Genomic DNA, 57,671 nt, shown 5'->3' on the forward strand with positions numbered 1-57,671 from the left:
GTCGCCACCGCTGCTGTCGCTGCCGCCACTGCTGTCGCTGCCGCCACTGCTGTCGCCACCACCACCGCTGTCGCCACCACCGCTGTCGCCACCACCGCCGCTGTCGCCACCACCGCCGCTGTCGCTACCACCGCTGCTGTCGCTACCACCGCCGCTGTCGCCACCACCGCCGCTGTCGCTACCGCCACTGCTGCCGCCACCACCACCGCTGTCGCTACCACCGCCGCTGTCGCTGCCACCGCCGCTGTTGCTACCACCACCGCTGTCGCCATCCTTGTTGTGAACGATCAGCGAGTTGGCGATATAGCTGTGGCTGCCATCGAGGATCAGGTTGAACAGTGCCGTAGTGGGCGGGGCGTCAATCCAGCAGAGCGACTCCACCAGCAGCTCGCTCGGTTGCGGGGCCAGCGCCAGATTGCCCGCGCTGGCTGCGGCTGCCGGCCAGCCCAGCAGGTGCATGCCGGTAAAGAGTGGCAACACGGCCAGGGCCGGATTCTCTGTGCGGGTCATGGCCGGCGAGATGGCCGCCCAGCCGCGAGAGGTCAGGAAGGGGTGCTCCGCCGTGAAGAAGGGAGCCAGCTGGTTGATCCCGTAGAGCCTGCGCTCCCCCAGCAGCACCCGCTCGATAGCCTGGATCCGGTTGACATGACCATGTTGATCCAGCACTCGTTCACCAGCTTGCAACGTCTCTATGGGACGCTCGCTGCCGTCGGCCATGACGATCCGGGTACCGGCAATGAAGCAGGACTTGGCATGGGCCTGATTCATTTGCCACGCGTTGTGGGTGAAATCATAACTGAATGGGGTAGCAAACAGGGCCAATACAATGGCCGATCCCACCAGCAATCTGCGCTGGCTGGGCTTGAAAGAGGTCAGTGGCATGGGGGACTCCTTGTCCGGCAGGGTTCACGCAATCAAGTATAGAGTGACCCTATGGCGGAGCCGGGGTGAGCCTTTGACAAACAAAGTCGCGTGGAAAAACGATTGGCGTCCGCCATAAAAGTGCGTAAAATCGCATACTCGATGCTTGTAGCAACGAATCCCGCCTAAAAAGCCAGTTTCATGCCCTCCCCAAGCAGTAAAAGGTAACGAATGACGCCAAGTGGCTCATTTCACGCCTTGAAAGCGTCTTGTGATAACTGAAAAGTGTCAAATATCCCTGTCAGTTATCAAAAAATTAAGGACATCCATGTTTTCCTTAGTCAAGCAAAGTGTCGCCGGGCTGCAAATCCTGTTTGTCGCCTTCGGTGCCATGGTTCTGGTGCCCCTGCTCACCGGACTGAACCCCTCCATGGCCCTGCTTGGCGCTGGTGTGGGCACCCTGCTGTTCCAGCTCTGCACTCGCCGCCAGGTCCCGATTTTCCTCGGTTCCAGCTTTGCCTTCATCGCCCCCATCATCTACGCCACCCAGACCTGGGGACTGCCGTCCACCATGTTTGGCTTGTTTGCCGCCGGTTTCATGTACTTCATCCTGGCCGCACTCATTCGCGTGCGGGGCATGGGCTTTGTGCACAAGTTGCTGCCGCCCGTGGTGATTGGCCCCGTGATCATGGTGATCGGCCTGTCGGTCGCTCAGGTTGCCTGCAACATGGCGATGGGCCGTGCCGGTGGTGAGCAGGTGGTGCCCGCGGGGACTGCGCTGACGCTGGCGGGCATCTCGCTGGCGGTGACCCTGATTGCTGCCGTGTTCTGCAAGGGCTGGATCAAGCTCATCCCCATACTGTGCGGTGTGATTGCTGGTTACGTTTCGGCGGTGCTGATGGGTCAGGTGAACTTCGACGGCCTGATCAACACCCCCTGGCTGGCGCTGCCTCACTTCGAAACGCCGGAGATCAACTGGGCTGCCGCCCTGTTCATGCTGCCGGTGGCCATAGCCCCCTGTATCGAACACATAGGCGGCGTGCTCGCCATCGGTGGCGTGACCGGGCAGGATTACACCAAGAACCCGGGTCTGCACCGTACCCTGGCCGGTGACGGCATAGGCGTCTGCTTCGCCGGTTTCATCGGTGGCCCACCCGTGACCACCTACGCCGAAGTGACCGGCGCCGTGATGATCACCCGCAACTTCAATCCGGTCACCATGACCTGGGCCGCCGTGTTCGCCATCATTCTGGCCTTCTTCGGCAAGTTCAACGCCCTGCTCACCTCCATCCCCATGCCGGTGATGGGCGGCATCATGCTGCTGCTGTTCGGATCCATCGCCGCCATCGGTCTCAAGACGCTGGTGGAGTCCAAGGTGGATCTGGGGCTGGCCCGCAACATCGCCATCGTGGCCGTGACCCTGACGGTCGGCGTCGGCGCGCTGGAGATGAAGATAGGTGACTTCGCCCTGGCCGGTGTCGGTCTGGCATCGGTTGCCGCCATACTGCTCAACCTGATCCTGCCTGCCAGCGCCGAAGAGGGAGCCATGGAGAGCGCCAAGGACTAAGCAAAAGGTTGCTGTCAGTCACGTAGTGAGGCCACCCCCGGGTGGCCTCACTCATTTCGACCGGTTTCTCGGCGTCACTTGCGCAAGGCCAGCACTCTCACCCACATGGCCCCGTCGCCCACCGGATGGCGCGCGAGCAGCGTCAGCTCGCCGCTGCCCGGATCTATGCGGTGCACGGCGAGCTGGTGGGAGGCTTGCCCGGCCGCCAGCAGATAGCGGCCGCTGTGATCGATGGCAAAGCCGCGCGGCATGGTCTCGGTCGGGAAGTGGGCCAGCGGGGTCAGGCTGCCATCCCGCGCCGCTATGCCAAACAGGGTCAGCAGGCTGCTGGCCCGCTCGCAGCTGTAGAGAAAACTGCCATCCGGCGTGACATGCAGATCCGCCCCCCAGCGCTCTCCCTGATACCCCGCAGGCAGCATGTCCAGGCTCTGTTGCAGATGGATATGGCCATCTGCCTGCCTGTGGTAGCGGTTGATGGTGCAATCGAGCTCGTTCAGGCAGTAGATATCGCCATTGACGGGGTGCAGCGCCAGGTGCCTTGGCCCGGCGCCGTTGGCGGTGTGCAGATCCCCCAGCGGATGGGGCGCCAGCCGCCCCTCGTCGTTCAGGGTGAAGCGGCGGATGGCATCTTCCGTGAGACAGGCGACCAGAACCTCCTGCTCGCCCTGCTCATCTGCGCCCAGCAGAGTGGCCGAGTGGGCGGCCTGCAAGCCATCTAGCTGCTGATGGGGCGCCTCTACCCGGCCGCCGCTACCGATGGGAGAGACGGTGACATGGTTGAAGGCGTAGGAAGCCGCCAGCAGGAAGCGGCCGTCGGCCGTGATGGCTGTGTGGGAGGCACTGCCCGCCAGCGGCGCCGAGCCCTGTTCGCTAAGTCGGCCATCCATGCCAATCCGGTAGCTGATGACTGCAAAGTCGGGTCGCACGGCGGCATGAAGCCAGCGCCCATCCGGGCTTGTCACCAGCGGTTGTACCTGACCCGGTGTGCTCACCCGCTGCAAGAGTTGCATCTCTCCCGTGTCGGCCAGGGCAAACACATGGATCTGCTGGCTGGCGGGGCTGGCGACATAAACGACCTGCTGCATCTGATCTCTACTCCTTGTCATGGGTAACGGCAGGCCAATCTTATCTCCATCCTCCGGGTTTTTGCTTACTCTTTTGCCCGGCCCGGGCACACCACCTGATGGGCCTTCAAGTGATAGAGCTCCACCTGCGGGTGGCTGAAGAAGCCCACTTCCCACGGGTTTTTCTGCACGAAAGCGGCGCGAATGGGTTCGAACAGTGGATGATCCTGCGGGATCTGGTAGGCATCGGCGGCGATGATGGTGTAATTCCACTCGATGGCCCGGGTGTAGGTAAACACCGCCCGCGAGTCGATGGCGAAATGGCAGCGGCCGTCGCGCTTGAGCAGCCGGGATTTGAAGGTCTCGGGGAAGGTGATGAAGAAGATGTCATCGTCATCCGAGGAGAGAAATGCCAGCACTGTGGTGTGCGGCTGTGACTGGGCCCGGGTGACCAGTACCCCTATCTTGTTCTCCACTTCGCGCAGGTCCGGCACGGGCAAGCCGGTGAACGGGGTGACGGGCAGCTCGCGGGCGGGGCGCTCATCGGCCGGATGCTGATAGTCTTGCTGGGCAAAAGCATGGACCACCCGATTGCCATACCAGAGCTCGAATTGCAGCGGGGTGACATGGACCCTGCCGGGCGCCACCCGGTCGACCCGCCCCTTGTAGGAGGCGCGATAGACGCTCAGGGAGGCATCGTACTCATCGACTCCGGTACGGTTGTCCAGGTGCAGGGTTATCTTGTCGCCCGCTGCGAGCTGGTGTCCCTTGGGAAAGCTGAGCACCAGCGTGTCGTCGTCATGGATCTCGACCCCGCAGATATAGACGCCGGTCTCCTTGCTGGCAGGATCGGCATAGGTGGCGGCGACCCCGAGCAAGGGGGAGCCGAGAAAAGCGAGCAGACTGGATGGAGAATTCATGGCGCACCTTGATTGCAAATGTGGGGACGTGACACCTGAGTGTATCCCGGCTTGGCCGAACTGGCGGTCGTACCGTCGTCCTTTATCCGCTATCCAAGTTACTGATAAGTGGCGGCTTGTTCTCACCTCACCATCACAAAACCGCCAATTCGGTTCCGGCGCGCTGGCTCCGGGCCATAAAAAAGGCCCCGTCACGGGGCCTTGGGTATGGGTTGTCGTCCTGCATCAGGCGGGCTGCTGGCCCGGTTGGGAGGGCGGTGGCAGAGCGGCGGAGCTGGGCTCCACCTTCTGCTCTTCGCCCTTCATGTTCTTGATGTAGACATCCATCTGGTTGAAGGCGATCTCGATGCCGTTCGCCTTGAACAGGGCGTCGATCTTGCGGTTCAGCTCGTCCACGGCCGGGTTGCGATCGCCGAGCTCACTCACGAAGAAACGCAGCTCATGATCCAGGGTGCTGGGGCCGAAGGTGAGGAAGTAGACGATGGGGGCCGGGTCTTTCAACACGCGGCTGTTCTCATCGGCTGCCTGTTTGAGCAGGGTGCGAGTCAGCTCCAGATCCGAGCCATAAGCCACGCCCACGCGCACGATCACCCGTGTGACTGTGTCGCTCAGGGACCAGTTGATCAGCCGCTCCGTCATCAGCTGCTGGTTGGGAATGATCACCTCTTTGCGGTCGAAGTCCGTCAGGGTGGTGGCGCGAATGCGGATCCTGGAGACGGTACCGGAGAAGGGACCAATGGTGACAGTGTCGCCGATCCGCACCGGACGCTCGAACAGTATGATGATGCCCGAGACGAAGTTGGAGAGGATCTCCTTCATGCCAAAACCGATACCGACCGATAGACCACCCGCTACCCACTGCAGCTTGTCCCACTGTACACCCATCATGGAGAGGGCGGTCAGGGAGCCAAAGCCGATCAGTACATAGTTGAGCATGGTGGTGATGGCGTAGGCGGTACCCTGGGCCAGGTTCAACTTGGAGAGCACCAGCACTTCCAGCAGACCGGGCAGGTTGCGGGCCAGTGACCAGGCGCCCCCGAGCAGGAGGAAGCCGATCAGCACGTCGCTCAGGCTGATTGGGAAGAGCACGGCGTTGGCGCCGGTTCCTTCGCTGCGGTGCCACAGCACCATGCTGTCGAGGTAGGAGAAGACCGCCACCAGATCAGACCAGAGCCAGTAGAAGGCGACGCCGAATACCAGCAGCAGCACGGTACGGGTCAAGCGCAGGGATTGCTGGCTGACATCCTCCAGATCCATGGGCTGCTCTTCAATGGACTCGCCACCTTCCGCGTCTTCCACCGATCTGTGCTCACGTTTGGCGACGGCGCGGCGGTAGGCCAGGCGACGAGCCGCCAGCTCCAGACCACGCAGTGAGGTGCGGTAGACCAGGCTCCAGATGATCAGCAGGTAGAAAGACTCCACCAGACGGCCGGTCAGTTTCAGCGCCGTGTAGTAGTAGCCCAGCCCGACCAGCACCATCAGTGCCACCGGCGCCAGCGCCAGGGCGCCCGCGGTGATCGACTGTTGCATGCTGCCCTCGCCCTTGATAATGGCGCGAGAGATGGGGAATACCAGATAGGTGGTGAGGCCCAGCAGCAGCAGGGTCAGCGCTTGACCGACAACATCGTTGCCCAGCGACGAGGGCTCTACGACCGCCTTGGTCGAGAGCATGATGAGCGGCAGCAGCGGCAGCCACAGATAGCGCATGCTGGTGCGCTTGGCCTGCAACTCGGCCTTCGGCATGCGGAAGTGCGATTCGGCAATGCCGCCCGGGCGCATCACCGCCAGATAGACGCTGAACACCAGATAACCGAGGGCGAGGTTGAGGGTTATCTGGAAAATCAGTTTGGGGCTGAGCAGGCCGCAGTAAGTGAGCCAGAGACCGGCCGCCAGTATGAACAGGCTGCCTGGCAGGCGTTGCAGCACTGTATAGAGCAGGGCACGTGGTGTGTGCCACTGGCTGTCCTGGCGAAAACGTCCCAGATCCTTGTTGATCCGTTTCTGCCGATTGAGCAGGGAGGGTCGCTTCCAGATCAGCAGGCCACCCACCAGCAGCAGCGGGAAGGCGAGCAGGGACACCGGCAGCAGCATCTCGCCCCAGCCGTCCCAGTCCGGCTTCAGTACCCAGTCCGAGGCTTGCTTGTAGGCCTGGGCTGGCCAGTTGATGAACCACTTCATATCGATGGGTTTGTTGCTGCTGACCCAGAAGATGTGTTGCTGCAGGGTAAATTCGATGGACGCGTAGATCCGCGCCAGCTGCTGCTGGGTCAGCTGCAGGCTGATGGCGTTGGTCAGCTGGCTGTCGAGCTGACGGTTGAGCTGGTCGAGCAGGCTGATGCGGGTGTCGAGCAGGGTGGCGAGGTTGGCTCTGTCCTCTGCACTGACCTGCTCGCTGCTGTTGGCGATCAGGTTGTCCAGATACTGGGTTTTCTGGAACAGCTGGTCACGTTGCTGGCTCAGTTCGAACTGGGCCAGATGCAGGTCGGCGATCTGCTCTTCCAGGTTCTTGACCAGAGTGGAAGGGGAAGACTCCAGCTGCTGGTAGAGCTGATAGAGGATGCGCGACAGCAGCAGGTTGCCCTTGAGCATCTGTACCTGTTCATTCAGGTTGCGCTCTGTCTGGGTGCCGCGTTCCAGCCAGCTCTTGGCTTGCAGGTTCTTCTGCACCAGATTGTTGAGATTGGTGGTGGCGCTGACCAGTTGCTGGCTGAGCTGATGGTTGAGTTCCTGCTCTTTTTGTACCAGCGGGTTATCGTCGATGGCGACCAGTTCACCGGTCTGCTCGGCAGTTTTTTCGGTATCGCCCAGACGTTTGGCACTGCTCTGCTCCTGCAGCAGTTGCAGCTTCTGCTCCTCGCTGGCGAGGCGGGCACTCTGGTAGTCCCGTTGCTTGACCGCCAGATCCTGCATGCTGGTGCGGTTATCCAGCTGTTGTTGCAGGTTGGCCAGTTGCAGCTCAAGCAGGGCCAGTTCTGCGCCCAGCTTCATCTTCTCGGCATTGCTGACGCTGTCACCGACGTTGAGTCGGGTGCGGATCTCCTGGCTGCGCTGATAGGCGCGGCTCATGTTGGTCTGGGCCCGCTCCGGCAGGGTTTGCAGGCTGGTGAGCTGGCTGCCGATGGTGCCGAGCGTTTCCTGGGCATCCTGCATATTGGCCAGCACTTCAGGTTGACGGCTGTCCAGCTCCGCCAGGCTCATGCTGGCGTACTCACTCTTGATCTGCTCGGCGCTCTTGTTCTGGGTCAGGGCATCGAGCTTGGCGCTGATGTCCCTGAGCTCACCCGGCAGAGAGCGGAGGCGCTGGGTTTGGCTCTTGGCCTTGGCGTGCTCCTTCTCGATGCTGTCGAGCAGGCTGAGGGTCTCGGTCAGGAACTTCTGGTCGGCCTGCTGGCTGACGGTGAGGGTCTCGGACTTGCCGAGGGCATCGAGCGCACGCTGTACGCTGGCTCTTTGGGGCACGTCCTGCGCCATGGCTTGCGGTACGCAGAGGCTGATGAATAAGCAGAGCAGCGGCAACAGGGTGGCCGAGGCTCTTTTGAAGCGTGTTGAGAGCATAAAACTTCCGGGTTATTACGCGATATTTGGGAAATTTCCCACTTGGATTGAATCCGCGTGGATTCTAACACCGGGCTTGAACGGGAAGCAGGGGGGCAGATAAAAAAAACGGCGCCCTCAGGCGCCGTTTCATCGGTTCGGTACGGATTAGAGTACGTGAACGGAGGCGGTGTTGGTGGTACCGCTCGGTACCAGGGCACCGGAAACCATGACGACCACGTCACCCTTCAGACCCATGCCGCTGGCCAGCGCCGCTTCTTTACCGATGCGATAGAAATCGTCGGTGGAGGCGATGCTGTCAACCACGTGAGCAATCACACCCTTGGTCAGAACCAGCTGGGCAGCTGTCTTCTTGTTGGTGGTGATGGCCAGGATCCAGGCTTGCGGGAAGTACTTGCGAATGGCCTTGGCAGACTTGCCGCCTTCGGTGGCAACCACGATCAGCGGGGCATCCAGCTTCTCGGAGGTCTCGACCGCACCTTTACAAACGGCTTCGGTGATGCGCAGCTTGTTGCTGTCGTTGGCAGCAGACAGGTTGGACGGCATCACGGCATCGGTACGCTCGCAGATGGTGGCCATGATGGTCACGGCTTCCAGCGGGTACTTGCCCTTGGCGGATTCACCGGACAGCATGACTGCGTCGGTACCGTCCAGGATGGCGTTGGCCACGTCGCCAGCTTCGGCGCGGGTCGGACGCGGGTTCTTGATCATGGAATCCAGCATCTGGGTGGCGGTGATAACCACTTTACGTGCCTTGTTGCACTTGGTGATGATCATCTTCTGGGCGAAGATCACTTCTTCAACCGGAATTTCCACGCCCATGTCGCCACGTGCAACCATGATGCCGTCGGAGACAGCCAGGATCTCGTCGAAGTTGTCCAGGCCTTCCTGGTTTTCGATCTTGGAGATGATCTGGATGTTCTCGCCACCGTGGGCTTTCAGGTGCTCACGGATTTCCAGCACGTCTTCTTTCTTGCGAATGAAGGAGGCAGCAACGAAATCAACGCCTTGCTCGCAACCGAAGATGAGGTCGCGCTTGTCTTTCTCGGCCAGGGCCGGCAGCTTGATGGAGACGCCCGGCAGGTTGATGCCCTTGTTCTCGCCCAGGTCACCGTTGTTCAGCACTTTACAGACAACTTCACGTTCGGTGATTTCGATCACGTCCAGACCGATCAGGCCGTCATCCACCAGGATGCGGTTGCCGACACGCAGGTCGTTGGCGAAACCGGCATAGGTCACGGCCACTTTGTCTTTGTTGCCAACCACAGTCTGGTCGGTGGTGAAGGTGAAGGTCTGGCCAGCGACCAGGGCAACGTCGTTGCCGCCTTCCAGCTTGATGGTACGGATTTCCGGACCTTTGGTGTCGAGCAGGATAGCTGCGTGCTTGCCGGTTTCGGCCATGACAGCGCGCAGGTTGTTGATACGACCGCCGTGCTCGGCGTAGTCGCCGTGGGAGAAGTTCAGGCGCATGACGTTCATGCCGGCATCCAGCATTTTAGCCAGCATTTCTTTGGATTCGGTCTTGGGACCGATGGTGCAGACGATTTTGGTCTTTTTCATGTCAGTCTTCATGGTTAAGGAGTTTCCGCCGTGCAATATACACCAGTTTTTGGATACTTTTTATGATCCAGAAACAACGTTTTGACCAGATAACGTTTTCTTTTCAGGGATAACGTTTTCCTCCCGGCTACTTTTTAGGGCATAAATTAACTGGTTCGCGCAGATTTGGCACAAATGTTGCCATATGCGTCCAGGCGCCGGCCCGCCTCGTCAGATGTTGTAAAATGACGATCCCATCCTGTCATCAAGCCGTCATCAGTCCCGACAAGAATAGACCCGGTGACGGAACATGAGAGCCCCATGATGACGCCCTATCTGTTGATACTCTCCCTCGCCCTGCTGGCCGTACAGGCACTGCCTGCCGCCTGCTGGCCGGACGATCCTGCCCCGCAGGCGGCCAGCGCCCTTGAGCTTGTTGAATTGCAGCAGATGCTGGCGGCCAGCGAACCCGGCCTCTCTCGTGACGCCTGGCGGCAGCTGCGCCAGGACAGCCTGCTCGGCTGGCAACACAGGCCGCACTGAACGGGAGGCGAAAAGAGAGGGAGGCCAAGCCTCCCTCTCTTTTTAACCTGTTTTCAACGCGGCCTGGCTCAGTTGATCTTGCCCATCTCGATGGCGAAGCTGGTGGCCAGCTGGGCGAACTTGAGGGCGTGACCGGCGGAGGCGTCCGAATTTGGCAGGGTATCCTGTGCCGTGTGGATGTTGGGGTTGTAGTCGTTGAAGCGCGATTCAAACGGCATGGCGGCAGGATAGCCCTGATTGTGCCAAGAGGCGTGATCCGAGCAGCCGTAACCGCAGCTGTCGTAGCCATAGCTTATCTGCGGCAGATAGGCATCGAGCAGCTGAGCGAGATAGCCGGTCAGCCCCTTGTCCGTGTAATCGGTCATGAAGACGATGTCCTCGGCCGAGCCCTGGTAGTTGGTCATGTCCAGCTGCAGCGCGGCCAGTACCCTGGTGTTGGCCGCTTTGTAGCGGGTCGCTATGTCCTTGGAGCCGCGCAGGCCCACCTCTTCCGCTGCATAGCCGATAAATTGCAGGGTGCGCTCCGGCTGGCGACCCTGCTCGGCGATGACCCTCAGTACCTCGGTCAGGGTGGCGATGCCGGAGGCGTCATCGTCAGCGCCGGGGGCCAGGGTGCGGCTGTTGGGGGCCGAGCCTGCGGTGGAGTCGAGATGGCCGCCGATCACCACCACCTCATCCGGATAGCGGCTGCCCTTGAGGGTCAGCACCACGGATTGCTGCGGGTAGCCGCTATGCTTGACCCGGCTGACGCTGGCCCAGGGCAGGGTTGCGCTCAGGCTCTGCCACTGGCTGGCCACCCAGTCGGCGGATTGCACCCCTGTGGTGGTGGTGTAGTAGCGGTTGCGCCAGCTGGCGAGCTTGCTGATGGTGCCGACAATGTTGCCCTGATCCAGATGGGGCAGCAGTCGGTTGACGCTGCTGCCCTGGGTCAGTGGCGGTGCGCTGAACAGGTTCTGGGTGAGGGGCTGGGCCATGCTCTGCAGGGCGTCGGCCAGGGTGCTGTGCACCACATAGCCGCCGCAGCGCTGATGGCCTTCGTGCATCAGGTGGGAGAGGGTGCCAAGCTCGCTCGCCTCGACCTGGGCCAGCTGGACGGGGGCGCCGCTGGCACTGAACAGGGGGGCCAGCTTGGCCTTGACCTGCTTGAGTTCGACGCCGCTGTCGGCACCGACCGTGATCCAGACGGGTTCGGTGGCCTGCACGGCGAGGGGCAGCAGGGGGAGCAAGAGGGCGGTCAGCAAGGGTTTCATATCGGATCCTTCCGGGTAGCGTGACAGATGAATGGCATAAGTGGGTGTCATAAGACGACCTGCCTAGTCTAGTCAGGGGAGTGCACGCCGGATCTGCCCATCTGGCGGGCGGGCTGCCCCATCCGGTGGGGGTCACTGCAGGATCTGCTGTTTACCCGGGGGGTTGAGCCGGACTGGTCAGCGCTTTGTGCTGATGAGAAGGGGAGTGGCAGTCTGGTTGCCGTGCCCTGGCCATTGTGCCCCGGCTGGGGGGCTGACGTAGGGACCCAAAGTGTGCCATGTCGGCGATATTGCGCCACTATGGCAGGGAGCTGGCCGCTGCGCGCGGCCCAAACGAAAGGGGCCTGGGGCCCCTCTCTTGGTTCTCACTGTGCAAATGGCAGTCAGCCTGTGGTTTCGGCCAGCATGCCGAGCGCTATCTCCCGCTCCCCCATGATCACCTTGTCGGCCCCCTGCCGGGTGAGGAAGCTGACCTCGTCATCGCTGTGGGCGCGGGCGATGACCCGGATGGCCGGATTGATCAGCCTGGCCTGGGCGATGGCCTCGCCGGCCTCGAAGCTGTTGGGGATGGCCACCAGCAGCCAGCTGGCATCGGCGATGGCGGCGCGACACAGCACCTCGTCGTTCGCCACGTTGCCATTGATATGGGGGATCCCGGCCTGGTGCAGGCTCTCCAGCCGGTGCGGATCCTGCTCTATCACCACCAGCGGCCGCTCGGCGGCTTGCAGCCCTTCCACCAGCAGGCGACCGACCCGGCCAAAGCCTACCAGTACAGTGTGCTCCTTCATCTCGACGGCCGGGCACTTGCACTCGGCCAGTGCCTGGGTGTTGTCGGCATCCGGGTGCTTCTCCAGGTAGCGCTCGACGGCGTTGAACACCAGCGGATTGAGCATGATGGAGAGGCTGGCGCCCACCAGGATCAGATCCCGGGCCGCTTCCGGCACCAGCTTGAGCACGATGGCGAGCCCTATCAGGATGAAGGAGAACTCGCCGATCTGGGCCAGGCTGGCGGAGATGGTGAGCGCGGTGCGCTGGCTGTAGCGAAACAGCCGCACTATGGCGTAGGCTGCCACCGACTTGCCGAACATGATGATGAACAGGGTGGCCAGCACCGCCAGTGGATCCGTCAGCAGCACAGCCGGGTTGAACAGCATGCCCACCGAGACGAAGAAGAGCACGGCGAAGGCATCCTGCAGCGGCAAGGTGTTGTTGGCGGCGCGATGGCTCAGCTCAGAGCTGTTCATGACGATGCCGGCGAAGAAGGCGCCGAGGGCGAAGGAGACGCCGAACAGCTTGACCGCACCGAAGGCGATGCCGAGGGAGCCGGTCAGTACCGCCAGGGTGAACAGCTCGCGGGAGCCCGTGCTGGCGGTGTGGGCCAGCAGCCAGGGGATGAAACGACTGCCCACCACCATCATCAGCGCCACGAACAGGGCGACCTTGCCGAGGGTCCAGCCCAGATCCAGCGCTATGCTCTGCCAGCTCATGCTCTGATCGCCGTGCTGGATATTGGCGAGTATGGGCAGCATCACCAGCGCCAGCACCATCACCAGATCCTCGACGATGAGCCAGCCGATGGCGATGCGTCCCTGCAGGGTCTCCAGATTCTGGCGGCTCTCCAGCGCCCGCAGCAGCACCACTGTACTGGCGGTGGAGAGGGCGAGGCCGAACATCAGGCCAGCGGTGAGATCCCACCCCAGCAGGGAGGAGAGCCCCATGCCGAGCAAGGTGGCGACCGCTATCTGGGCGATGGCACCCGGGATGGCGATCTTCTTCACCGACATCAGATCGCTGAAGGAGAAGTGCAGGCCCACCCCGAACATCAACAGGATAACGCCCAGCTCTGCCAGCTCGGGCACCAGCGCCATGTCGGCCACATAGCCGGGCGTGAAGGGGCCCGAGATCACCCCGGCTGCCAGATAGCCCACCATGGGCGAGATCTTGAGGCGATGGGCAAGCATGCCGAGCACGTAGGCGAGCACGAAGCCGCCAACCAGGGTGGTAATCAGGGGAAGGGAGTGGTCCATGTCGTCACCTCGCTAATGGCAGTCAGGGGGCTACCAGATCACCGCGCGGGATGAAGAGGGCAGCTGTCAATGAGCAGGGGGCGAAAGAGACAGATGTTGGCCGCGGCAAACACTGGATATTGGGGACAACAGTTGTCGTTTCTGTTGAAAAATAATACATTTTTTGCCTGAAAGCAATACTTATCCACATTTCAACGCTTATTTGCGATTAAAAGTGCATAAGTATCGAAATGCAGGGGGAAAGGGCCGCCTTTATCCATTTTGTTGGCAGGAGTAATTCATCGATGATGATTTTTGCCTGCAAGTGTGCGCCAGGGCGCAACAAGGCGACCCTGAGGTCGCCTTTTTGCAGAGACGCGGGCACTCATTCGCCCTTGGCAATGCCTTCTCGCCTCGGATCGGCGGCGCCGAACCAGCCGCCAGCATTGCGTTCGACCCCTTGCAGACCTGATGTCTGCTCGCTCAGTACCACTTCGTGGCCTCTCGCTTTCAATCCCTCGACCACGCTCTCCGGTGTGCGTCCAAGTTCCAGCTCGGTGGGACCGTTGCGGCTGCCGAAGTTGGGCAGATTGATGGCCTGCTGCAGGTTCAGCCCCCAATCCTGGGTGCCGAGCAGCGTCTTGCCCACGTAGTTGATGATGGCGGAGCCCCCCGGCGAGCCCAGTGTCATGGTCAGCTCGCCGCTTGGCTTGTCAAACACCAGCAGAGGAGACATGGAGGAGCGTGGCCGTTTGCCAGGCTCGACCCGGTTCGCCACCGGCAGACCGGCGGCATCCACCGAGGTGAAGGAGAAGTCGGTGAGCTGGTTGTTGAGCAGGTAGCCGTTGACCATCAGCCGCGAACCGAAGCCATCCTCGATGGAGCTGGTCATGGAGACTGCCATCCCCGCCTTGTCGACGATGGAGACGTGGCTGGTGGAGGGAAGCTCGGGGGTTGCATCCTTGCCGCGGGCCAGTGCCAGCGGTGGCGTACCGGGCTGGGCGACCCCCATGGATTGCTCGCCGATAAGCTTGCCCCGCTCGGCCAGATAGCCCTTGTCCAGCAGACCCTTCACCGGCACGCTGACAAGATCGCCGTCTGCCACGTACTGGTTGCGATCGGCGAAGGCAAGACGTGCCGCCTCGCTGTAGAGGTGGATGGCCTTGCTTGAGGCGGCAAGCTGCCCCTCGGGCGTCGTCACTGGCTTGAGGGCCGCCATGTCGCGGTTCTCCAGCATGCCGAAGATCTGGCCCAGCGCTATGGTGCCCGAGGAAGGGGTCGGGAAGCCGCAGATCTGGCTCTGGCGATAGTCAAAGCAGAGACTGTCCCGCAGCTTGGCCCTGTAGCTGGCCAGATCGGCCGCCGCCAGCACGCCGGGATTGGTGGGATGCTGGCGCACCTTGGCCACCATGGCCTGGGCCAGCGGCCCCTGATAGAAGGCATCCGCCCCCTGTGTGGCCAGGGTGCGCAACACCTTGGCCAGTGCCGGGTTGGTGAGCGTGCTGCCGGCGGGCCTTGGCGTGCCATCGGGCAGATAGAAGTAGGCGCGGGCATCCGGGTCCCTGGCGAGGTAGGGATCTTTTGCCAGCAGGGTGGCGAGACGGGGGCTTATCACAAAACCCTGCTCCGCGAGCGTGATGGCGGGCTCGAACAGCGTGGCCCAGGGCAGCTTGCCATAGCGCTGATGGGCCAGCGCCAGTGCCCGCACAGTGCCCGGCGCGCCGACCGAGCGGCCACCCACCACGCCGTCGTAGAAGGCCATCGGCTTGCCATCCTTCATGAACAGCTGATCCGTGGCGGCGGCAGGGGCTGTCTCACGGCCATCCACAGCCGCGACCTTGCTGCCATCCCACACCAGCAGCAGGGAGCCACCGCCGATGCCGGAGGATTGCGGCTCCACCAGGGTCAGCACCAGTTGCACCGCGATGGCGGCATCCACGGCGCTGCCACCCGCCTGGATGATCTGGTAGCCCGCATCCACCGCCAGCGGGTTGGCGGCCGCCACCATGAAGTCATGGCCCTGCCAGCCCTGTTTGTCGATCCAGCCGCTGGCTGCCTCGGGGGCGAGCAGGGTCTGGGGCGGCGGGGCATAGTGAAAGCCCTTGTCGCTGGCGCAACCGGCCAGCAGGACGAGGGCAAGGGTCAGCCCCAGGGGTTTGAGCAACATGACACTCTCCTTGTCTGTTTTATGACCATGAGGGGCGACTATGTCACGATTGGCACTGATTGCTCAAGTTGTTGAACAGGATCAATGCCTTACTCATTTATCAATAGGGCCCATTCGTCAGCGTCAGCCATAAAAAAACCGCCCTGGGGCGGTTTTTGCAATTTGGTGAGGCAGACCGGGCTAGATGGACTGCTCTTCGCCACCCAGGGCGGCAAACAGCGCCGGGATGAACTGGGCCAGCTCGGCGGTCACCAGGGCGAAGTCCGCATCCAGACGGGCGGCGGGATCTTCGCTGGTCACGTCGTCGTTCTGCTCGCGCAGCTCTTCGCTGAACTTGAGGCGCTTGATGGAGATGTCGTCCCCCAGCACGAAGCTCAGGGTCTCGCCCCAATTCAGAGCCAACTTGGTCACCAGCTTGTCGTTGGCCAGGTGGTTCTTGATCTCGTCGGTCATCAGATCCTGCTGCTTGCAGCGGATGATGCCACCGTGCTCCATGGCACTGCGCAGCTCGGCTTCGTCTTCCAGCGCGAAAGAGGCGGGCAGATTGCCCTCGCTCAGCCACTCGGTCATGGTGATCTCGGGCGGGTTCTTGAGGGCCACGGGCACCACGGGCAGGGTGCCTATGCTCTTGCGCAGCAGGGCCAGCAGATCGTCCGCCTTCTTGGCGGAGCCCGCGTCCACCACCATCAGATTGTCGGCCGGATTGATCCAGGCGAAGGTCTGGCTGGTACGACTGAAGGCACGGGGCAGCAGGGTGTGGAGTATCTCCTCCTTCAGCGCTTCCTTCTCTTTCTTCTTGAGGGCGCGGCCCTGCTCGAATTCGATCGCTTCTACTTTCTCCGCCAGCATCTCCTTGACGACGGAGCCCGGCAGCATCTTCTCTTCCTTGCGGGCACAGAGCAGGATGTGACCGGCGGCGGAGTGGGTCAGGGTCGAGCCGAATTTGCCAAGGGGCTTGACCCAACCGAACCGGGAGATGTCCTGACTGCCACAAGGGGTGAAGGCGCAGGCCTCGAGCTGGGTTTCCAGCTGATCCACTGTCAGGTCAAAGGGGCGGGTAAAGCGATAAATCTGCAGGTTTTTAAACCACATGGCGTCCTCGGTCTCATAGATTGTCCGGCGGGCATTGTACTAGAGAGGCGCTTTGTGATCAGCCAATCATTCTCGTAAAAAAAGGACGATCGAGTTCACAGGGAGCCATGTTCGTCCCTAACCCTGTCATCAAACTCCCCTAGACTGCGGGTGTTCAGATTGTTAACAAGGATGCAAATATGTTGAGGCCGAGTCAGTCAGAGGACATGGAAGAGATAGTCGAAATCTGGTTGCTGGCCTCCCTGCAGGCCCACGATTTCGTCGATGCCTCCTGCTGGTGGCAGGCCCAGGAAGATCTGCGCACCCGTTATCTCGACCACGCCCGCATCTGGGTATTCGAGGAGCGCGGCGAGCTGCTCGGCTTCATGGCACTGGTGGATGACTATCTGGCCGCCCTGTTCGTGCGCCCCGACCGGCAGGGACGCGGCGTGGGGCATGCCCTGCTGCAGGAGGCCAAGTTGCAGGGGGCCAGGCTGCATGCGCGAGTGTTCGTGGAAAACGATCAGGCGGTGCGCTTCTACCGCCGCCACGGCTTCGTGATCCAGGGGGAGGAGTTCGATCCCCTCACCGGCCATCCCCAGTACAAGATGTGTTGCGAGCCCGCCTGAATCTGACGCCACCGGCCTGTTTTGCTTGAAAAAGGGGTGGCGTATCCTCATCTTGTCTGCATTGGGTGCCGTGGGCACCACTCCTCCATTTCGAGCCGTTTTCTCATGAAAATCCTGCATACCGCCGACTGGCACCTTGGCCACCAACTCCATGGCCATGAACGCCGTTTCGAACACGACGCCTTTCTCGACTGGTTGACCGACACCATCAAGCAGCGGCAGATCGACGCCCTGTTGGTGGCGGGCGATCTGTTCGACACCGCCAACCCCCCCGCCAGCGCCTGGCAGCAGCTCTATCGCTTCCTGGCGAGGCTGCGGGCTGAGATGCCCCGTCTCAACATGGTGCTGATCGGCGGCAACCACGACTCTCCCTCCAAGCTGGATGCGCCCCACGAACTGCTGCGGGCCTTCGACCTGCATCTGGTGGGCAGCATCAGCCGGGACAGTGACGGCAGGCTTGAGACAGATCGTCTGCTGGTGCCGCTGCAAGACAGGGAGGGCAAGATAGCCGCCTGGTGTGCCGCCGTTCCCTTCCTGCGCAGCAGCGACCTGAGGGTAGAGCAACTGGCAGAGGGGCAGGATCGGCTGATTGAGGGGGTACGGCGGGTCTATGAAGCGGTGATGACGCAAGGTCGCGCACGCTGCGAACCCGATCAGGCGCTGATCGCCATGGGCCACGCCTATCTGGCTGCGGGCCAGCTCTCCGAGCTTTCAGAGCGGCGGGTACTCGGCGGCAACCAGCATGCCCTACCTGCCAATATTTTTGCCAGCGCCGACTATACGGCGCTCGGTCACCTCCATCTGGCCCAGAGCCCGGCCGAGGGTGTTCACTATAGCGGCTCGCCACTGCCGCTCTCGCTCGCCGAGGCCAACTACAACCATCAGGTGCTGGAAGTGACGTTTGAGGGGGGTAAATTGGTGGGTCTGGAGCGGATCCCTGTGCCCCGCGCGGTGGAGATGATCCGCCTGCCCGAGAGCGAACTGGAAGGGGCGCTCAAGGCCATAGAGGCCTTGTCCCTGCCGGCGCTGCCCAGCGAGGCACAGCCCTTCCTCGAAGTACGACTGCTGCTGCCCAGACCCGAGGCCCGCATCCGCGAGCGCATTCTGGCGGCGCTGGTGGGCAAGCCGGTACGCTTGGCCCGTATCAGCACCCGCTATCTGGGCTCTGGCCAGGGGCTGGCCGATGGCCAGAACCAGCGCAGGCTGGATGAGCTCGCCCCCACAGAGGTGTTCAGGCTCTGCTATCAGCGCCAGTTTGACGGTGAACCCAGGGCCGAACTGGTGGCCTCGTTTGAAGAGATATTGCAACAGATGAAGGAGTCCGGCGCATGAAGATCCTGTCCCTCAGCGGTGAAAACCTGGCTAGTCTGACCGGGTCCTTCACCATCGACTTTACCAAGGGGGCGCTCGGCGCCGCCGGTCTGTTTGCCATCACCGGCAACACGGGCGCCGGCAAGAGCACCCTGCTCGATGCCATCTGTCTGGCGCTGTACGACGAGATGCCGCGCTTTATCGCCAATCGCAAGCACGTGGCCGAGGTGGGTCGAGCGGATGACGAGGAGAAGCTCAAGGCCAACGATGTGCGGGGCATCCTCAGTCGCGGCCACGCCAGCGGCTGTGCCGAGGTACAGTTTCGCGGCTGTGATGGCCGCATCTGGCTGGCGCGCTGGGCGGTGCGCCGGGCGCGCAACCGCTCCGAGGGGCGCTTTCAGGCTCAGGAGCGCAGCCTGACCGACGTGGCGTCGGGTCAGGTCTTCTCCGGCAGCAAGCGGGAGCTGCAGGATCGCATCGACGAGCTGGTGGGGCTCTCCTGGGAGCAGTTCCGCCGCGCCGTGATCCTGCCCCAGGGGGAGTTCGCTGCCTTTCTCAAGTCGAGTGCCGACGAGCGATCCGCCCTGCTCGAGCGCATGACGGGCACCGAGCTCTACTCCGCCATCTCTATCCAGACCCATGAACGGGCGCGGGAAGAGCAGCAGAAGCTGGCCACTATCGCCCAGCGCCTCGGCGACGTGGCGCTGATGGATGAGGCCACTCGCGAGCAGTGGGTGAGCCAGCAGATAAACCTCTCCACCACTCTCAAACATGAGCAGCAGCAACAGCAGCTGATGCAGGATCTGCGCGACCTCAACAGCCGCATTGCCGCCCAGATGCAGGGCTGCGCCGAGGGACAGGCAGCGCTCGATGCCGCCCTGCAAGCCCACGGCGCCGCAGCCCCCGAGCGCGACGAGTTTGCCCGCGCCGAACAGGCCCAGGTGGCCCGCGCCGATCACGACGAACTGGCCCGCCTCACTTTGGAAGTGCAGCAGCAGGAGAAGGTGATCGCCGAGCTTGGCCCGGAGCTGGCCAAACTCGAGGAGCAGACCCAGCAGAGCGCGCTGACCGAGCAGCAGCTGCTGGCGGAGAAGATCGCCGCCGAGCGGGAATGGGGCGCCCTGCAGCCCGAACTCAAGCGGGCGCAGGAGCTTGATACCCGCATCCGGGAAAAAGTGCAGCAGTTGCAGAAGATCCAGCAGGAGGGGGCGCAGGAGCGGGAAGTCCAGCTTACCCTTGAGCAGGCCTGGCGCGAGCAGAGCAAACAGGTAGAGCTGCTCAAGCAGCAACACCAGCAGTGGGAGCTTTGGCTCGAAGAGCACAAGGGGCTGGCCCCAGTGGCCCGTCAGTGGCAGCCCCTGCTCACCGCCATGCAGGATTGGACCGACGATGCCGCCAAGCTGCAACAGCTGCTCACCCTGCGGGACCACAAGCTGCGCGCCCTGCAACAGTTACAACTCCAGCTCGCTCAAGCACAGCAGGAGCGTGACTACTGGCAACAGGAGCAGGCGCGGCTGCAACAGCATCAGCACGAACTGCAGGAGCAGCAGTGGGAGAGCCGCCTCGCCAAGGCGCAGGAGCAGTGGCAGCAGCAGACCGAACAGTTGGGCCAACTGCGTCAGCTGCTGGAGCTGGCCGATTATGGCCGCAACCACGGCGAGCAGCACGGCCGCCTGCAGCAGGAGATTGCCCAGCTGGAGCAGGCACTCGGCAAGCTGGCCATCCTCGGCGAAGAGCTGGCGCCAGCTCGCGAGCGGCTCGCCCTGCAGCGAGATGAGGCGCGCCACGCGCTGGAGCAGTCCCGCGCCATCGCCAGCTTCGAGCAGTATCGCCATATATTGAGCGATGACGAACCTTGCCCGCTGTGCGGCGCCAAGGAGCATCCCTACAGCCAGGTGCAGCCGCAGGTGGCGGGCATTCTGGGCCAATTGGCGGAGCGGGCCCGCAGCCTCGAGCTGGAGTGGGAGCGGCTCAACCATCAATACATTCAGTGCGAGAGCGAGCGTCAGGAGCTGGCCCGTCAGCTGGCGGTACGCCAGCAACATCTGCCGGAGCTGGAGGCGCGCGCCGAGCAGCTGACCCAGCGCTGGCAACAGCTGGGGGGCGATACCCTGCTCGGTCATCCGCTGCCACTGCGCCAGAGCCCGATAGAGTGGAACGAGCTGATGAGCACCCTGCTCGGCCGCGGCCAGGCACTGGAGCAGGGGCTGGCCCAAAGCCAGCAGCAGCTGCGTCAGGCCCAGCTCGGTCAGCAGCAGTTGCAAGGGGTGCGTCAGCAACTGAGCCAGTTGGCGGCCCAGCACCAGCAGTTTGACCAACAGTGGCAAGAGGCCGATCGCCAGCGCATCACGCTGGAAGGGGAAGTGAAGGCAATGGGCGAACAAGAAACGACCCTGCGCCAGCGCCTTGAGCAAGGCGCCCACCGCCTCGACGAGCAGATGGGCGGCCAACCGTGGCGCCAATGGCTCGGCAGCCAGCAGTGGCACGAGTGGCAGCAAACCTGCGAAGCCTGGCTGCACGGCCAGAGCGAGTGGGAGCGGCTGGCCAGCGAAATCGCCAGCCTCACCCCGGCCCTGAGCGCGCAAGAGGCGCGCCTGCAGACCCAACGCGAGCTGCTGCACAAGCTGGAGCGGGACTACAAGGAGCACGAGCAGCAGCGGCAGGGGCTGCTCACCAGCCGCAACAGTTGTCTCGGCGGCGAGGGGATCCCGCTGGTCGAGAGCCGTTGGCAGCAGCGGCTGCAACAGCTCGCCAGCGAGCTGGAACTGATGCAAAGCGGCGCCCGCGTTCTGCGGGAGCGGCAGACCGAGCTCAAGACCCGTCTCGCCCATGTGGAGCAGGAAAAGCAGACCAGCAGCCGCCGCAAGCGGGAGGTACTGGGGCGCTGGGCTGCCCACGCCAGCTCCCTTGGCATCGCCGAGTATGACCTGCGCCGCCTGCTCGCCATCACCCCCGATGAGCTCAAGGCACGCCGCACCGCCCTGCAAGGGTTGGAAGATGCCCTTGGCGAAGCGCGCACCCGTCTTGCCGAGCGGCAACGGGCGCTGGCGCTGGAGGAGAGCAAGCGGGATCGCTATCGGGAACACCATCCCGAACTGGCCGCCCTGCCGGATGCACAGCTGAGCGAGCAGCTGGCGGCGCGGGGTGCCCGCTGCCGCGCCCTTGAAGAGCAGCTGTTCGAGTGCAAGAGCAAGCTGGCGCAGGCCGAAGTCGCCGCCCTCAAGGCAGGCAGCCTGCAACAGGAGCTGGCCGCCCAGCAGGCGGTGGCGGATCACTGGCAGCAGCTGTCCGAGCTTATCGGCTCCGCCAGCGGCGCCAAGCTGCGCACCTTCGCCCAGAGCCTCACGCTCGAACGTCTATTGTTGGAGGCCAATGCCCAGCTCGGCGAGCTGTCGCCGCGCTACCGGTTGGAGCGGGTACCCGGTACGGATCTGGCGCTGCAGGTGGTGGATCTCGACATGGGGGACGAGGTGCGATCCGTGGACTCCCTCTCAGGTGGCGAGAGCTTCCTGGTGTCGCTGGCGCTGGCGCTGGCCCTCTCCAGCCTCTCGTCGCGCCAGACCCAGGTCGAGTCGCTGTTCATCGACGAGGGCTTCGGCACCCTGGATCCGGACAGTCTGGATCTGGCGCTCTCCAGCCTCGACTCCCTGCAGGCCGCCGGTCGCCAGATTGGCGTCATCTCCCACGTGCAGACCCTGGTGGAGCGGATCGGTGTGCAAATTCGGGTCGAGGCCCTCGGCGGTGGTGAAAGTCGGGTGGTGCTGCCCTGATGGTGACGTTTCAGCCATGGCAAAAGGCCCCTGTCAAAGGGGCCTTTTTGTTGGCGTGTTCAAGACGAGTGCTTATTTCCGCTCGGGCAACATATTGGTCAAGGTGTTGTCCTTGAGCACATGGTGGTGATAGATGGCGGCAACGGCGTGCAGGGCGATGAGGGCATAGCCTATGTTGGCCAGCGTCTCGTGCAGCTCCTTTATCGTTCCCTTCACGCCATCATCCGGCGCGATCAGGGCGGGCAGTTCGAACCCGAAGAAGGGGATGGGCTTGCCGCCCGCGCTAAGCAGCAGCCAGCCCAGCAGCGGGGTGAGGATCAGAAAGCCATACAGCGCCAGATGGGCGAGCTGAGCCAGCTTGAGCATCAGGGGAGACTGCTCGGGCACTATGCGGGGTGAGGGGCTGCTGAAACGCACCAGCAGCCGTGCTACGACCAGTGCCAGGATCAGCAAGCCCACCATGAAGTGAAACTCTTTCATCAGGTCGCGCCCGGCCGAGCCCTTGGGAAAGATATCCCTGAATTCCATCAGGGCATAGACGGCGATCATCAGCAGCAGGGTCAGCCAGTGCAGGCCGATACTCAGGCTGCCGTAACGTTGTTCGGTATTCTTCAACATGTTCATGTCCTTCTCTGGGCGCTCATTGCATCACTTTTTATCCATCCGGGCCGCTTCTTGTGCCCGGACCTCCTTGCATCCATCTCCATGTTACAAGCCCTGTTCGACCAAACTTTGATCTCGATAACTTTTTAACATTTTATTCTCATCTCTCCGACGGTACCCGGCAAGACTCCTCTCTGCGCGGGGCTATGCTTCTGGTAACGGCAGTGCTGATGAGGATCTGGTCAATGAAACATCTTGGGTTGGGAGCTGGGCTGCTGTTCATGTGGGGTGCGGTTCTGCTTGGCGTGGCTGGCAGCGATCGCCTCTCTGCGGCAGAGCCCGAGCATCCATCGCACTTTTCCGCCTATCTGGGGCTCTTGCCTGGGCTCATCGATTCCGATGGGAGCGGCCCCTTCGTCGATCTGGTCAAGGCCATAGCTGCGCTGGATGACGGGGTCGAGGTGAGCGTGATGGTCTATCCCATGTCGCGTGCGACGCGCAGTGTGGTGGTGGGGGAGGCGGACTTCAATCTGCCCGCCCTGCGCAATCCCTATATCGATGAGTCCATGCTGCCCTATCGCTTCAGTTCGGTGACCTTCGGCAAGGTGACTCATGTGCTCTATAGCAACAGCGCCGCTCCCATCACTTCGGCCATGGTGCTCGGTTACGAGTACACCAAGCGCGACCTGCTCATCGAGGGGGTGAGCGACTTCTGGCCCTTCTCGGTCAAGCGTTCTCTCTCTATCGAGCAGTCCCTCGGCAAGCTGAGCAGGGGCCGTATCGATGCCTTCCTCTGGGCGCAGGAGGAGGCGGATTTTGCACTGAAGAAGATGGGGCTGACCAATATCCATAGGGTTTATTTTGGCGAGTTTGACGATGTGTTCATCATCCCAAAAGGGGAGAGAGGAGATGCAGTGGACCGCTTTCTGACGCAGTCCATCGAAAGGCTCAGGGCCTCCGGCCAGCTGGGCCAGATCTACTCCGGCATCCATGGTCCCTATCAGGAGTGGCAGCCGGGGGAACGCGCTGCGACCAGGGCGGTCCTAACGACGCCATGATCCAGTTTACCGAGTCGGCAGACTCACTTACTTTTGAGTGAAATATTGGTAAGGGAATGGCCTTGAACATATCCGAGTCGGCGATATTGACCGAACTGCAGCAGATCCTGTTTCGATCCTTTGACGTGATACCGTTTCCAATCCTCATTTCGGAAGCGGTTTGTGGTGACACCCTTGGCACCATACCGACCACGCTATCGGACATCCCCGTTCGTCATCACAGGTTTGTGAACCAGGCCTTCTCGGCACAATTGGGTTACACCCTGGCCGACTTGCCCGACATGACTGCCTGGTTTGCGACTGTGTATCACGACGAGCAGAGCAGAACCCTGGCCATCCAGGACTGGAATCAGGTTGTCATGACCAGCCTGGCCAATGGCTCTGCCGTGGCGGAGATGTCTACCCGGATCCACTGCAAGAATGGCCAGCGGCGCTGGTTTACCATCACGGCCCAATTGACGGCCGATGCCATGCCCGGCTGGCACATAGTGACGTTTCGCGATATTCACGATCTGCACTGCATGATAGAGGAGGTGAGTCGCCTCTCCTGTACCGACCCGCTGACAGAGCTCAGCAATCGGCGCGGTGCCGAGCAGCAGTTGCAGGCACTCTGGCTGCAGGGCCACATGTTCTCGGTGATCCTGTGCGATATCGATCACTTCAAGCAGGTCAACGACAGGTATGGCCATCCCGCCGGGGATGCGGCCCTGTGTGGGGTTGCTCGCATCATGGAAGAGCAGCTGCAGGGGGCCGAGTGTCTGGCCCGCTGGGGAGGGGAGGAGTTCCTGCTGATCCTGCCGGGAGCTGATGGCTCGCGGGTGGCAGCCCGGGCGGAGCAGATGCGCCAGCTGTTGTCTGCCAGCCCCATGAGTTGGCATCATCACCATTTTTCGCTGACGATGAGTTTTGGCTGCGCCACCCTGGCTGCCGGGCAGAGCCTGGACAACCTGTTGCTGGTGGCCGATCGGGCCCTGTATCAGGCCAAGGCGCAGGGGCGCAACCGGGTGGTGTTTGGCAAGACCTAGCCCGGCGTCAAGGGTCAGCATAGCCCCATAAAAAAACCGAAGCGCTTGGCTTCGGTTTTTCGTTGCAGTCACTGGCACCAGCCAGAGCGCATTATTTCTTGATGCGGATCACCGGGGTCTCGCCCACAGTCACGGCACCCGTCATCTTGATCAGTTCTTTGATCTCGTCCATGTTGGAGATGACAACCGGCGTCAGGGTAGACTTGGCTTTCGCTTCCAGAATTGCCAGATCGAACTCGATGATGGTATCGCCGCGCTTGACCTTTTGACCTTCCTGAGCGATGCGCTTGAAGCCTTCACCTTTCAGTTCAACGGTGTCGATACCGAAGTGAACGAACAGCTCGATACCTGAGTCGGATTCCAGCGAGAACGCATGGTTGGTCTCGAAGATCTTGCCGATGGTGCCATCGCACGGTGCAACCATCTTGTTGCCAGCCGGCTTGATGGCGATACCGTCGCCGACGATCTTCTCGGCGAAGACAACGTCAGGCACATCTTCGATCGGCACGATTTCCCCTGACAGCGGGGCAAAAATTTCGATGCCACCGGTATCAGAGCTATCATCGGAAACCAGTTTCTTCAGTTTATCAAACAGACCCATAGTAAAAGCTCCTAGAGATGATTGTCGCTGTTTGCAGCCGATCTTAGCAGACTGCCTTCTGCTTAATAAAGTTATCTACACAGGCTTCGATTTCGGCGGCGGTTGCATAGCTCAGAGCCTGGTCAGCCATTGCCTTCACATCTTCGAAGTTGGTGTTGCGGATAAGCTTCTTGATACGCGGTACAGAAATGGAGCTCATGGAGAACTCATCCAGACCCATACCCAGCAGCAGCAGTGTGGCGCGTTCGTCACCAGCCAGCTCACCACACATACCGGTCCACTTGCCATTGTCATGGGAAGCGTCGATGACCATCTTGATCAGCGTCAGGACGGAGGGTGACAGCGGGTTGTACATGGCGGAGATCATCTCGTTACCACGGTCGACTGCCAAGGTGTACTGGGTCAGGTCGTTGGTACCGATACTGAAGAAATCCACTTCTTTAGCCAGATGATGAGCCATCACGGCAGCAGCCGGAGTCTCGATCATGATACCCACTTCGATGGATTCATCAAAGGCTTTGCCTTCGGTGCGCAGTTCGGCTTTCAGCTTCTCTACGGTGGCCTTCAGGCTACGGAACTCTTCGACGGAGATGATCATCGGGAACATGATGCGCAGTTTGCCGAAGGCAGACGCACGCAGTATGGCCCGCAGCTGGGCGTGCATGATGTCTTCGCGATCGAAGAAAATACGCACGGCACGCCAGCCCAGGAAGGGGTTCATCTCTTTCGGGAAATTCATGTAAGGCAGTTCTTTGTCGCCGCCAATGTCCATGGTACGGACGATGATCGGCTGATCCGGCATGGCCTCTGCCACTTCTTTGTAGGCCTTGAACTGCTCGTCTTCGGTCGGCAGCGCATCACGGTCCATGAACAGGAACTCGGTACGGTACAGCCCCACGCCTTCGGCGCCATTGCGGATGGCACCTTCGGTATCCTTGACGGTACCTATGTTGGCGCAGACTTCGACCTGATGACCATCGAGTGTGATGGCAGGCAGATCTTTCAGCTTGGCCAGCTCGTCCTTCTCGGCCTGGAACTGGGCCTGGAACTGTTTGGCTTCAGTCAGCTGCTCGGCGGTCGGGTTGATGATGATCTGGTTGTTGATCGCATCCAGTATCAGCATCTCGCCATTGTTGACGCGCTCGGTGATGTCGTTGGTGCCCACGATGGCCGGCAGCTCCAGGGAGCGCGCCATGATGGAGGTGTGAGAGGTACGGCCACCGATGTCGGTAACGAAACCCAGCACATATTTCAGGTTGATCTGGGCAGTTTCGGACGGGGTCAGGTCTTTGGCGACCAGAATGACCTCTTCGTCTATGGTGCTCAGGTTGACAACGGCGATGCCCAGCACGTTCTTCACCAGACGGGTTCCGATGTCACGGAAGTCGGTGGCGCGCTCGCGCAGGTAGGGATCGTCCAGATCGGCCATCATCTTGGCGTATTGCTCGATGACCTCGTAGACGGCCTTATCAGCGGTGGCCTTGTTGTCTTTGATGAAGGATCTGATATCCCCTTCCAGCTCCTCATCTTCGAGCAGCATGATGTGGCCTTCGAAGATGGCCTCTTTTTCCTCACCGAAGGTGCGACCAGCCATGGTTTTGATGGCTTCCAGCTGAGCAGCTGACTTGGTGCGGGCTTCGAGGAAGCGGTTGATCTCGGCGTCAATCTGGTCAGCAGAAATCTTGCCCTGATTGATAACGATTTCATCTTCTTTCAGAAGAAGCGCCTTACCGAATGCGATACCGGGGGACGCAAGAATGCCAGATATCATAATCCTTCCTATTAAAACGACTGTGGGGGAGGAATAAAGCTGGATTACTCCAGCTCGTCCATCAGGGCAACCAGCTTCTCAACGGCTTTCTGAGCGTCCGGGCCGTCGGCCTGGATGGTCACGTTGGTGCCTTTGGTCAGGCCCAGGGTCTGCAGCTTGAACAGGCTCTTGGCGCTGGCGGATTTGCCACCGGAGACCACAGTAATTTCGCTTTGGAATTCTTTGGCTTCTTTCACGAACTGAGCTGCCGGACGGGTGTGCAGACCGTTTTCAGCAGTGATAACAACAGACTTCTCGTACATGGTTTCACCCCATATTATTGATATTTTTTGGAGAGATGGATGCTTTTGACGCTTCCTTATCTCACCGTGTCAGTATGGATATGTTGTAAAGTAACGAAATCAGACCTGCAATGGTTTAATCCAGGTCAATTTTCTGTGCAGTATTCGGTGTCTGCCCAAACTCTTTTCCGTTATCGCGCTACAAGCCGCATAAATACTGGCTTGAAATTATTTTATAACGAAAAATAACACTTTGTTACTTTGTGATACCTAGTCGGCAAACACCTCGTGACGCCGCACAGGATATGAGATTTATCACGGAATGTCTGCTTTTTTTGTCGCCCGTCAGCTTGTTATTTTACCCCAAAAAATAAGGGGCCGAGTGGCGCTGCCAATTGCTCAGTCTAGCTCATAAAGAAACGGCGCTCCTAGGAGCGCCGTTGTTTTGAAAGAATCCGATCACCTATTGCTGCAGTTCCTGCTCGCTGAACACCCCGGCAAACAGGGCGCTGGAGAGGTAACGCTCGGCGGCGCTCGGCAGTATGACGACGATGGTCTTGTCGGCAAATTCCGGCAACTCTGCCAGACGGGCGGCGGCCACGACGGCGGCCCCCGAGCTTATCCCGGCCAGGATCCCTTCCTCTTCCATCAGGCGACGAGCCATCTCGATGGCATCATCGCTGCTTACCTGCTCGACGCGGTCCAGCAGGGTCAGGTCCAGGTTGCCCGGGATGAAACCGGCGCCAATACCCTGGATCTTGTGAGGGCCGGGCTTGATCTCGAGACCGGCCAGACGCTGGCTGATCACGGGTGACTCGCTCGGCTCGACGGCCACCGAGACCACGGCCTTGCCCTTGGTCTGCTTCAGATAACGGGACACACCGGTAATGGTGCCACCTGTGCCGACGCCCGCCACGAACACATCCACCTGACCATCGGTGGCATCCCAGATCTCGGGGCCCGTGGTCTTCTCGTGGATTTCCGGGTTGGCGGGGTTTTCAAACTGTTGCAGCAGGACATATTTGCCCGGCTCGGATTCGAGGATCTCGTTGGCCTTGGCGATGGCGCCCTTCATGCCCAGCGGCCCTTCGGTCAGCACCAGATTGGCACCGAGCGCCTTGAGCAGCTTGCGGCGCTCCAGGCTCATGGTGGCGGGCATGGTCAATGTGATGGGATAGCCGCGAGCGGCGGCAACGAAAGCCAGAGCAATACCTGTGTTACCGCTGGTGGGTTCGATGATCTCCTTGCCCTTGGTCAGGACGCCGCGTTTCTCGGCATCCCAAATCAGGTTGGCGCCGATGCGGCACTTGACGCTGAAGCTCGGGTTACGGCTTTCAATCTTGGCCAGTACGCGGCCCTTGGTAACACGGTTGAGTCGAACCAGCGGGGTGTGACCTATGGTCTGGCTGTTGTCCTCAAAAATTTTGCTCATGGTGCTATCCCTGTTTGTTACGGCGATGAAACAAGATTACCCTGTGGTTTCTGAATGAGAAGTGACGATTTGTTATAACAATATGTTATTACAAGATATAGAGCTTATTCTTTCTTACTGAGGCCTCGATCTCAAAAAGGCCTCTTGTCGTCAAAGGAATAGACGTTATGGGATTTGCAGGAAGCGATCGCTATCTCGCCTCAGAGGCACTGAAGATGGCGGTCAATGCGGCAATAGTGCTGGAAAAACCGTTACTGATCAAAGGTGAACCCGGCACAGGCAAGACGGAGCTGGCCGAAGCGGTAGCCCGCCATCTGGGCACCGAGCTGATCGCCTGGCATATCAAATCCACCACCAAGGCCCAGCAGGGGCTGTATGAGTATGATGCTGTGGCGCGGCTGCGCGACTCCCAGCTCGGCGATCCGCGAGTGGGGGACATAAGCCACTACATTCGCCAGGGCAAGCTGTGGCAGGCCTTCACCGCCGAGCAGCGACCCGTGCTGCTGATCGATGAAATCGATAAGGCGGATATCGAATTCCCCAACGACCTGCTGCTGGAGCTGGATCGGATGGAGTTTGACGTCTACGAGACCGGCGAGCGCATCAAGGCACGCCTGCGCCCCGTGGTCATCATCACCTCCAACAATGAAAAAGAGCTGCCGGATGCCTTCCTGCGACGCTGCTTCTTTCACTACATCCGTTTCCCCGACAAGGCCGAGATGCAGGCCATAGTCAACCTGCACTATCCGAACCTGAAAGTGGCGTTGCTGGACGAAGCCATGACGCTCTTCTTCGAGCTACGCGATGTGGACGGGCTGCGCAAGAAGCCCTCCACCTCCGAGCTGCTGGACTGGATCCGGCTGCTGCTGGCCGACGACATCTCCCCCGAGGCGATGCGCACCCGTGAGCCTGGCAAGCTGGTGCCCGCCCTCTATGGCGCTCTGCTCAAGACTGAACAGGACTTGCATCTGTTCGAAAAGCTTGCCTTCCAGGCGCGTCGCGGTAGCTGAATGCTGATCGACTTTTTTACCCATCTGCGCCGCCACAAGCTGCCTTGCAGCCTGCGCGAATTGCTGGATCTGCACGGGGCCTTGTCGGCCGGGCTTGCCACGGTCGACATGAACGACTTCTACCAGATCTCCCGCTGTCTGCTGGTGAAAGACGAGGCCCATTACGATCGCTTCGATCGCGCCTTTGCCGAATATTATGACGGCCTGCAGGCCTCTCCCCTGTTGCCCGAGACCCTGCCGGATGACTGGCTGCGCCAGGAGTTCGAGCGGCTGCTGAGCCCGGAAGAAAAAGCGCTGCTGCAATCCTTAGGAGGGCTCGACAAGCTGCTTGAAACCCTCAACCAGCGCTTGAGCGAACAGAAAGAGCGCCACGCCGGTGGCAACAAGTGGGTGGGCACGGGGGGCAGCAGCCCGTTCGGCCACGGCGGTTTTCACCCGGAAGGGATCCGCATGGGGGGAGAGGGCCAGCATGGCAAGGCGGCCAAGGTGTGGGAGGCGCGTCACTATCGCAACTTCAGCGACGACTCGCCGCTGGGGCAGCGTGCCATTCAGCTGGCGCTGCGCAAACTCAGGCGCTGGGTGCGCCAGGGCAACCCGGACGAGCTGGATCTTGACGGCACCATCCAGAGCACGGCCCGTCAGGGCTGGCTCGATGTGAAGCTGAGGCCGGCACGCCACAACGGCGTCAAGCTGCTGGTCTTCTTCGACGTAGGGGGCTCAATGGATGCCCATGTGGCCGAGGTGCAGCGGCTCTTCTCGGCGCTGCGTCACGAGTTCAAGCATCTGGAGTACTTCTATTTTCACAACTGTCTCTACGACTTCGTCTGGCAGGACAACAACCGCCGGGCCGAGGAGCGTTTTGATACCCTGCGGCTGCTGCGCACCTACGGCAGCGACTACAGGGTGATTTTTGTGGGGGATGCCAAGATGGGCCCCTATGAGATCACCTGGCCCGGTGGCAGTGTCGAGTACTGGAACGAGGAGGCCGGCCAGGTGTGGCTCGCCCGCCTGCAGCAGCACTATGCCAAACTGGTGTGGCTCAACCCGGTCCCGAGACGGGAGTGGCTCTGGCATCCCTCCATCAAGTTGATGAATGAACTGGTTGGCGGACGCATGCATCCGCTGACCCTGGCCGGTCTCGCCGCGGCGATCGATCAGCTGTAATGACCTCTCTACCCTAAAAAGCCAACAAGCCGGGAACGAACCCGGCCAGGAGCAAAGATGATTTCTATCGTGATCAGTGGATCAGGCCTCTATACCCCGCCTTTTGCCGTCAGCAACGAAGCGCTGGTGGCCGCCTTCAACCAGTATGTGGATCTCTACAACGAGGAGAATGCCTCCGCCATCGATGCGGGCCAGCTTCCCGCCAAGCAGCACTCCAGCTGCGAGTTCATCGAGAAGGCCTCCGGCATCAAGAGCCGCTATCTGGTGAGCAAGGAGGGGGTGCTGGATCCGGACATCATGCAGCCGCTCATGGCAGAGCGCCCGGATGACAAACCTTCCATCATGGTGGAGATGGCGGTGGCCGCCGCCGAGCAGGCGCTGATCGCCGCCGGTCGCGAGCCGGGGGAAATCGATCTGGTCATAGTCGCCGCCTCCAATATGCCGCGCCCCTATCCGGCGCTCTCCATCGAGCTGCAGCACTACCTGGGGGCGGGCGGCATGGCCTTTGACATGAACGTGGCCTGCTCGTCCGCCACCTTCGGCATCAAGACGGCCGCAGACATGCTGGCGGCCGGCAGCGCTACACTGGCGCTGGTGGTGAACCCGGAGATCTGCTCGGGCCACCTCAACTTTCGCGATCGGGATAGCCATTTCATCTTCGGCGATGCCTGCACCGCCGTGCTGCTGGAGCGGGAGGCCGATTGCAAGGTGGCCAACCCCTGGCAACTGGTGGCCAGCAAGCTGGTGACCCAGTACTCCAACAACATTCGCAACAACTTCGGCTTCCTGAACCGGCTCAGTCCGCGCACCCGTTATGGCGATGACAAGCTGTTCTGCCAGCAGGGGCGCAAGGTGTTCAAGGAGGTGCTGCCGCTGGTGTGCGATCAGATCGCCGGCCAGCTCAATGAACAGGGCTGGGCATCAGACTCCTTGAGCCGGCTCTGGCTGCATCAGGCCAATCTCACCATGAACCAGTTCATCGGCCGCAAGCTGCTGGGTCATGATGCCAGCCAGCAAGAGGCGCCGGTGATCCTCGACAGTTACGGCAACACCAGCTCGGCGGGTTCCATTATCGCGTTCCATCTGTACAATCGCGACCTTCCTGCGGGGGCCCGCGGCGTGCTCTGCTCGTTTGGCGCTGGCTATTCGATAGGGAGTCTGCTGCTGCGGCGCCTGTGAGGGGCGGGGGCATATCCCCGCCGTCATAACAATAAACAGCGGTCAGGGTGGAATCATGCAGAAAATCACGGGGCGCTGCGCCCTGCACTACGGAGTGACACTGTCACTCTTTTGCCTCTACGGGTTGCAGGTCTGTCCGTTTCTGGAGAGCCTGACCCTGCCCCAGCTGCTGGGGCCCACCCTGCTGGTCTTCGCCATCATGTTCGCCGTGCGCGCTCGGGTGTTGCACCGACTGGTGCTGCCCTGCCGCGGGCTCGGCGGCTTCGGACTGGAGGTGGGCTTCTACCTGCTGGGGGCGCTGCTGCTCTCGGGCTACAACGGCCTCATGCATGACTTCCCGCTGGAGAGTCACCTCAAGATCCTGCTGGGGATGACCACCCTGGGCTTTCTGGTGGCAGCTGATCTGTCGCTGGTGCGGGACTGGAACCTGGCCAAACTGCGGGAGCATCAGGGCTCGCTGGTGCTGACCCGGCCGCTTGCCATGCCGGTTTCCCGCAAGTTCTCCCTGTTTACCTTCACCACGCTCGCGCTGCTGGGGGGCGTCTTCTTCCTGCTGTTCAACAAGGATCTGGAGTGGCTGGCGACGGTGGACAGAAGCCTGTCGCGACTCGATGCCCAGCACTACATATTGCTGGAAATCGCCTTCGTGATGGCGGTGACCTTCTGTTACCTCTGGCTTATCATTCGTGGCTATGGCCGCAATCTGACCCTCTCCCTGATGCACCAGACACGCACCATGGCACAGGTGCAGTGCGGCGATCTGGATGCGCGGGTGCCGGTGACCCGGGATGACGAATTCGGCCTGATCGCCGCCAGCACCAACCAGATGATCGGCGAGTTGAAGGCGCGCAGCGACGAGCTCAACCTGACCCGGGACGTGGCCATCCTCGGCCTCGCCTCGCTGGCGGAGACCCGGGACAACGAGACTGGCGCCCACATCATCCGTACCCAGCACTACGTCAAGGTGCTGGCCGAACACCTGAGCCGCCACGACGCCGAGCGTTATCCCCTCGACGACGCCACCATAGATCTGCTGTTCAAGTCGGCGCCGTTGCACGACGTGGGCAAGGTGGGCATTCCCGATGCGATCCTGCTCAAGCCGGGCAAGCTGACCGACGAAGAGTTCGCCATCATGAAGCGCCATCCCCAGATAGGGGCCGATGCGCTCGCCAGCGCCGAGGCCCAGCTCGGCTCCAACTCCTTCCTGCGGCTGGCACGGGAGATTTCCCTCACCCACCACGAGAAGTGGGATGGCAGCGGTTACCCGGCCGGCCTGGCCGGGGATCTCATCCCGCTCTCGGGCCGCTTGATGGCGGTGGCGGATGTCTACGATGCCCTCATCTCGAAACGGGTCTACAAGCCCGCCTTCACCCATGAAGAGGCGAAAGCCATCATAGTGCAGGGGCGCGGTAGCCATTTCGATCCTGGTATGGTCGATGCCTTCCTCGCCTGCGAGGGGGCCTTCAGGCAGATTGCCGCCGAGCACAGGGATTAGGAGTAATAAAAGCCTAGGGGGCCCTTTCCATGCCTAAGCAGCAAGGTATACACAGGGAGCCGTCATTTAGTCACCACTTAGGTGTGATTTTACCGGCCAGCATCGCCCTAAACGTGAACATCATGTGCTCACCCGATTTCGACGTCTCTCCTTAGTGGATTGAAGGTGATGGCATTTTGTAGAGAGTCCGGTGTAAGGTGCGGGGCTTCTCCGATGCAGCGGACGAAATGGGTTATGTGGGCTTGTTCTTCATCTGGACAGCCCCGAACCAATATCACCCGTGGAAGACAACCCCTCAGGGACATGGCCAACCCGCCCGCACCACTGAAAACCCCAAGTACCTTGGCCACACTCCCCGCGACACCAACACCTATCTAGGCACCCTCTGGAAGCGCTGCCGCGCGGCCCTTGCCCGCCGTGGTATCGAGTATTTCGGCTTTCGGGTCGTCGAGCCCCACCATGATGGCACCCCCCACTGGCACTTGCTGCTGTTCGTCAATCCCGCCCAGCAGCGTGAGCTGATAAGCACCCTGCAACGCTACGCCCTCAGCCATGACCAGGGCGACCTTGAGCGCAAGCGCCATCCGGTGAGCAAGCGACCCTATAGCGACATCACCCCGCGCTTTGACTGGAAGGTCATGGATCCGGCCAAAGGCGGGGCCGTGGGCTATATCGTCAAATACATCGCCAAGAACATAGACGGCCACCAGATAGGGGACGAAGGCGACTTAGAGGCCGAAACCGCCGCCAGTGAAGGGGCAAGGCGGGTCAGGGCGTGGGCGTCCCTCTGGGGCCTGCGCCAGTTTCAACAGTTGGGCGGGCCGTCTGTGAGCGTATGGCGGGAACTGCGGCGACTACCTGGGCGAGTGCAAGAGAAGGAAGGCCGCACGGTGGCCCCGCTTGAGAGCGAAATCATGGAAGAGTGCCGCCGCTATGCGGACGCGGCGAACTGGAAGGAGTTTACCTATTCGATGGGTGGCCCCGTGTGCCCACGGGATGCCCGACCGGTGCGGCTGCATCACCTGATAGACCCCGCCAAGAACAAGTACGGGGAAGACGTGATCCGGCTCGTGGGTGTGGCCGCTGGCAGCGCCGTTAAGGCAACCCGCCTTGATGGCTGGGTGCTGCGCCGCAAGGTGACCGACAAGCCCGCAGAGAGCGCCGAGGAGGTGTTGAGCGAGCAAAGCGAAGCAGGGTTTGGCGAGCGTAGCGAGGTGCCCTTAAGCGGCGACAGCTGCGCTCCTTGGAGCACTGGCAATAACTGTACGCAGCCGGATACTGAGGCATTTACGGATCAGGTAATGACTGAGCAATGGGGTTAATCTCCCTTCTTTCTCGTTCCACGAACCCTACATCTTGGCCAGCTAAAACCTGTAATACAGGTAACCTCGATCACAGTTCTGACATTTTCTCGAAGTGGATGCTTGATGGGGCTTTCCATTGCTGCTTATTAGCCGTGTTTTTACACCGTGGCAGAGGTTATGCCAACAGAGGGAGCCAAGCAAATACGTCTGGACAGACTGGATAGGCGGGTAATATTATTATCTAAAAGAGATTTTCTGTGCCAGTTATGAGGGGGGTATACGGAAAGCGCTCCTATAAGGTTAATGCTGTCGTTCATCTGATTGCTATTATAACGAAGAGGTGGTTGATTGGAATTGTTCGGGTCTTTGGCTACAATTGTTGGTCTGATTTGTAATTTTAAATCAGAACAAAGAGCAAGCTCTGATGATGAGTATAAAGCCTTTCTAGAATGGCTTTCAAAAAAGAGGCACAAAACTATCATTAGTGAAATAAATAGCAATCACATGTTGGGGTTGGGTATAAAATCGCTGCTTCATAAAAACCACGAAACTCTGATTTTAAAACTTACAGCACTTGATTCTTCTATCGCTAAATTAACTTCAAAAATGGAAGGTTTTGAGGGAATTACACAAGCGTTAAGTCCTGAATCTGACTTGTCAGAACAAGCGATATTTCTCTTAAAATCGATGAATACGAAATCATCGTATATTTTAGCTGAGGTACCTTGTTATGGTAAAGTAAGGTATGGTCTATCTAATAATCAAGAGTATTCAATGTTTCTTACTAGGTTGCCTGGCTCCGGATTTACCCAGTCAGAACTGCGGTGGTTAGAAAACATAGATGAAATGTTTATTTATGATGATATTGAGCAATTAGTCTCGCTGGGTCTAATATCAATCAGAACAGAGCGTTATGGTGGTCGTTCGTTTAGAATAACTAGAGTGGCAACTCAATACCTCAATGCACTAAACTAGTTATAACAAGAGCGTTATGTGGAACTGAAGCAGTTGGCTAACTTTCTTTTCGCTACACACTATAGCAGGCTTAAGCAGGCGTTAGACTTATTTGGAGTGTTACGTGCATATAGATATGTCAGATTGGATTTCTGTATTTATGGCGTTAATAGCGACTGCATCTGCGATTATCACTTATGCTGTTTATCGCTCATCAACCGACCCAGAGGTCATCATTTATGCCGACACAGATAAAGGTAGACCTTCATTTATAATTTTAATTATTGAAAATATAGGGAAAGGTCCAGCTGAAAACATAACCTTTGACACATCAAGGCCGTTGCCGAAACAAGCATTCGGTATAGAAGAGCCTAAAAACATGCCTGAAACAATGGAGTCAGGGCCTATTGTAAATGGAGTCCCTTTTTTAGCTCCGAGTCAAAAGATGATTATTACCTGGGGGCAATATGGTGGGCTTAAAAAGTACATTGGAGGGGATAGTATTTTTGTAAAAGCTAAATATAAAAGAGCTAATTCTAAATTGCCATTCAATAAATCGACCAGCTCCTCACAACTTTTTATTGAAGCTTTCGCAACAACTGATATTTCAGATTCTAATTGGGATAAGAAAATTTCTGAGGAACTTGTAAAAACAAATAAGCAGTTGCAAAACATTGAGCAGTCAATTAAAAATATTGGTTCAAGCAAAAACTAATAAGTCATTTAAAGGGACTAAAACAGTTAGCTATTGCTTTTTAATCAGCAATTATTTGCCTCTTAGTGAGGCGTAGTTTTAAAGGCGGTAACGTGCCAAAAAAATACTATGGTTAGTCTACGCATCAATAGTAATTCTATTTATTACTTTGGGAGTATATTTTTATAGCTTTAATAACGGACTTTCTACTAATCAAAATGATTGGGGTAGCTTTGGCAGCTACTTAAGCGGAACGCTAGGTGCTGCCTTTGCATTTTTAGCTTTTCTAGCTGGTTTAGAGAACTTAAGATATATAAAAAATCAGCAACTTAAAGAAGAGCTTATTCATACAATAAAGTCTTATGAAAGTAATTTCAGAAATTGCTATGGCATGCTGGTAACGTGCGAAGAACCTTGGATTTGGGGGCACTCTCTAAAAGCAAGTGGGGAAATAAAAGAGTTACCTCTTCGTACCTTGTTGGAAAGTGATTCTATAGATTGGCAATATCATCTAGCACACTTGAGTACCAGCTTAGCTTTCAGGCGCCAACCAAATGGTGAGCTATTTCAAGATCGTGACATTTGGCTTATGGCGTTCAGTGCATCGAAAGGATTGTTTATATATATTGAACTCTATGAAAAGCTATGTGGAAAAAACCCTATTAGTTCATATTATAGAAATACGTATGAAATTCCATACAATCGTTTGTGTGAAGCTGTGTAAAAACTAACAAGGCCTGTAATACATCACTGTGTTGCTGGAAATTTTTTAAATTTCGCCATGTGGGTTTGCTTCTAAAAAGCATTCCAAAACAAACTAGTTGGCCAGAGACAGACTGAAGCTTTTGGCGATACTTATGCCTATAGGGTTATCCATTATAGCCCAGAGCATTTCTATGTTCATAATTTTGAGCAAGCCTCTAGGCTAGTAGAAAGAGCCACGGACAAAGCTACGTCACGAAATCCGCGCTCATCCGCTCCCGCCTGCGAGCCCTGTATAGAAAAATTTTTGCAAAAATGGATTACTGCAAAACCCTATGTCCAGAGCCCGCCAGCGCAGGGCTTTACGGTAAAATCCAGAACTGAAAACAGTGAACATTTTTTCACTGTTTTACAGTTTTTGATGCGGTGTGATGGGGGAGGGGAAAAATATAACGACATGATTTACATGGGAAAAGCCTACTTTCCGTGAGCATTTCTGGCTGGGGGAAGCTGTAATTTATCTCGCAAAAAATATTTAAAAATAGTTTAAAATCAATGTCTTAGTGGCTATTTCCTCAATCTAAGAAACTGAAAAAATGAAAAATTGAACACCTTCATTTATGAGGATATTATCGAGCCACAGAATCTCAAATGGGGCTACTCATGAAGGCGGCAATTGTAGGGAACATAGGCACAGACCATGATGGGTTCAAACCAACAAAGGTGACTGCTGGCTCACCTGATGTGCAGATTGATGGGATGCCCGTTGCTCGTGTTGGTGATCCATTAGAGCCACATGATAAACCTAACAATCCACCACATCCCCGTAGTATTACATCTGGAATATCGAATATATTGATTAACGGAAAGCCCATTGCAATGACTGGTGCCACTATTGATTGTGGCGGAGTGATCATAGGTAATAGCTCCGTGATTGTGGGGAACGTGTCTGTCTCAGGCGGCAATCAAGGTCTAACCAAGTTTATACCTCCGCTATCTTTTGATGAGCAGATTCAGCTGATGGCTGCAGGTAAACCAGTCTCGGATTATCCATATTATGCAATAAATGATTCTGGCGATGTTTTTTCTGGTCGAACAGATGCTTCTGGTCAAACGAAAAGAATTAAAACACAAAAAGAAGGTGAGTTCGCCATCTATTGGGGGGATGAAGCATTAGCATTAATGGAGGGGGTGATAAGTGCCTAATAACGCATTTAAATTAAAAACAAATGACAAAATTGGTTCAATAAAAACAATTGAGCACAATGCTATCACCTTTGACAAGATATGGGATGCGTATCCCGGACGAATAACACACAAAGATCCTAAAACAGGTAATGATATTTTTAGTGATCACTGTGCTATCAATGTTAGCCAGGCATTATATTCTAATGGCGTGCTAATGAAGTCGTTCACAGGTACCCGTTGCTGGCAGTGCCCCACTCCAAGCCCTGAAGGGAAAGGGATTCATGCAATCAGGGCTCAAGAACTTGCTGATTATCTTCAAAAGAGGCCATTTGCTGGCTGCCCAGTTGCTACAGCAATGTCTGGAGCTGAGTTTGAAGATAAAATATCAGGTAAACAAGGTATAGTTTTCTTTCAGAACTATTGGCAGCGTCCAGGGGAGAGTGGGAGAACAGGAGATCATATAGACCTTTGGAAAAATAACAGATTAGCAAGCCTAGGTTTTATGGCTTCTCAAGTTAGATTGTTACTTCCTAGTGTTTCAGAGCAGTTATTGTCAATGTCTGATTTGAAGCGGTCATCGAAAGTTATTTTTTGGGATATGTCAGAATGATGCGCATTATGGTAGTGATATTTACATTCTTGTTTTTATTGATGTTATCACTTGTGACAATCACCAAGCCGCTTTTCTCCATGTATGAAGAATATATATTGAAGGGCAGTTATATCGGTGAAACATATGCAGCACTTTATTTTGATTTCATCCTTTATTTCGTGTCTCCGCTGTGTCTTATTTTTTCGGTGTTGATTGTCAGTTATATCTATAGGCGAAAAAATATTAAGAGCACCGCTAAATAATATAACCTGCTGAAAAAAACCGCCTTTCGGCGGTTTTTGCTAGATTGCGAACTGCTCCAAACTTTTACCTTGTTCTATCTGCCTGGCTATTGCCTTCGGCATTCTACCCTGACCAGTCCAGGTTTTCTCTTGGCCATCTTCTTGATATTTGTATTTAGCTGGCCTTATTGCTCTCAATAGCTTGGTGATCAGGCGGGTTCTATGGCCAGCACCAGGCAGTCGGGTTCGTTGATGCGAAAGCGCACATTGAGATCGAACAAGCGTACCCCGTACTCCTTATCGTCCGGCTTGCCCTTCTTGTAGGCGGGACGGGGATCCTGGGCCAGCACTTCGCTCACCAGCAGGCGCAGCTCGGGATGGGCTTTGAGCCAGGGTTGCAGCTGTTGCTCGGCCTGTGCACTGAAATTCACCATCAGCGGCGGGGTGGGGGCGTCGGGGGCAAAGCCGCCACGGGCGTCCGGCAGGCTGTCGGCATAGGGGATATAGGGCTTGATATCGACGATGGGGGTGCCATCGAGCAGATCGACCGCGCCGAGTTCCAGCCACAGCTTGCCCCGCTCCCGGCCCACCCCGTGCAGCTCGACCACCGAGAGGCCAAGCGGATTGGGGCGGAAGGTGGAGCGGGTGGCAAAGACCCCGACCCGTTCGTTACCGCCCAAGCGTGGCGGGCGCACCGTCGGGTGCCAGCCCTGATCCATGGTCTGGTGAAACACGAAGCTGAGCCAGAGATGGGAGAACTGCTCAATGCCGCGCAGCACATCCGGTTGATCGTAAGGGGGCAGCAGCTCGAGGCGGGCACGGGCTGACTTGACCAGACCGGGCTGGCGGGGGATGGCGAACTTCTCCTTGTAGGGAGAGCGGATGATCCCGAGGGTGTCGATTTCGAACTTCATGGCGGATCCTGACTGAAAACCCCGGCAATTTAGCACAGGCGGCGCCAAAACGCAGGCCTGGCCTCCCTTGCCTGGCCGGGATCCCGGCCTCTTTTCTTCATACCCTTTTCCTTCTGTCCTGCCGTGATCACTGTCTCATCCCCGTGCCATGGAGGCTGTACCCCGCCGCCAACTTGGGTAGGGTGGGGGCACTATGAATACCTGCATGCAAGGCGCGTCATACCCGAGATAGCCAATCGTGCCGGACAGGAGGGACATGGATGAAACTGCTGATCATCGGCGGCACCGGTTTTCTGGGCCGCCACCTCACCTCGCTGGCGCTGGATTGGGGCCACGAGGTGACTCTGTTCAATCGGGGTCATCGCCAGCACCCGGACTGGCGCGATCTGGTTCAGCTCACCGGTGACAGGGACAAGGATCTGAACGTCCTGCACGGGGAAGGGCCCGGCTGGGATCTGGTTATCGACACCTGCTGCTACCGGCCCGAGCAGGCGGCCAGCCTCTCGGCAGCCCTGCTCGGGCGATGCGAGCGGCTGATCTTCATCTCCACCATCAGTGTCTATCGCGACTTCGCCCAGCGGGGGATGGATGAGTCGGCGCCGCTGCACGAGACAGGGGCCGAGGAGACGCCCACCGACTATGGCCCCCTGAAGGTGTTGTGCGAGGCCGAATATCGGGCCCGTTGGGGCGAGCGGCTCTGCATTCTGCGCCCCGGCGTGCTGTGCGGCCCCTTTGATCCGACCGGCCGTCTGGCTTGGTGGGTGAAGCGGATACAGCAAGGGGGGCCCTGGCTGCTGCCGGGGGAAGGGCAGGATCGATTGCAATACCTGGACGTGCGCGACTGCGCCGAGTTCGTGCTGCGCGCTGCCGAGCAGCAGCTGGGGGGCATCTTCAACCTGCTCAAGCCCGGCATAGCGTTGGCGGACTGGGTGGATCGCCTCGCGGCCCGACTCGTGCCCGTCACGGCACCGCAACCTGAGTGGGTGCCCTGGCCCGCGCTGCTGGCGGCCGGCGTCGAGCCCTGGCAGAGCTACCCGACCCTGTTGCCCAACGAGTTACCTGAGTATGCCGGCTATGGCCGCATCAGCGCCGAGGCGGCCATAGTGCAGGGGCTCAACTTTCGGCCGCTGGAGGAGACGGTGGCCGATCTGGCCCAGTGGCTGGCGGAGAACGGTCAGGCCGTGGTGGCCGGGATGACGGCCGAGCAGGAGCGGGCGTTGCAACAAGGGCTGCGGATGGGCAGCCTGCAATAGGGCCGGAGGGGTACTCATCCTGCCTTGATGGCCAGCACATGAAAGAGGGCGCCCTGTGGGACGCCCTCTTTCTTATTCGGCGGTGCGGGTTAGCGCAGCCTGGTGCCGCACTGGATCAGCAGCTCTTTCAGCAGGGTGCGATGACAGCGCTCGGCCTGCTCACAGTAGCAACCCACCGACAGGTTGGTGGTGTGGGAGAGGGCAGCCAGCAGCGCCAGATCGTGGCGGGCGCAGGGGCTGGCCATTTCGGCTTTGTACTGCTTGCAGAAGGCCGCCCATTGGGCCGGGGTCTCGGCAGCCTGGCCCAGCTTCATGGTCTCGCTGCTGGGGGCCAGGTTGGGGAACCAGACGTCGTACCAATCCTGGCTGGCAAATTCGCTCTTGGGCACGCCACGGGGCGGGCGCCGCACTGTGCCTATGCGCAGCCCTTCATCGGGGAGGCGGGGACTGCCGAGCCGGACTATGGCCAGTGCCATGGGGACTTTACTTCTCTTGCGCCACTTTCAGCGCCTGCCCGTAGCAGATCACCTGTTTCAGGCAGCCCGGGGTGTCGCTGAACTCGGCGCACTTGTCGAAGGTGACGCCGTTGCCACCCATGTCGGCCACGCGGCGGCGGGCCAGGGTGCGGGCTTCACCTGCGTTGGGGATGGGCTGCTTGGCATCGCTCTGGCAGGATTCCCCCTCGACTGTGCCGAGGTAGAGGTAGTTGAGGTCAGCCAGCTGACCCTGCTCATAGATCTGGACGCCGCCCGGCTTGAAGTATTCGTCGAAATTTTCCTTGTCCAGGTTGCTGTTGAAAGAGAAGTCGGCGCAACCGGAGGCGATCAGGGGCATCATCAGGATAAGGCGTTTCATGTCGGTATCTTGTTGAACTGTGAGGGAGCCATTATAGGGGCCAGTCGCTGCCTGCGACCAGCCCCATTTTTAACCATGGAGACGGGGTGTGACGGGGATCAGGCCGGTGCCAGCCGTTGATGCAGGCTGCGATAGTAATCATCGGCCGGCAACTCATGATGTGAGAAGGGCGCAGGTGCGCCCCTCTGCCGTGCTTGCGATCAGGCCGGTGCCAGCCGTTGATGCAGGCTGCGATAGTAATCATCGGCCAGCAACTCGTGATGGGGAGCGCAGAGGCGGATCTGCCCCTCTTCCATCAGGGCTATCCTGTCCATCTGCTCCAGCCCCAGCAGGCGGTGGGAGATGAGCAGCAAGGAGCGATCCGCCCCCAGTCTGAACAACAGGTCCATGATCTCCCGTTCGGTCTGGCTGTCGAGCCCCTCGGTCGGCTCATCCAGCAGCCAGAGCGGGGCATCGTGCAGCAGGGCGCGGGCGATGCCGATGCGGCGTCGCTCACCACCGGAGAGCGGGCGACCGCCGTCTCCCAGCCAGGCGTTCAGTCCGCTGTCGCTGTGGCCGTTGTCATCTTCCAGCAGATTGGCCAGACCGACCTGGGTCAGCACCTCGGTCAACTGCTCGTCAGACGCCGTCGGGGCCGCCAGCTTGAGGTTGCCTCGCAGGGTATCGGCAAACAGGTGAACCCGCTGACTCACCACCGAGATGGAGGCGCGCAGCGCCCCTTCGCTGTAGTCGGTGAGCGGCTTGCCATCGAGCAGGATCTTGCCTGCTTGCGGACTCCACTCCCGGGTCAACAGCCCCATCAGGGTGGACTTGCCACAACCTGTCTGGCCCAGCAGCGCCAGCTTCTCGCCCGCCTGCAGCTGCAGGGTGCAGCCGCGCAGCACAGGCTGCGGGTTGCCGGGATAGCCGAAATAGAGGTCGCTTATCTGCAAGGTGCCGACGCGGGCGTGCTGTTGCTCGGCTCCCCACTCGGGGGCCTTGGCCTCCTGCAGTATCTCGTTGAGACGGCGGGCCGAGGTGAGGCTGGTGGAGAGGTGCTGGAAGGCACCCGCCAGCGGCAGCAAGGCCTCGAAGCTTGCCAGGGTGGCGAACACCATCAGCGCCGTGATGGGATCCGGTACGGCGCCTGCGACCCCGTGACCGGCCAGCCAGAGCATCAGAGTCAGGGTCCAGCCGCTGAGCAGTTGTACCGAGAAGTTGGCCAGACCGCTCACACGGGCCATGCGGGCCTGGGCGGTGAGCAGCGCCTGTTCGGCCTGTTTCAGCTCGGTCAGTGCCTTGGGGGCGGCGGCAAACATCTGCAGCTCGGCCTGACCGTCCAGATAGTCCACCATGCGGGTACGCATGGCCGATTTCTCGGCGATAAGCCGACGGCCGGGCTGGCGACCGAGGAAGTAGAACACCAGCGGCAGGGCTATCATGCCAAGCAGCAGTATGGCGCCCAGAATCAGTGCGAGTCGACCGTCGAAGAAGGAGAGGAAGAACACCAGGCCGGCGCAGCTGAGCAGGGCCGCGCCTATGGGGGTGACCAGGCGCAGATAGACATGATCCATGGCGTCTATGTCAGCTACCAGCCGGTTGAGCAGATCCGCCTGGCGAAAGCCTGCCAGGGTGCCGGTGGAGAGCGGCGAGAGCTTTTGCCAGAACCAGACCCGCAACCGGGTCAGCACCCGGAAGGTGGCGTCGTGGCTCACCACCCGCTCGCCCCAGCGACCCGCTGTGCGGATGATGGAGAAGAAACGCACTCCACCAGCCGGGGTCATGTAGTTGAAGGTATCGCGGCTGGCGACGGCCAGCCCCGCCACGGCGGCGGCAGAGAGGAACCAGCCGGAGAGCGACAGCAGTCCCATGCCGGCCACCAGGGTCACCAGGGCCAGCAGCAGGCCCAGCGAGAGGCTCAGCCAGTGCTGACGATAGAGGCGCAGAAACGGCAATAGATCAGTCATCGAGAGAATCCCCCGGGTGTTGGGACAAGAGGCGGGCGAACGGGCCCTGCGCTGTGCTCAGTTGCTGGAAGTTGCCCTGCTCCACCAGCTGGCCGCGTGCCAGCACCAGTATCTTGTCCATCTTGGTCAGTTGATCGAGGCGGTGGGTGATCATCAGCAGGGTCTGGCCCGCCATCGCCTGCTCCAGCGTGGTCATGATGGCGCGCTCCGAGTGGCGATCCAGGCTGGCGGTGGGCTCATCCAGTACCATCAGCTGGGTGGACTTGAGCAGGGTGCGGGCCAGGGCGAGGCGCTGGGCCTGACCGACCGAGAGGCCGCCCGCCTGATCCCCGACCGGATAGTCGAGCCCCTTCTCCATGGCAAATTCCCAGGCCTGTGCCCGTTTCAGGGCGGCTTCCAGCTCGGCATCGCTGGCTGACGGCCTGGCCAGCAGCAGGTTGTCGCGCAAGGAGGCGTGAAACAGCTGCGGGTTCTGGGAGAGCCAGCCCAGCTGCAGCCGCCACTGGCTCATGTCGAGGCTGGCCAGCTCCTGGCCGTTGACCTTGAGTTCACCACGATAGGGGGCAAAGCCGAGCAGGGCGTTGACCAGCGAGCTCTTGCCGGCGCCGCTGACACCGATGAGCGCCGTGCGTGAACCCGCCTCCAGGGTGAAGTCGAGGGGGCCGACCAGCACCTTGCCTTCGGCACTCAGCACTTCAAGGTCTTTGGCTTCGACCTTGATGGGGGTGTCGGCATGAAAAGGGGCGTTGCCAGAGGCGGGCTCGCTCACGTCGGCCTCGAGGAATTCCAGCAACTGCTCGGCCGCGCCTATGGCCTGCGCCTTGGCGTGGTAGTGGGCGCCAAGCTCGCGCAGCGGGGCGTAGAACTCGGGGGCGAGGAAGAGCACGAACAGGCCGGTAAACAGGGTGACCTTGGTGCCATAGTGGCCGAAGTTCAGGTGATCTATGTAGGAGAAACCGAAGTAGACAGCCACCAGCGCCACCGAGATGGCGGCGAAGAACTCCAGCACGGCCGTGCTCAGGAAAGCGAGGCGCAGCACCTCCATGGTACGCTCGCGAAAATCTTCCGAAGCGTCGCGAATGGCATCCCCTTCCGCCTGGGTGCGCATGAAGAGTTGCAGGGTGCGAAGCCCCTTGAGCCTGTCGAGGAAGTGGCCGGAGAGGCGCGCCAGCGCCTGGAAGTTGCGGCGGTTGGCATCGGCGGCGCCCACCCCCACCAGGATCATGAACAGCGGGATGAGGGGGGCTGTGCCCAGCAGGATCAGACCCGCCGCCCAGTTGACCGGGAACACGGCCACCAGGATCACCACGGGAATAAAGACGGCAATGGCCATCTGCGGCAGGTAACGGGAGAAGAAATCCTGCATGTTTTCAATCTGTTCCAGCAGCAGGCTGGCCCAGCTGCCGGCTGGGCGTCGCTGGATATAGGCAGGGCCGAGCCGGCCGAGACGGGTGAGCACCAGCTCGCGAATGGCCTGGCGCACCGCGCTGCCCGCCTTGAAGCTGGTCACTTCACGGCCATAGGCCAGCGCCGCCTTGGTCAGCGTCACCAGCAGCAGGGTGATGAAGAGGGGAATGGATTGTTCCGGAGTGGCTCCCTCTATGATGAAGCCATGCAACAGGGTCGCCAGCAACCAGGCCTGTGCCACCATCAGTATGCCCTGACCCAGACCAAAGCCGATGGAGAGACCGATCCAGCGTCGGCCGTGGCTCGACTGGTTGCGCAACCAGCCATAGAGATGTTTCTGAGTTTTCTTGTCCATTACCACCATCCTCGCGTCGAGTGGCGCAAGACTATCCTCGGCCCCCGGCATTGGCAACCTTGTAAATTCCCGGTGTTGAAAATGTTTGATGGAAAAAACAGCTTGCTGCTCATTAGTTGGTCGAACAGCTTGATTTATGGTAAAAAACAGCACTGCGGTGATTGCGCTCGGCGGCAAAATGCATATAGTAGAGGCCCTGACGCGGGTGTAGTTCAATGGTAGAACGGTAGCTTCCCAAGCTGCATACGTGGGTTCGATTCCCATCACCCGCTCCACATTCTGATCCCCGGTAACCAAGCCGTCTTGCTATTGCCTCTGCCTGGTGCATTGCTTCTAGACGTTCGTTTGATGCCTGGTATCTGCTGCGATTTTGATGCCTAGCGGGCATCGTATAATGGCTATTACCTCAGCCTTCCAAGCTGATGATGCGGGTTCGATTCCCGCTGCCCGCTCCAGCTTTCATGCAAAAAGCCCACTCCTGCGAGTGGGCTTTTTGTTTTCTGGCTCATCGGGTGTTGTCAGCTGTGCTTGCCCCGATCGCCGTAAACGAAAGAGGCGCCAACGGCGCCTCACTTACCACACAGAGATCCGACGAGCAGGAATTATTCCTGTTCCAGCTCGCCACAGAAGCGGTAGCCTTCGCCATGGATGGTGGCGATGATCTCCGGGGTGTCGTTGACGCTTTCGAAGTGCTTGCGAATACGGCGTATGGTGACATCCACGGTACGGTCATGAGGCTTGAGCTCGCGGCCGGTCATCTTCTTGAGCAGTTCGGCACGGGTCTGGATCTGGCCCGGGTTTTCGCAGAAGTGCAGCATGGCACGGAATTCGGAGCGCGGCAGCTTGAACATGTCGCCAGCCGGGCTGACCAGTGCGCGGCTGTTGATGTCCAGTGCCCAGCCATTGAACAGGTAACGTTCAACCAGCTTCTTCTCTTCGCCACCGGCGGCCACATTCATGGTGCGGCTCAGCAGGTTGCGGGCACGAATAGTCAGTTCACGGGGGTTGAACGGCTTGGTGATGTAATCATCGGCGCCGATTTCCAGACCCAGGATCTTGTCCACTTCATTGTCACGACCGGTCAGGAACATCAGGGCTATGTTGTCATCTTCACGCAGCTCGCGTGCCAGCAGCAGGCCATTCTTGCCCGGCAGGTTGATGTCCATGATCACCAGATTGATGGTGTGGGCGGTCAGGGCTTGATGCATCTCGTCGCCATTGTTGGCTTCGAGCACTATATAGCCTTCGGCCTCGAAGATGCTTTTCAGGGTATTGCGGGTGACCAGTTCGTCTTCGACGATCAGAATGTGTGGTGTTTGCATGAGTATTCCCAGATTCTTATCAGTTAGTTATCTAAATTTTAACACTCTTTGGCGTTACCCGACCGGTCCTGAAAATTTATTACGTCATCCTGGGTATGAATGTCAGGTCGGAGTATCGCGAATTTGGCATCAGCGTTGGCAAACATCCCTGTGCCACACATAGGCTCTCAACAAGTCTGATCGAGAGAAGCCTGGAAAGGTAGTCCATTACAAAAGTGGCTGCATTTTATCAGTTAACAGGCGCATAACAACACTCTTTGCCGTCAGATAGCAACTTTTTAACTCTGGTTTGATATAGGTCAAACCCTGAGTTCACTGCATGATACTTGGGGTTGCCCCCATTTTCGCCCTTATAAAATGTAATGGAATGTAACATGTGGTTGACATGAATTTGTGGGAAAACTACAGAAAAATTTGTTTTATTGCCCCCTTTGCTGCGCCGCAATGGCCCGCCTACGCCATAGTGACGGCCTGGAATCCGGCCAGTCGCGAGGTGGGAATGCGTCGTAATACTCGGCGTCAGCGCGCCCTCTGGCGGGTGATCTCGGCATCTCCCCACATGATGGCCATGGGGCCCTGCTGGGGGAGCTCGCCCGATGAAAGTTGGCGTGAATCGTCGCTGTTGCTGGCTTCCTCCCGCGCTGATGCCATCGATTTGGCGGCCCGTTTCGGCCAGAACGCCCTCTATTGGGTGGAGCGGGGTGAGCTCTGGTTGCTGCCGGTATTGATGAAAGGCATACCTCTCCATCTGGGCAGAATTGAATCCCACTGGATTGTCAGGGGCCCGGCTTGATGAAAGAATGAGCGAATTCATGTCCATGGAAGGAAGCTTATGATGCTGGATCTACTGCCCGACCTCTGCGATCAACACGGTGATGCCCTGCAAGTGGCCGATCCGCTGTTCCACAATTTTGGTGGCAAGCCGCTGTTTTATGGCCAGGCGGTCACCCTCTCCTGCTATGAAGACAACAGCCTGGTACGGGAGCTGGTCACTCGATCCGGCCAGGGGCGGGTGATGGTGATCGATGGCGGCGGTTCGTTGCGCCGCGCCCTGCTCGGCGATCAGCTGGCCATCAAGGCGGCGGAGCAGGGATGGGAGGGGATCCTTATCCACGGCGCCGTGCGCGATGTGGGCACCTTGGCGACGCTGGCGCTGGGGGTCAAGGCGCTGGCAGCCTGCCCGGTCAAAACAGAGAAGCTGGGTAAGGGAGAGCTGGATGCCGTGGTGTCGTTTGCCGGGGTGACCATACATCCGGGTGACTACGTCTACGCCGACCTCAACGGCGTACTGGTGAGCGCCACCCGGCTCATCTGAGCGGTCAGAAGTTGAGGCCGACGCCTATGCTGAGGGACTGTTCCGTGCTGAAGGCGCTGACGCCGTAGTTGGCCGTGATGGCCAGCTGCGGGGTGAGCAGCAGGCTGGTATTGAGCTCCAGCAGGGTGCTGGCCTTGTTCACTTCCAGCTGCTTGAGCTGGCTGCCGATGTTCAGCGAGGGGGAGAGCTGGTAACGCACCCCGGAGCTGATATTGAAGCCAGTCTGCTCGCTGTGGGTGCCCACCGCCGGCCCGGCTTCCATGTAAAGGCTGACATCGTCCTGTACCGGGTACTGATAGCCGGTGTTGATGAGCCAGAGGTCGAAATTGTCGCTGTGATGGGACTGGCTGCCGAGCAGCACGCCGGAATAGCTTTTCACGTAGAGCTGGCTGTTTGCCTCGCTCTTGAGGAAATCCCAGTCGGCGGCCTGGGCACCGAGGCTGAGGCATGAAGCGAGTGCGATGATGAGTGGTTTGACCATTCTTTTCCCCTCCCTGGGTCCGGAACAGGAATACAAGCATGGCACATGCCAGCTGCTAGTAAAGGCAACCCAGATCACAATAAAACAGTTTTAATCTGCCGCCGACTCATGATAAACAGGCCACCATCATCACTTTCCTTCCCCTATTTCTCTCACATCAAGAGGTGAACCCATGAACAAGAAACTTACCCTGCTGGCCGCACTGGCTCTGGGAGGCTGCGCCATGGCAACTGGTTCCAATCTGGCTCAACTGCAAGCATCCACCTGGCAGTTGCAAGGGGCGAGCGGCGATACTTTCACCCTGCAGGTCGCGGGTGACAAGGTGGCGGGCAAGGGCGGCTGCAACCGCTATTTTGGCGGTATCACCCAGCAGGGTGACGGTGTATTGACGCTGGGAGCCATGGGCTCGACCCGCATGATGTGCATGGGCGATCTGGCCGGCAAGGAGATGCTCTATCTGCAGAAGCTGGAGAAGGTGGCAACCTTCAAGGTCAGCGGCCAACAGCTGGTGCTGAGTGATGCCAACAAGGTGGCGTTGCTCACCTTCGATGCCATGCCAGCAGCCAAGTAACTGATATTCCTGTCAGAGGCTGTCGTAGCGCGAGCAGGCAGCCGCGATCAGAAAGGGACGCCGCGGCGTCCCTTTTTCAATGCCGTTTTGCGGCTTGTGCCGGCCAGCATCGCAAGATGCATCGCATCTTGAATCACCGGCAAGGCGCCGCGCGCTAATCCTCATCCCCCTCGCTGGAACTTGAAGCGCTTCTTGCGCCGATAGGGATAGACATCCTCGAACACCCCCACCTTGATGTTGCTCTGCAGCATCTTCCAGTAGTTGGCGTCGAACATCTCCTTGTGCAGCTGCATCATGATCTCCCGCACCTGGGGCTTTTGCAGCAGGAAGGTGGCGAACTCCTCGGGGAAGATGTCGTTGGGGGCCACTGAATACCAGGGCTCGGCGCTCCATTCATCTTCCGGGTAGCGCGGTGGCGGGATCTGGCGGAAGTTGCACTCCGTCATGTAGCAGATCTCGTCGTAGTCGTAGAACACCACCCGGCCGTGGCGGGTGACGCCGAAGTTCTTGAACAGCATGTCTCCCGGGAAGATGTTGGCCGCCGCCAGCTGCTTGATGGCGTTGCCGTACTCCTCCAGTGCGAGCCGGGTCTGCTGCTCGTCCGCCTTGTCCAGATAGAGGTTGAGGGGGATCATCTTGCGCTCTGTGTAGAGGTGCTTGATCACCAGCTTGTCACTGGTGATGGTGAGCGCAGAGGGGGCCACCGTCTTGAGCTCGGCCAGCAGCTCGGGCGAGATGCGATCCAGGGGAAACTCGAAGTTGGTGAACTCCTGGGTGTCGGCCATGCGACCCACTCTATCGTGCTGTTTTACCAAACGGTACTTGGCCTTGACCTGCTCGTGGCTCACATCCTTGGGCGGGGTGAACTCGTCTTTTATCACCTTGAACACAACGTCGTAGGAGGGGAGGGTGAACACGCTCATCACCATCCCCTTGATGCCGGGGGCGATGACAAATTGTTCCCGGCTCTGGGCCAGATGTTGCTGGTAGTGACGATAGAGCTCGGTCTTGCCGTGCTTCTGACAGCCAATGGCGTTGTAGATCTCATAATCGGGCTTGTGGGGCATGATCTGGCGCAGAAACACCACAAACAGCGCCGGCACAGGGGCATAAACCATGAAGTAGGCACGGGCGAAGCCGAACACGATGGAGGCCAGCTCAGGCTCGAAGATGACGGTATCCACATAGATGCTCTGGCCTGTGCTGAGCAGGGGCAGGATAAAGGGGAACACCTGATCCCGTGCCCGGATCAGCCCCACCAGATAGGCCCCCTTGTTGCGGTAGAACACCTCTTTCAACAGCTCGATGGCAAAGGGCTCATCATGGAGAATTTGCGGGCCGTTCTCGGCAAGATGGCGGTGGATGTCGACAATGTCGCGCTGCTTGTCCTCATAGGGGAGGGTGAAGCTGTAATCCCCCAGCATCTGGCTCAGGGTTTGCGGCAGGTGGGTCAGATCGGTGCGATAGACCCGCAGCAGGGCGCTCAAATCCGGTTTTTCGCCGCGGCTGCGAAAGGGGTGGATATAGAGGTTCTCGTCGCGAATGTTGCGATGGCGGAAGATGCGGCGATAGACGGAGTTGAAGAAGGACTCCGCCACCTCGAAGTTGTCACAACGGGGCAGCAGATCGCTGAAGGCGCCCTTTACCCGCTTGAGCAGCTCCTGAGTGGCGTGATGCTCCCCCATCATCTGCTTGATCAGGGCCGTGGTGGCGCCGACGTGGTGATCATAGAGGCGAATGCGCTCGCGCCCGGCGAGCTGTACTCCCAGCCAGTCACTGTTTTCGAAGCGGCTCTTGCTGCCCTGGGTTATTTCGAGAAACCGGCTGTAAAACGACTCGAAGCGTTGCAAGATCGTCTCGGCGACGGCCTGTTCCAATGGCTGCTGCATCTCTCTCTTCCTTGTGATGTGTCGGCCGGTATGGCGGCTGAGTCCGGGGCTGGTCTGTCGTCCTGTCCTTGCCCTGCAAGCGCTCAATCACTCACGGCATTCATGCCGAGAATGGCTGGCAGTTTGTTCACACGTCTGGCCACTATGGCAACATTCAAACATCTGTTCAAGTGGCAATTTTTGGGGATAAACGGTAGATTGCGCCCCTGTTTTGCCGACCATTTTCAGCCTGTTCGTGCGGTCGGCCTGCCCAAGAGGAAACCCAATGAAACTCTATTTTGTGCTGGTGGCGCCTGCCCGGGCACCCAATGTCGGGGCTGCCGCCCGCGCCATGAAAACCATGGGCTTCGATGCCATGCGACTGGTGGCGAGCCGGGTACATGAAGAGGAAGAAGCGAGCTGGGTGGCCCATGGGGCGCAGGACATTTTGACCAACGCCGAAGCATTCGACACCCTGCCGGAGGCACTGACCGACATGGATCTGGTGATCGCCACCACGGCCCGTCAACGGGGCCGTTATCAGCACTACCTTACCCCGGGGGAGATCCGCGAGCAAATCCGCGCCAAGCCGTCCCTGAACAAGGTCGCCATCGTGTTTGGCTGTGAAGAGTCGGGCCTTTCCAATGAGCAGCTGGCCCATGCGGATTTGCTGAGTTATCTGCCGCTCAAGGTGAGCTACCCGTCCCTGAACCTGGGGCAGGCGATCATGCTGTATGCCTACGAGATGAGCCAGTTGCTGGATGAGCCGCAAGCCGTAGCAGAAAATTTTGATAACACCGGGCAGGTTCGGGTACTGAAACACAAAACAGCAGAAATACTTGGTGAACTCGGAGTTTCGCAGGATGAAAAACTGCATCAATGGGTGATGGACCGAGTACCCATGCTGCCGCAGCGGGATTTGAATATGCTGCATCTGCTCTGCAAAGACCTGGTTCGCCGATTTGAACGCAAGGAGCAATGAGGTTTAAGTTGACAGCCCAAGGCCAGCCGCGGTATTGCTAAAAGCCAGCTTCGTTCAAGAGTGTTCGTCATGCAGTCATTCACCAACGTCACCACCACCACCATTATTACCGGTACCACCACAGGTGGCACTGGGGCCGGTTGATGCGCTGACGAACAAGCACAGAAATCAAAAAAGGCCCGTACCCACCCAGTACGGGCCTTTTTGTTGAGTTGTTTTTAGACCGTTTTCAGATCAATTTGCAGGGTTCACAGGGAGATAAGCGATGAGAGTGTTGAAGTTTGGCGGGTCGTCACTGGCCGATGCAGAGCGTTTTTTACGGGTAGCGGATATCGCGGTCAATACCCACGGCCAATCCCAGGTTGCCCTGGTGCTATCGGCACCGGCCAAGGTGACCAACCACCTGGTCGCCCTGGTGGAGCAGACCAGTCGCGGCATGGATGCCAGTTCCACCCTGTTTGAAATCAACGGCATCTTCTCCCGCCTGCTGGCCGGGTTGAAGGCCGCCTATCCGGCGCTGGATGACAAGGCGCTGCAGGCCCGTCTCACCGCCGAGCTGGATCAGGTCGAGCGACTGATGCAGGGCATACGGCTGCTGGGGCTCTGCCCGGACAACGTGCAGGCCCGCATCCTGAGCCGTGGGGAGAACCTCTCCATCGCCTTCATGCACGAGTTGCTGCGGGTGCGCGGCCTCGAACTGGACATCATAGTGCCGGAGCAACTGCTGGTCACCGACGGCGGCTATCTGGAAGCCCATGTCGACATCGAAGCCTCCCGCCTGCGCTTCGCCGCCAAGGGGCTGCGTCCCGCGGTAGAGGGGCAGGGCCCCGCTGGAAAAGAGTCATGTCTCTACCTGATGCCGGGCTTTACCGGCGGCAGCGACAAGGGTGAAACCGTGCTGTTGGGCCGCAATGGATCGGATTACTCAGCCGCCGTGCTGGCCGCCTGCGTCGATGCCGAGTGTTGCGAGATCTGGACCGACGTGGAAGGCTGCTACAACTGCGACCCCCGTCTAGTGCCGGACGCCTACCTGCTGAAAACCCTCTCCTATAAAGAGGCGATGGAGCTCTCCTACTTCGGTGCCAAGGTACTGCACCCGAAAACCATCGCCCCCGTGGCTCAGTTCCACATCCCCTGCCTCATCAAGAACAGCTTCAACCCGCAAGGGCCGGGCACCTTGATCGGCGTCGAGCAGGGGGATGACGATCTGAAGGTTAAGGCCATCTCGGATCTCTCCGGCATGTGTATGTTCAACGTCTCCGGCCCCGGCATGAAGGGCATGGTGGGCATGGCCGGCCGCATCTTCTCCGCCATCTCCCGCGCCGGGGTCAGTATCGTCCTCATCACCCAGTCATCCTCCGAGTACAGCGTCAGCTTCTGTATCCACAGCTATGACAGTGAGAAGACCCGCAAGGTGCTGGAGCGCGAGTTCGAGCTCGAATTCAAGAACCAGCTGCTGGAGCCACTGGATATCATCAGCGATCTGGCGATCATCTCCCTGATCGGTGACGGTATGCGCACCAGCAAGGGGATGGCGGCGCGCTTCTTCACCTCCCTGGCGCAAGCCTCCATCAATATCGTCGCCATCGCGCAAGGGTCGAGCGAGCGCTCTATCTCCGCCGTGGTGCGGGATCGCAAGGTGGCGGAAGCCATCAAGGCCTGCCATCAGAACTTCTTCGGCAGCCAGCAGTTTATCGATCTCTTCGTGGTCGGTGTCGGCGGCGTTGGCGCAGCCCTGGTGGATCAGATCGCCCGCCAGCAGCCGGTATTGGCCGAGCAGGGCACTGGCCTGCGGGTGGTCGGCATCGCCAACAGCCGCCAGATGGCGGTCAACAAGGATGGGTTGACGCTGGCCAACTGGCGTGAGCAGCTGGTGGAAGCCCGTGACAGCTTCAGCCTGGAAGCGGTGCAAAAGCTGGTGGAAGAGAGCCACCTCATCAACCCGGTGATCGTCGATTGTACCTCGAGCGAGGCGGTCGCCGTCCAGTACGCAGACTTCCTGGCCGCCGGTTTCCATGTGGTCACCCCGAACAAGAAGGCCAACACAGGGTCGCTCGATTACTACAAGGCGCTGCGCCGCACCGCCCGCCAGACTCGCCGCAAGTTCCTGTACGAAACCAACGTCGGCGCCGGCCTGCCGGTCATCGAGAACCTGCAGAACCTGATCAAGGCCGGTGACAAGCTGCGCGCCTTCGATGGCGTGCTGTCCGGTTCACTCTCCTTTATCTTCGGCAAGCTGGATGAGGGCATGGCCTTCTCCGAGGCGACCAAAATCGCTCGCGGCAACGGCTTCACCGAGCCGGATCCCCGCGACGATCTCAACGGCATGGATGTGGCGCGCAAGCTGCTAATTCTGGCTCGCGAGGCAGGTATGGCGCTGGAGCTCTCCGACGTGGAAGTGGAGCAGGCGCTGCCGCCGGGCTTTGACGTCAGCGGCGATGTGGAAGCCTTTATGGCCCGCCTGCCCGAAGCTGACGGCTGGTTCCGCGACCAGTTCGCCGCCGCGCAAGCTCAGGGCAAGGTGCTGCGCTATGTGGGGTCGATTGAAGGTGGCAAGTGCAAGGTCGCCATCAAGGCGGTCGGTGCCGACGAGCCCCTGTTTAAGGTCAAAGACGGAGAGAATGCGCTCGCCTTCTTCTCCACCTACTACCAGCCGATCCCGCTGGTGCTGCGTGGCTATGGCGCCGGTACCGAAGTGACTGCCGCTGGCGTCTTTGCCGACGTGCTTCGCACCCAGAACTGGAAGCAGGAGTTATAACCATGAGTTCAGAGATGAACCCCTATATGGCGAAAGGTGGCAGTGTTGTCGCCTATGCCCCCGCCTCCAGCGCCAACCTGAGCGTGGGATTCGATGTACTGGGGGCGGCGCTCGCCCCCGTGGATGGCTCCCTGCTGGGCGATCGGGTGCAGGTGAAAGCCGCTGACGTGCCTTTTGCCCTCTCTTCCGTGGGCCGCTACGCCCACAAACTGCCCGACGATCCGAAAAAGAACATCCTCTACGACTGCTGGGTCGCCTATGGCGAGGCGCTGGAGAAGCGTGGCCTGACCATGCAGCCACTCGAAATGGTGCTGGAGAAGAACCTGCCGGTGGGCTCGGGTCTGGGTTCCAGCGCCTGTAGCGTGGTGGCGGCACTCGAAGGCCTCAACGCCTTCCACGGCGAGCCCCTTAATGAGCACGACATGCTGCTGCTGATGGGGGAGATGGAAGGGCGCATCTCCGGCTCTGTTCACTACGACAACGTGGCTCCCTGCTATCTGGGCGGCATGCAGCTGGTGCTCGAAGAGCACTGCGTTATCAGCCAGGGCATTCCGGTGTTCGAGCAGTGGTACTGGGTGGTCTGCTATCCGGGCACAGTGGTGTCGACCGCCGCTGCCCGCGCCATACTGCCTGCGCAATATCGCCGTCAGGATTGCCTCACCTATGGTCGTCGCTTGGCTGCCTTTGTTCACGCCAGCTACACCGGGCAGGAGGGGCTGGCGGCGAGCGTGCTCAAAGACGTGATTGCCGAACCCTACCGCGCGACGCTGATCGAAGGCTTTAACGAGGTGCGGGCCCAGGCCGCCCAAAACGGGGCGCTTGCCACCGGCATCTCCGGCTCAGGCCCCAGCGTCTTCGTGGTGATGAAGGATCTGGCCCAGGCCGAGCGGATGAAGGATTGGATGGACGCACATTTTGTGCAGAACGAAGATGGATTTGCCCGGGTCTGCAAACTGGACATGGCCGGGGCACGGGTAACAGGAAGCGAGCTATGAATCTTTACAATATCAAGGACAAGAGTGAACAGGTGAGCTTCGCGCAGGCGGTGCGTCAGGGGCTGGGTCGCGATCAGGGGCTCTTCTTCCCCGAGGTGATTGCGCCACTGGCCGATGTGGATGCCCTGCTGGACTTGCCGCTGGCCGAACGCTCTGCCCACATCATCAGCCACCTGCTGGGGGACGAAGTGCCCGCCGCCAAGGTAAGCGAGCTTATCAATGCCGCCTTCACCTTCCCGGCGCCGCTGGTCAAATTAAAAGATGGCACTTATGCCCTTGAGCTGTTCCACGGCCCGACCCTGGCATTCAAGGATTTTGGCGGCCGCTTTATGGCTCAGTGTCTGGCCACCTTCCGCACCAACGACAAGATCACCATCTTGACCGCCACCTCCGGCGACACCGGCGCCGCCGTGGCCCACGCCTTCTACGGGCTGGAGGGGATCGAGGTGGTCATTCTCTACCCCAAGGGCAAGATAAGCCCCTTGCAGGAGAAGCTCTTCTGCACCCTGGGCGGCAATATCCGCACCATCGCCATCGACGGCGACTTCGATGCCTGTCAGGCGCTGGTGAAGGATGCCTTCGACGACGAGGCGCTGAAAAAGGCGATTGGCCTGAACTCAGCCAACTCCATCAATATCAGCCGTCTGTTGGCACAGGTTTGCTACTACTTCGAGGCGCTGGCCCAGCTGCCCAAAGCCGACCGCGCCAAGGCGGTTATCAGCGTGCCGTCCGGCAACTTTGGCAACCTGACTGCAGGCCTGATTGCCAAGGCGCTGGGGCTGCCGGTGAAGCGCTTTATTGCCGCCACCAACGCCAACGACACAGTGCCGCGCTACCTGAAAACCGGTCAGTGGGAGCCGCACCAGACAGTGGCGACTCTCTCCAACGCCATGGATGTCAGCCGCCCCAACAACTGGCCTAGGGTAGAGGAGCTGTGCCGCCGCAACGGCTGGGCGCTGGAGACCCTGGGCTCCGGCATGCGCAGCGACGCCGAGACCCGCGATGCGCTCAAGCGCTTGCACCAGCTCGATTACCTGTGCGAGCCCCACGGCGCCATTGCCTGGGATCTGCTGAACGAGCAGCTCGGTGAAGATGAGGTGG

The 57,671-nt window shown here is 59.5% G+C and carries 46 protein-coding genes, 2 tRNA genes and 2 pseudogenes (1 of these 50 running past the window's edge); 27 read left to right on the plus strand and 23 right to left on the minus strand.

Annotated elements, in window-relative coordinates; genetic code table 11:
• On the minus strand, positions 1–882 hold an 882-nt coding region (locus BN1128_RS17180; RefSeq protein WP_042870974.1), incomplete at its 3' end, for a hint domain-containing protein.
• Between the two features lie 307 nt (positions 883–1,189).
• Here BN1128_RS17180 and BN1128_RS17185 point away from each other — a divergent pair.
• Positions 1,190–2,428 carry a uracil-xanthine permease family protein gene (locus tag BN1128_RS17185; RefSeq protein ID WP_042870977.1) on the plus strand — a complete coding sequence of 413 codons (1,239 nt, stop codon included), beginning with the start codon at positions 1,190–1,192 and terminating at the stop codon, positions 2,426–2,428.
• A gap of 74 nt (positions 2,429–2,502) precedes the next feature.
• Here BN1128_RS17185 and pgl read toward each other — a convergent pair whose 3' ends face one another.
• The 4 genes from pgl to pykF all read right to left on the minus strand — a co-directional run bounded on the left by pgl (position 2,503) and on the right by pykF (position 9,527).
• A complete protein-coding gene (pgl, locus tag BN1128_RS17190) occupies positions 2,503–3,513 on the minus strand; it encodes a 6-phosphogluconolactonase (RefSeq protein WP_042870979.1) in 1,011 nt (336 codons plus the stop codon).
• Positions 3,514–3,578: 65 nt separating this feature from the next.
• Entirely contained in the window at positions 3,579–4,412 is an 834-nt protein-coding gene (locus BN1128_RS17195; protein ID WP_042870981.1) for a pyridoxamine 5'-phosphate oxidase family protein, read from the minus strand.
• 225 nt (positions 4,413–4,637) lie between these two features.
• Positions 4,638–7,967, minus strand: a complete 3,330-nt coding sequence (mscK, locus tag BN1128_RS17200) for a mechanosensitive channel MscK (protein ID WP_042870983.1) — start codon at positions 7,965–7,967, stop codon at positions 4,638–4,640.
• A 147-nt stretch (positions 7,968–8,114) separates the two neighbouring features.
• Positions 8,115–9,527, minus strand: coding sequence for a pyruvate kinase PykF (gene pykF, locus BN1128_RS17205; RefSeq protein WP_042870985.1), 1,413 nt, complete (start codon positions 9,525–9,527; stop codon positions 8,115–8,117).
• 300 nt (positions 9,528–9,827) lie between these two features.
• On the opposite strand from pykF, the gene BN1128_RS17210 reads away from it, so the two are divergent.
• Complete coding sequence (locus BN1128_RS17210; RefSeq protein WP_370464929.1) at positions 9,828–10,049, plus strand: hypothetical protein; 222 nt, start codon at positions 9,828–9,830, stop codon at positions 10,047–10,049.
• A 68-nt stretch (positions 10,050–10,117) separates the two neighbouring features.
• Here the strand turns inward: BN1128_RS17210 and BN1128_RS17215 are convergent, their stop codons facing one another.
• The 4 genes from BN1128_RS17215 to rdgC all read right to left on the minus strand — a co-directional run bounded on the left by BN1128_RS17215 (position 10,118) and on the right by rdgC (position 16,564).
• A complete protein-coding gene (locus BN1128_RS17215; protein ID WP_042870987.1) occupies positions 10,118–11,299 on the minus strand; it encodes a M28 family metallopeptidase in 1,182 nt (393 codons plus the stop codon).
• A gap of 383 nt (positions 11,300–11,682) precedes the next feature.
• On the minus strand, positions 11,683–13,326 hold the full coding sequence (gene ybaL / locus BN1128_RS17220; protein WP_042870989.1) for a YbaL family putative K(+) efflux transporter: 1,644 nt from the start codon (positions 13,324–13,326) through the stop codon (positions 11,683–11,685).
• 364 nt (positions 13,327–13,690) lie between these two features.
• Positions 13,691–15,472, minus strand: coding sequence for a gamma-glutamyltransferase (gene ggt, locus BN1128_RS17225; protein ID WP_042870991.1), 1,782 nt, complete (start codon positions 15,470–15,472; stop codon positions 13,691–13,693).
• A gap of 180 nt (positions 15,473–15,652) precedes the next feature.
• Positions 15,653–16,564, minus strand: a complete 912-nt coding sequence (rdgC, locus tag BN1128_RS17230) for a recombination-associated protein RdgC (RefSeq protein WP_042870993.1) — start codon at positions 16,562–16,564, stop codon at positions 15,653–15,655.
• A 179-nt stretch (positions 16,565–16,743) separates the two neighbouring features.
• Here rdgC and BN1128_RS17235 point away from each other — a divergent pair, with 179 nt between their 5' ends.
• The 3 genes from BN1128_RS17235 (at position 16,744) to BN1128_RS17245 (ending at position 22,253) form a co-directional block, all read left to right on the plus strand.
• Positions 16,744–17,172 (plus strand): GNAT family N-acetyltransferase, encoded by a 429-nt coding sequence (locus tag BN1128_RS17235; RefSeq protein WP_042870995.1) that lies wholly within the window; start codon positions 16,744–16,746, stop codon positions 17,170–17,172.
• A 105-nt stretch (positions 17,173–17,277) separates the two neighbouring features.
• On the plus strand, positions 17,278–18,504 hold the full coding sequence (locus tag BN1128_RS17240; protein WP_042870996.1) for an exonuclease SbcCD subunit D C-terminal domain-containing protein: 1,227 nt from the start codon (positions 17,278–17,280) through the stop codon (positions 18,502–18,504).
• Positions 18,501–22,253, plus strand: a complete 3,753-nt coding sequence (locus BN1128_RS17245; RefSeq protein ID WP_042870998.1) for an AAA family ATPase — start codon at positions 18,501–18,503, stop codon at positions 22,251–22,253. Before BN1128_RS17240 ends, BN1128_RS17245 begins: the two co-directional genes overlap by 4 nt.
• Positions 22,254–22,325: 72 nt before the next feature.
• Here the strand turns inward: BN1128_RS17245 and BN1128_RS17250 are convergent, their stop codons facing one another.
• Positions 22,326–22,871 carry a cytochrome b gene (locus BN1128_RS17250; RefSeq protein WP_042871257.1) on the minus strand — a complete coding sequence of 182 codons (546 nt, stop codon included), beginning with the start codon at positions 22,869–22,871 and terminating at the stop codon, positions 22,326–22,328.
• 230 nt (positions 22,872–23,101) lie between these two features.
• On the opposite strand from BN1128_RS17250, the gene BN1128_RS17255 reads away from it, so the two are divergent.
• Both BN1128_RS17255 and BN1128_RS17260 read left to right on the plus strand, forming a co-directional pair.
• The gene (locus tag BN1128_RS17255) at positions 23,102–23,914 is read left to right on the plus strand and encodes a type 2 periplasmic-binding domain-containing protein (protein ID WP_042871000.1); all 813 of its coding nucleotides are present in this window, start codon (positions 23,102–23,104) and stop codon (positions 23,912–23,914) included.
• A 56-nt stretch (positions 23,915–23,970) separates the two neighbouring features.
• Complete coding sequence (locus BN1128_RS17260) at positions 23,971–24,939, plus strand: sensor domain-containing diguanylate cyclase (RefSeq protein ID WP_370464930.1); 969 nt, start codon at positions 23,971–23,973, stop codon at positions 24,937–24,939.
• A 91-nt stretch (positions 24,940–25,030) separates the two neighbouring features.
• On the opposite strand, the gene crr is transcribed toward BN1128_RS17260, so the two are convergent.
• The 4 genes from crr to cysK all read right to left on the minus strand — a co-directional run bounded on the left by crr (position 25,031) and on the right by cysK (position 29,024).
• A complete protein-coding gene (gene crr / locus BN1128_RS17265) occupies positions 25,031–25,540 on the minus strand; it encodes a PTS glucose transporter subunit IIA (RefSeq protein WP_042871003.1) in 510 nt (169 codons plus the stop codon).
• 43 nt (positions 25,541–25,583) lie between these two features.
• Positions 25,584–27,311 carry a phosphoenolpyruvate-protein phosphotransferase PtsI gene (gene ptsI / locus BN1128_RS17270; RefSeq protein ID WP_042871006.1) on the minus strand — a complete coding sequence of 576 codons (1,728 nt, stop codon included), beginning with the start codon at positions 27,309–27,311 and terminating at the stop codon, positions 25,584–25,586.
• 44 nt (positions 27,312–27,355) lie between these two features.
• Positions 27,356–27,613 (minus strand): HPr family phosphocarrier protein, encoded by a 258-nt coding sequence (locus tag BN1128_RS17275; RefSeq protein WP_005303128.1) that lies wholly within the window; start codon positions 27,611–27,613, stop codon positions 27,356–27,358.
• 442 nt (positions 27,614–28,055) lie between these two features.
• Positions 28,056–29,024, minus strand: coding sequence for a cysteine synthase A (gene cysK, locus BN1128_RS17280; RefSeq protein ID WP_042871008.1), 969 nt, complete (start codon positions 29,022–29,024; stop codon positions 28,056–28,058).
• A 167-nt stretch (positions 29,025–29,191) separates the two neighbouring features.
• On the opposite strand from cysK, the gene BN1128_RS17285 reads away from it, so the two are divergent.
• The 10 genes and pseudogenes from BN1128_RS17285 (at position 29,192) to BN1128_RS24890 (ending at position 39,324) form a co-directional block, all read left to right on the plus strand.
• Positions 29,192–30,034, plus strand: a complete 843-nt coding sequence (locus tag BN1128_RS17285; RefSeq protein WP_042871010.1) for an AAA family ATPase — start codon at positions 29,192–29,194, stop codon at positions 30,032–30,034.
• On the plus strand, positions 30,035–31,198 hold the full coding sequence (locus BN1128_RS17290; protein ID WP_042871012.1) for a vWA domain-containing protein: 1,164 nt from the start codon (positions 30,035–30,037) through the stop codon (positions 31,196–31,198).
• Between the two features lie 57 nt (positions 31,199–31,255).
• Complete coding sequence (locus BN1128_RS17295; RefSeq protein ID WP_042871014.1) at positions 31,256–32,377, plus strand: beta-ketoacyl-ACP synthase III; 1,122 nt, start codon at positions 31,256–31,258, stop codon at positions 32,375–32,377.
• 55 nt (positions 32,378–32,432) lie between these two features.
• Positions 32,433–33,872, plus strand: coding sequence for an HD domain-containing phosphohydrolase (locus tag BN1128_RS17300; protein WP_042871016.1), 1,440 nt, complete (start codon positions 32,433–32,435; stop codon positions 33,870–33,872).
• 197 nt (positions 33,873–34,069) lie between these two features.
• Positions 34,070–34,564 (plus strand): annotated as a pseudogene (locus tag BN1128_RS26585) (replication endonuclease); the annotation flags it as partial.
• Positions 34,565–35,524: 960 nt separating this feature from the next.
• Positions 35,525–36,151, plus strand: a complete 627-nt coding sequence (locus tag BN1128_RS25560; protein ID WP_156140454.1) for a hypothetical protein — start codon at positions 35,525–35,527, stop codon at positions 36,149–36,151.
• Between the two features lie 103 nt (positions 36,152–36,254).
• Positions 36,255–36,845: a hypothetical protein gene (locus tag BN1128_RS25565; protein WP_156140456.1), complete on the plus strand. Its 591-nt coding sequence runs from the start codon at positions 36,255–36,257 to the stop codon at positions 36,843–36,845.
• A 148-nt stretch (positions 36,846–36,993) separates the two neighbouring features.
• On the plus strand, positions 36,994–37,548 hold the full coding sequence (locus tag BN1128_RS24880) for a hypothetical protein (RefSeq protein WP_209428582.1): 555 nt from the start codon (positions 36,994–36,996) through the stop codon (positions 37,546–37,548).
• Between the two features lie 641 nt (positions 37,549–38,189).
• On the plus strand, positions 38,190–38,732 hold the full coding sequence (locus tag BN1128_RS24885; RefSeq protein WP_082030470.1) for a type VI secretion system PAAR protein: 543 nt from the start codon (positions 38,190–38,192) through the stop codon (positions 38,730–38,732).
• Positions 38,725–39,324, plus strand: coding sequence for a type VI secretion system amidase effector protein Tae4 (locus BN1128_RS24890; RefSeq protein ID WP_082030460.1), 600 nt, complete (start codon positions 38,725–38,727; stop codon positions 39,322–39,324). The genes BN1128_RS24885 and BN1128_RS24890 overlap by 8 nt, the downstream gene beginning before the upstream one ends.
• A 284-nt stretch (positions 39,325–39,608) precedes the next feature.
• Here BN1128_RS24890 and BN1128_RS24895 read toward each other — a convergent pair.
• Both BN1128_RS24895 and tsaA read right to left on the minus strand, forming a co-directional pair.
• Positions 39,609–39,755 (minus strand): annotated as a pseudogene (locus BN1128_RS24895) (H-NS family nucleoid-associated regulatory protein); the annotation flags it as partial.
• Between the two features lie 2 nt (positions 39,756–39,757).
• A complete protein-coding gene (gene tsaA, locus BN1128_RS17315; RefSeq protein ID WP_042871022.1) occupies positions 39,758–40,462 on the minus strand; it encodes a tRNA (N6-threonylcarbamoyladenosine(37)-N6)-methyltransferase TrmO in 705 nt (234 codons plus the stop codon).
• Positions 40,463–40,722: 260 nt separating this feature from the next.
• Here tsaA and BN1128_RS17320 point away from each other — a divergent pair, with 260 nt between their 5' ends.
• Positions 40,723–41,715 carry an NAD-dependent epimerase/dehydratase family protein gene (locus tag BN1128_RS17320; protein ID WP_042871025.1) on the plus strand — a complete coding sequence of 331 codons (993 nt, stop codon included), beginning with the start codon at positions 40,723–40,725 and terminating at the stop codon, positions 41,713–41,715.
• Between the two features lie 89 nt (positions 41,716–41,804).
• Here BN1128_RS17320 and BN1128_RS17325 read toward each other — a convergent pair whose 3' ends face one another.
• From BN1128_RS17325 to cydD, 4 genes are all read right to left on the minus strand, one after another.
• Positions 41,805–42,191 (minus strand): DUF488 domain-containing protein, encoded by a 387-nt coding sequence (locus tag BN1128_RS17325; protein WP_042871027.1) that lies wholly within the window; start codon positions 42,189–42,191, stop codon positions 41,805–41,807.
• 7 nt (positions 42,192–42,198) lie between these two features.
• Positions 42,199–42,570, minus strand: coding sequence for an Rcs stress response system protein RcsF (rcsF, locus tag BN1128_RS17330; RefSeq protein WP_042871028.1), 372 nt, complete (start codon positions 42,568–42,570; stop codon positions 42,199–42,201).
• Positions 42,571–42,770: 200 nt separating this feature from the next.
• Positions 42,771–44,516, minus strand: coding sequence for a heme ABC transporter ATP-binding protein/permease CydC (gene cydC, locus BN1128_RS17335; RefSeq protein ID WP_042871030.1), 1,746 nt, complete (start codon positions 44,514–44,516; stop codon positions 42,771–42,773).
• A complete protein-coding gene (cydD, locus tag BN1128_RS17340; protein ID WP_042871032.1) occupies positions 44,509–46,278 on the minus strand; it encodes a heme ABC transporter permease/ATP-binding protein CydD in 1,770 nt (589 codons plus the stop codon). The genes cydC and cydD overlap by 8 nt, the downstream gene beginning before the upstream one ends.
• Positions 46,279–46,479: 201 nt before the next feature.
• Here cydD and BN1128_RS17345 point away from each other — a divergent pair.
• Positions 46,480–46,553: transfer RNA gene (locus BN1128_RS17345), tRNA-Gly, on the plus strand.
• A gap of 105 nt (positions 46,554–46,658) precedes the next feature.
• A tRNA-Gly gene (locus BN1128_RS17350) sits at positions 46,659–46,733 on the plus strand.
• A 147-nt stretch (positions 46,734–46,880) separates the two neighbouring features.
• Here the strand turns inward: BN1128_RS17350 and arcA are convergent.
• The gene (arcA, locus tag BN1128_RS17355) at positions 46,881–47,600 is read right to left on the minus strand and encodes a two-component system response regulator ArcA (protein ID WP_010633329.1); all 720 of its coding nucleotides are present in this window, start codon (positions 47,598–47,600) and stop codon (positions 46,881–46,883) included.
• Between the two features lie 376 nt (positions 47,601–47,976).
• On the opposite strand from arcA, the gene BN1128_RS17360 reads away from it, so the two are divergent.
• Positions 47,977–48,393 carry a DUF3293 domain-containing protein gene (locus BN1128_RS17360; RefSeq protein WP_042871034.1) on the plus strand — a complete coding sequence of 139 codons (417 nt, stop codon included), beginning with the start codon at positions 47,977–47,979 and terminating at the stop codon, positions 48,391–48,393.
• A gap of 42 nt (positions 48,394–48,435) precedes the next feature.
• Entirely contained in the window at positions 48,436–48,915 is a 480-nt protein-coding gene (locus BN1128_RS17365) for a putative 4-hydroxy-4-methyl-2-oxoglutarate aldolase (protein ID WP_042871259.1), read from the plus strand.
• 4 nt (positions 48,916–48,919) lie between these two features.
• Here the strand turns inward: BN1128_RS17365 and BN1128_RS17370 are convergent, their stop codons facing one another.
• Positions 48,920–49,396, minus strand: a complete 477-nt coding sequence (locus BN1128_RS17370; RefSeq protein WP_042871036.1) for a hypothetical protein — start codon at positions 49,394–49,396, stop codon at positions 48,920–48,922.
• Between the two features lie 172 nt (positions 49,397–49,568).
• Between BN1128_RS17370 and BN1128_RS17375 the strand changes: the two genes are divergently transcribed.
• Positions 49,569–49,967 (plus strand): META domain-containing protein, encoded by a 399-nt coding sequence (locus BN1128_RS17375; RefSeq protein WP_042871037.1) that lies wholly within the window; start codon positions 49,569–49,571, stop codon positions 49,965–49,967.
• Positions 49,968–50,128: 161 nt separating this feature from the next.
• Here the strand turns inward: BN1128_RS17375 and aceK are convergent, their stop codons facing one another.
• Positions 50,129–51,856 (minus strand): bifunctional isocitrate dehydrogenase kinase/phosphatase, encoded by a 1,728-nt coding sequence (aceK, locus tag BN1128_RS17380; protein WP_042871040.1) that lies wholly within the window; start codon positions 51,854–51,856, stop codon positions 50,129–50,131.
• 265 nt (positions 51,857–52,121) lie between these two features.
• On the opposite strand from aceK, the gene BN1128_RS17385 reads away from it, so the two are divergent.
• From BN1128_RS17385 to thrC, 4 genes are all read left to right on the plus strand, one after another.
• On the plus strand, positions 52,122–52,817 hold the full coding sequence (locus BN1128_RS17385; protein WP_042871042.1) for a tRNA/rRNA methyltransferase: 696 nt from the start codon (positions 52,122–52,124) through the stop codon (positions 52,815–52,817).
• A 265-nt stretch (positions 52,818–53,082) separates the two neighbouring features.
• On the plus strand, positions 53,083–55,575 hold the full coding sequence (gene thrA, locus BN1128_RS17390; protein WP_042871044.1) for a bifunctional aspartate kinase/homoserine dehydrogenase I: 2,493 nt from the start codon (positions 53,083–53,085) through the stop codon (positions 55,573–55,575).
• Positions 55,576–55,577: 2 nt separating this feature from the next.
• A complete protein-coding gene (gene thrB / locus BN1128_RS17395; RefSeq protein WP_167335818.1) occupies positions 55,578–56,570 on the plus strand; it encodes a homoserine kinase in 993 nt (330 codons plus the stop codon).
• A protein-coding gene (thrC, locus tag BN1128_RS17400) for a threonine synthase (RefSeq protein ID WP_042871046.1) crosses the window boundary here: on the plus strand, positions 56,567–57,671 show its 5' portion. 170 nt of this gene lie beyond the right edge of the window; the window shows 1,105 of its 1,275 coding nt (coding positions 1–1,105); its start codon is at positions 56,567–56,569; the stop codon falls past the right edge of the window. The genes thrB and thrC overlap by 4 nt, the downstream gene beginning before the upstream one ends.

It is taken from the genome of Aeromonas piscicola (assembly GCF_000820005.1).
GTDB lineage: Bacteria > Pseudomonadota > Gammaproteobacteria > Enterobacterales > Aeromonadaceae > Aeromonas > Aeromonas piscicola.

Excerpts from the sequence above, each read along its gene's own strand:
- BN1128_RS17185 (WP_042870977.1), top strand. The coding sequence starts at position 1,190 with ATGTTTTCCTTAGTCAAGCAAAGTGTCGCCGGGCTGCAAATCCTGTTT.
- pgl (WP_042870979.1), bottom strand. The coding sequence starts at position 3,513 with ATGCAGCAGGTCGTTTATGTCGCCAGCCCCGCCAGCCAGCAGATCCAT.
- BN1128_RS17195 (WP_042870981.1), bottom strand. The coding sequence starts at position 4,412 with ATGAATTCTCCATCCAGTCTGCTCGCTTTTCTCGGCTCCCCCTTGCTC.
- mscK (WP_042870983.1), bottom strand. The coding sequence starts at position 7,967 with ATGCTCTCAACACGCTTCAAAAGAGCCTCGGCCACCCTGTTGCCGCTG.
- pykF (WP_042870985.1), bottom strand. The coding sequence starts at position 9,527 with ATGAAAAAGACCAAAATCGTCTGCACCATCGGTCCCAAGACCGAATCC.
- BN1128_RS17210 (WP_370464929.1), top strand. The coding sequence starts at position 9,828 with ATGATGACGCCCTATCTGTTGATACTCTCCCTCGCCCTGCTGGCCGTA.
- BN1128_RS17215 (WP_042870987.1), bottom strand. The coding sequence starts at position 11,299 with ATGAAACCCTTGCTGACCGCCCTCTTGCTCCCCCTGCTGCCCCTCGCC.
- ybaL (WP_042870989.1), bottom strand. The coding sequence starts at position 13,326 with ATGGACCACTCCCTTCCCCTGATTACCACCCTGGTTGGCGGCTTCGTG.
- ggt (WP_042870991.1), bottom strand. The coding sequence starts at position 15,472 with ATGTTGCTCAAACCCCTGGGGCTGACCCTTGCCCTCGTCCTGCTGGCC.
- rdgC (WP_042870993.1), bottom strand. The coding sequence starts at position 16,564 with ATGTGGTTTAAAAACCTGCAGATTTATCGCTTTACCCGCCCCTTTGAC.
- BN1128_RS17235 (WP_042870995.1), top strand. The coding sequence starts at position 16,744 with ATGTTGAGGCCGAGTCAGTCAGAGGACATGGAAGAGATAGTCGAAATC.
- BN1128_RS17240 (WP_042870996.1), top strand. The coding sequence starts at position 17,278 with ATGAAAATCCTGCATACCGCCGACTGGCACCTTGGCCACCAACTCCAT.
- BN1128_RS17245 (WP_042870998.1), top strand. The coding sequence starts at position 18,501 with ATGAAGATCCTGTCCCTCAGCGGTGAAAACCTGGCTAGTCTGACCGGG.
- BN1128_RS17250 (WP_042871257.1), bottom strand. The coding sequence starts at position 22,871 with ATGTTGAAGAATACCGAACAACGTTACGGCAGCCTGAGTATCGGCCTG.
- BN1128_RS17255 (WP_042871000.1), top strand. The coding sequence starts at position 23,102 with ATGAAACATCTTGGGTTGGGAGCTGGGCTGCTGTTCATGTGGGGTGCG.
- BN1128_RS17260 (WP_370464930.1), top strand. The coding sequence starts at position 23,971 with ATGGCCTTGAACATATCCGAGTCGGCGATATTGACCGAACTGCAGCAG.
- crr (WP_042871003.1), bottom strand. The coding sequence starts at position 25,540 with ATGGGTCTGTTTGATAAACTGAAGAAACTGGTTTCCGATGATAGCTCT.
- ptsI (WP_042871006.1), bottom strand. The coding sequence starts at position 27,311 with ATGATATCTGGCATTCTTGCGTCCCCCGGTATCGCATTCGGTAAGGCG.
- BN1128_RS17275 (WP_005303128.1), bottom strand. The coding sequence starts at position 27,613 with ATGTACGAGAAGTCTGTTGTTATCACTGCTGAAAACGGTCTGCACACC.
- cysK (WP_042871008.1), bottom strand. The coding sequence starts at position 29,024 with ATGAGCAAAATTTTTGAGGACAACAGCCAGACCATAGGTCACACCCCG.
- BN1128_RS17285 (WP_042871010.1), top strand. The coding sequence starts at position 29,192 with ATGGGATTTGCAGGAAGCGATCGCTATCTCGCCTCAGAGGCACTGAAG.
- BN1128_RS17290 (WP_042871012.1), top strand. The coding sequence starts at position 30,035 with ATGCTGATCGACTTTTTTACCCATCTGCGCCGCCACAAGCTGCCTTGC.
- BN1128_RS17295 (WP_042871014.1), top strand. The coding sequence starts at position 31,256 with ATGATTTCTATCGTGATCAGTGGATCAGGCCTCTATACCCCGCCTTTT.
- BN1128_RS17300 (WP_042871016.1), top strand. The coding sequence starts at position 32,433 with ATGCAGAAAATCACGGGGCGCTGCGCCCTGCACTACGGAGTGACACTG.
- BN1128_RS24885 (WP_082030470.1), top strand. The coding sequence starts at position 38,190 with ATGAAGGCGGCAATTGTAGGGAACATAGGCACAGACCATGATGGGTTC.
- tsaA (WP_042871022.1), bottom strand. The coding sequence starts at position 40,462 with ATGAAGTTCGAAATCGACACCCTCGGGATCATCCGCTCTCCCTACAAG.
- BN1128_RS17320 (WP_042871025.1), top strand. The coding sequence starts at position 40,723 with ATGAAACTGCTGATCATCGGCGGCACCGGTTTTCTGGGCCGCCACCTC.
- BN1128_RS17325 (WP_042871027.1), bottom strand. The coding sequence starts at position 42,191 with ATGGCACTGGCCATAGTCCGGCTCGGCAGTCCCCGCCTCCCCGATGAA.
- rcsF (WP_042871028.1), bottom strand. The coding sequence starts at position 42,570 with ATGAAACGCCTTATCCTGATGATGCCCCTGATCGCCTCCGGTTGCGCC.
- cydC (WP_042871030.1), bottom strand. The coding sequence starts at position 44,516 with ATGACTGATCTATTGCCGTTTCTGCGCCTCTATCGTCAGCACTGGCTG.
- cydD (WP_042871032.1), bottom strand. The coding sequence starts at position 46,278 with ATGGACAAGAAAACTCAGAAACATCTCTATGGCTGGTTGCGCAACCAG.
- arcA (WP_010633329.1), bottom strand. The coding sequence starts at position 47,600 with ATGCAAACACCACACATTCTGATCGTCGAAGACGAACTGGTCACCCGC.
- BN1128_RS17365 (WP_042871259.1), top strand. The coding sequence starts at position 48,436 with ATGCTGGATCTACTGCCCGACCTCTGCGATCAACACGGTGATGCCCTG.
- BN1128_RS17370 (WP_042871036.1), bottom strand. The coding sequence starts at position 49,396 with ATGGTCAAACCACTCATCATCGCACTCGCTTCATGCCTCAGCCTCGGT.
- BN1128_RS17375 (WP_042871037.1), top strand. The coding sequence starts at position 49,569 with ATGAACAAGAAACTTACCCTGCTGGCCGCACTGGCTCTGGGAGGCTGC.
- aceK (WP_042871040.1), bottom strand. The coding sequence starts at position 51,856 with ATGCAGCAGCCATTGGAACAGGCCGTCGCCGAGACGATCTTGCAACGC.
- BN1128_RS17385 (WP_042871042.1), top strand. The coding sequence starts at position 52,122 with ATGAAACTCTATTTTGTGCTGGTGGCGCCTGCCCGGGCACCCAATGTC.
- thrA (WP_042871044.1), top strand. The coding sequence starts at position 53,083 with ATGAGAGTGTTGAAGTTTGGCGGGTCGTCACTGGCCGATGCAGAGCGT.
- thrB (WP_167335818.1), top strand. The coding sequence starts at position 55,578 with ATGAGTTCAGAGATGAACCCCTATATGGCGAAAGGTGGCAGTGTTGTC.